Source organism: Burkholderia sp. Bp9004, from assembly GCF_003858025.1.
GTDB lineage: Bacteria > Pseudomonadota > Gammaproteobacteria > Burkholderiales > Burkholderiaceae > Burkholderia > Burkholderia diffusa.
The window spans coordinates 57,672-114,854 of record NZ_QTQD01000026.1; the positions used below are offsets into that span (position 1 = coordinate 57,672).

Sequence of the window (57,183 nt, forward strand, 5' to 3'; positions counted from 1 at the left end):
CTGCAGTTCGCCGCGCATGTGGTCGATCTGCTGCAGCACCGTGCGCGCGTGATGCTCGAGCGCGCGGCCGGCGTCGGTCACCTGCGCGCCGGACTTGCTCCGGTGCAGCAGCGGCACGCCGAGTTCGTCCTCCATCCCGCGAATGCGCTCGCTTGCTGCCTGCAGCGTGATGTGCGTGCGCTCGGCGCCGCCCGTGATCGTGCCGGCCTCGCAGATGTTCAGGAAGAGCCGCAGGTCGGTCAGGTCGAATCGCATGGCGGGGTGGGGGCGCGTAAGGATTGGTATGGCCGATAAGTTAGCAGGAACCGCCGCACCGGTCTCAGGCTGGGCCTGAGACCCCGTTCGCCGGTTCCGCATTTTCGGGGCGGGATCGATGCCGGATCATGGCCGCATATCAACCGGGGGAGACTGTCATGCGGGTCGATTCGTCGTGGGGTGTGTCGTTCAAGATCGCGTTGCACCTGCTGTTCCTGTGCATCGGGCTCGCGTGGGCCTGCGCGGAGCTGGTCGACTGGCTGCGCTGAGCGGGCGCCCATCGCAGCCGCATCGGCTGTTCGATGCGGCTATATCGAAATTGAAAGCCATTCGAAATTTCGGCCCATTGCGAAATTTCTTCCGCATCGCGCGCCAGAAACCGTCAAGTTTTCCCGAAATTGACCGTATTACCGGTAACGAGTGTCCGCCGGCGCCTGGTTCGTGATCGTTTGTCATGATTGTTTGCATCCGGTTACACGTCGGCCGTTCCGTTTTTGAGATGCTTGAAAGATTGTCAAACCGGAGTCGATCGTCCATGAAACAGCGCGAGATTTGCCGCAAGTCGGCGTGGCTGTCCGGCCTCGCCGCGGTGCTCGTCATGGCCGGTTGTGCCAGCACGCAGTCCGTCCCGCCGAGCGACACGCTGGCGGGATCGCCGTCGGGGCAGCCCGCCGCCGCACCGGCGGCCACGCCCGCGACGCTGCCGCCCGCACCCATTCTCGTCGCGCAGAAGTACGTGGTGAAACGCGGCGACACGCTGTCGGGCATCGCGTCCGCGAACGACTGCAGCGTCGCCGACCTGCGCACCTGGAACAAGCTCGATGGGCGCGGCAGGCTGCGCATGGGGCAGGTGCTCCGCATCGTTCGCCAGCAGCCGTTGCAGGCATCGGGCGCGAGTGGCAGCGCGCCGGCCGCGGCGCCGGCCGCCGCGAGCAATGCGGCGGGCGCCGCGCAGGCGAGCGCGTCGACGGCGAGCGACCGGCAGGTCGTGAAGGAAACCAGGCGGCACACGGGTGCGGTGGCGCTCACGTGGCCCGCGCGCGGCAAGATCGTCGACGCGTTCCGGCCGGGGCAGAACCGGGGCATCCAGATCGCCGGCCGGCCGGGCGACCCGGTTCGCGCGGCGGCCGACGGCCGCGTGATGTACGCGGGTAGCGGCCTGAACGATTACGGCACCCTGATCATCGTCCAGCACAACGCGGATTTCCTCACGGCCTATGCGCACAATCGCAAGCTGCTCGTGAAGACCGGCGACATCGTGCGCCGGGGCGACGAGATCGCCGAGATGGGCGACCTCGACAACTCGCGTGTCGCGCTGCTGTTCGAAGTGCGGCGCGACGGCAAGCCTGTCAATCCGATGCCGTACCTGCCTTCGTCGCAAGGGTGATGCAGGCCGCGCCGCTGGAACGCGGCGGCGCTCGCTGCTACGCTAGGGCCTGTTCATGTGCGTCCCGCCGCATGCGGGGCCGACGGACGTCTTCGGGGATGCGCGGCGTATGCCGTCGCGAGCCGGCCGTCGGCGTGAATGCGTGTGCATCGTCGATGCGCACGTATGTTGCTTCGTGCCACCGTTTCCGACAGAACACCCTTCACCCATGGAACACTCTCCGACACGCCGCTCGCTGTTGCTCGCCGCCGTCGCCGCGCCGTTCGTCGCCGCGTGCTCGTCGGCACCCGTCGCCGACCAGGGCCGCGCACATGCCGCCCAGGCCGAACTCGCCGCGCTCGAAAAAGCGTCGAACGGTCGGCTCGGCGTCGCCGCACTCGATACGTCGAGCGGCACGCGCATCGCGCATCACGCGCGCGAGCGCTTCCCGCTGTGCGGCACCTATGCGGTCGTCGCCGCCGCCGCGATACTCGCGCGCGGCTCGCTCGACGCGTCGCTGCTGCCGCGCCGCATCCTGTATCGCCGCTATGAAGTCGTGGCCGGCTCGCCGGTGACGGAAAGCCACGTCGACACGGGGATGACGATCGCGCAGCTCTGCACGGCGATGCTGCAGTCGGGCGACAAGGGCGCGGGGAACCTGCTGATGGGCGTGCTCGGCGGTCCGCAGGCCGTCACATCGTTCGCGCACGAAAGCGGCGACACCGCATTCCGGCTGGACCGCTGGGAACCCGAACTGAACCAGGCGGCGCCGCGCGACGAGCGCGATACGTCGACACCGGTCGCGATGGTCGACACGCTGCAGCGGTTGCTGCTCGGCGATACGCTGCGCGAGCCGCAGCGTGCGCAGCTCACGGAATGGATGACCGGCGGCGCGCGCGGCGCGACCGGAATCGCGGCCGGCGTGCCGCCGGGCTGGCGCATCGCGGACAAGACCGGCACCGGCGGCTACGGCACGACGACCGACGTCGCCGTGCTGTGGCCGCCGTCGCGCGCGCCGATCGTGCTGGCCGTGTCGTTCACGCAGCCGCGTGCCGACGCGGCGGCACGTGCGGACGTCGTCGCGTCGGCGGCGCGCATCGCGACGGGCGCGCTCGCCGCCACGGCCTGAGCGTCCGGTGCACCTCGCGTAAAGCCGGCGTTTGGCTTATCGTGTCGATCAGCGCGCGCCGGTGTCGGCGCGCGGTCTTGCCGCGCCTTCGTTGGGTGCGATCGATCCGTCTACCCCTTCGTCATGCGCCGACTTCCACCCCTGCACGCGCTGCAGATCTTCTCGACGGTGGCCCGCCACCGCAGCTTCACGCGCGCGGCCGAGCAGCTGTGCCTCACGCAGGGCGCGGTAAGCCGGCAGATCCAGACACTCGAGGCGCATTACGGCTTTCCGCTGTTCAAGCGGCACGCGAAGGGCCTCACGCTGACGGCGGAGGGCGAGCAACTGTTGCCGGTGGTCAACGAGAGCTTCGCGCGGATCGAGGACATCTCGATGAAGCTCACGCGGCAGCGCACCGATCTCGCGCTGAAGGTGCCGACTTGCGTGATGCGCTGGATGCTGCCGCGCATCATGCGCTTCCAGGGCGAGCATCCCGAGCTCCACGTGCAGATCACGACCGCGTGGCAGCACATCGTCGATTTCTCGACCGAGCCGTTCGATGCGGCGGTCGTCTACGGTACGTCGCCGGGCGCCGGCGTGTTCGCGCTGCCGCTGTTCGACGAGCGCTTGACGCCGGTGTGCGCGCCCGAGCTGCGGCAGGCCGTGCCGCTCGATGCGGTCGGCGATCTCGCGCACCATACGCTGCTGCATCCGACGCGCGACCACCGCGACTGGCGCGCGTGGCTCGATCACGCGGGCGAGCGCGCCGTCGACGCGGAGCGCGGGCCGACCTTCGACACGCTCGATCTCGCGACGAACGCGGCGATGCAGGGCTTCGGCGTCGCGATCGGCGACGTGACGCTCGTCGACGACGACGTCGCCGCGCGCCGGCTCGAACGGCCGTTCGACATCGTGCTCGAGACTGGCGCCCGCTATTTCTTCGTCTATCCGGAGAGCATCGGCAGCCAGCAGAAGATCCGCGCGTTCAGCGACTGGATCGCCTGCCATCGCGACTGACGCGCGGCGTCTCCGGCAGCAGGCGCTACTGGTACGTCACGACGGCGATCATCGGCGCATGCGCGTTGCCCGCACGGTCAGGTAAAACGATTGCGCGCGAGGCCTGCGTAAAGGTCGTGGTCTTGATCGTGCGCAGGCTGGCCGCGTCGACGAACGCGACTTGCCCGCTCGCCGGGCGCGGGCAGTCGGGGCGCACGTGCGCGTGTGCGGCGTCGGCCGTGTCGAGTGCGAACGAGCACGGCGGCTCGACGATCATGCCGGTGAAGTGGATGACGCCGGACGCGCCGGCGGCAAAAGACGAGGACGACGCCAGAAGCGAGGCAGCCAGGGCAAACGAGGCGGCAAACAGGCGATGCGTCATGACAGGCTCCAGAGAGGAAGCGCGTCGCAGCGGGGCCGCTCGAATGGCAGTCCGTCAACGCTGCGATGCTGTATGCGTAAACGGCAATTCCATTGGACCTCTTGAATGACAGTACGGGAAATGACGGCAACGAGCAAATGACGCCGCATTCCTCCAATCAATTTATCTCAAATTTGTGCGGCCGCAAGTCAGGGTATTGCCGATGGCGCAAGCTCGCGGCAATCCGGCCAACGGACAGGGGTTTTGCAGGTGAATCGTTGAGAACTCAACGATTCGACGAGGGTGCGAATTGCGGGGTGCAGAAAGAAAAACGGCCGCTCGTGTGACGAGCGGCCGTTTCCGCATCGACGCGGGCGATGCGGCGGTCAGCCCGCCCGCTTGCGCACCGCGCCGACGATCACGAGCAGCACGATCGCGCCGATGATCGACGCGATCCAGCCGGCGCCCTGGCCCGGCGCATACCAGCCGGCAGCGCGGCCGACGTAGCCCGCGACGAGCGAGCCGACGACGCCGAGCACGACGGTCATCAGGATGCCCATTTTGTCGTCGCCGGGCTTGAGCGCACGGGCGAGGAGGCCGACGATGAGCCCGACCACCAGGGTTTCGATGAATTGCAGCATGAACGCCTCCCTATAGCTGTTGAGCTGTTGACGAAAGGAAATGGACCCGCGCGGTGCGCAAGGGTTCCATTCGGCGTGCGCGCCGGTGCACTGGCGCACCGACGCACGGGGTGCCGAGTATCGCACGCCCGCGCGTCGCACTCATGTCAGGCGACCGGATCGAGGCGGCGGTAGCCTTCGGTCGCGCGCAGCAGCGTGCGCGTGTAGTCTCGTGCGACCTGTCCGGCGCGCACGTCCTCGATCCGCAGCTGTTCGACGATCTCGCCATGCTGCATCACCGCGACGCGCTGGCACAGGAAGCCGATCACCGCGAGGTTGTGGCTCACGAGGATCATCGTCAGTTTGCGTTCGCGATGCAGGCGGCGCAGCAGGTTCAGGATTTCGGCCTGCACCGACACGTCGAGCGCGGACGTCGGCTCGTCGAGCAGCAACACGCGCGGCTCGACAATCAGCGCGCGCGCGATCGCGACACGCTGGCGCTGGCCGCCCGACAGCTGGTGCGGATAGCGGAAGCGGAACGACGGGCCGAGCCCGACTTCGGACAGCGCGCGGGCGATGCGCGCGTCGGCGTCGTCGATCGCGTGGATCGACAGCGGCTCGCGCAGCGTCTGGTCCACCGTGAAGCGCGGATGCAGCGACGCGTACGGATCCTGGAACACCATCTGCACGTGGCGGCGAAATGCGCGATCGGGCGTGCCGCCGACGGGCCGCCCGTCGATCGACAGGCTGCCGCCCGCGAGCGGCACGAGGCCGGTCAGCGCGCGCAGCAGCGTCGACTTGCCGGAGCCCGATTCGCCGACGAGCCCGAACACCTCGCCGTCGCGTACCGCGAAGCTGGCATCGCGCACGGCGTCGACGTGACCCGTGCGGGTCGGGAAACGGATCGATGCGTGATCGACGTCGATCATCGTGCGGCCTCCTGCGGTATGTGAGCGGTCGGCGCGGGCGCAGCGGCGTCGAGCCACGCCGGATCGCGCCGCAGCACGGGCAGTTCGTCGGGCGGGTTCACGAGCGGCGGGTTCGCCGCGAGCAGCCCGCGCGTGTAGGGATGCGTCGCATCGCGCAGGTCGCGCGCGGCGCAGGTTTCGACCACGCGCCCCGCATACATCACCGCGACGCGATCGCAGAACGACATCACGAGCGGCAGGTCGTGGCTGACGAACATCAGGCCCGTGTTGTGCCGCGCGATCATCGCGTCGAGCACCGCGAGCACCTGCATCGACACCGCGACGTCGAGCGCGGAGGTCGGCTCGTCGGCGATCAGCAGGCGTGGGCCCGTCGACACCATCATCGCGATCATCACGCGCTGGCCCATGCCGCCCGACAGCTCGTGCGGATACGCATCGGCGACGCGCGCCGGGTCGCGGATCTGCACGGCCGCGAGCGCGTCGACGATCCGCTCGCGCAGCGCGCGGCCGCGCAGGCGCGGCTCGTGCCGCCGGAACGCTTCGCCCATCTGCTTCGCGACGGTCATCACCGGGTTCAGCGAATACTTCGGATCCTGCAGGATCATCCCCATCTGGCTGCCGCACAGGCGCCGGCGTTCGCTCGCGGACATCGCGAGCAGGTCCTGGCCCGCGAAGCGCATCGTGCGGGCCGACCAGCGCGCGGATTCGGGCAGCAGGCCGAGCAGCGCGCGGCCCGTCAGCGACTTGCCGGAGCCCGATTCGCCGACGATGCCGAGCCGTTCGCCGGGCGCGAGCGTCAGCGACAGGTCGCGCACCGCGTCGGTGACGACGCCGTCGTGCCCGCGAAAGCCGATTTTCAGGCCGTCGATCTCGCAGAGCGGCGCGGGCGCGGTGGTGGAATTCATCGGCATGTCATGCTCCATGGCGGGGATCGAAGACGTCGCGCAGCCCGTCGCCGAGCAGGTTGAATGCGAGGCTCACGAGCAGGATGGCGATACCGGGCAGCGTCGCGACCCACCACGCGTCGAGCAGCACGTTGCGGCCCGACGCGACCATGAAGCCCCACTCGGGGCTCGGCGGCTGCGCGCCGAGGCCGAGAAAGCCGAGGCCCGCGACGGTGAGGATGATGCCGGCCATGTCGAGCGTCGCGCGCACGATCACCGACGACATGCACAGCGGCATGATGTAGCGCAGCAGGATCCGCGGGCCCGACGCGCCTTGCAGCCGCGCGGCGTGGATGTAGTCGGCCTGCGCGATGCGGATCGTCTCCGCGCGCGCGAGCCGCGCATACGCGGGCCACGCGGTGATCGAGATCGCAACGACCGCGTTGATCACGCCGGGCCCGAGCGCGGCCGCGAATGCGAGCGCGAGCACGATCTTCGGGAACGCGAGCGCGATGTCGGTGATGCGCATCAGCACGCTGTCGACGAAGCCGCCGCAATAGCCGGCCGTCGTGCCGATCGCGAGGCCGATCGGCACGACGATCACGACGACGAGCATCGCGATGCCGAGCGTGAGGCGAGAGCCCGCGATCATCCGCGAAAGGATGTCGCGGCCGAGCTGGTCGGTGCCGAGCCAGTGCGATGCGGAGCCGGGCGGCAGCAGCCGGTCCGACAGCACCTGGCGCAGCGGATCGTGCGGCATGATCAGCGGGCCGACGATCGCGACCACGATCAGCGTCACCAGGATCGCGAGCCCGAACAGGTTGAGCGGATTGCCCGCGAAACGGCGCCAGCGGCGGTAGGCGAGGCCGAACGCGGCCTGCGAGCGCGACGCGGGCGCATCGGAAAGCAGCCACGCGCGCAGCGTGAAATGTTCGGCATTCATGGACGGGTGGCCTTCGGCATGGTCGGTGAAGGAAGCAGGATGGAAACGGTCATGTCGAAGCGGCCCTCAGCGCGCACGCGGATCGAACACACGGTACAGCGCGTCGGTCAGCAGGTTGACGGTGATGAACATCACGCCGATCACGAGCGTCGCGCCGAGCACGGCGTTCATGTCGGCGTTCAGGAGCGCGCCGGTCAGGTACGAGCCGAGCCCCGGCCACGCGAACACGATCTCGGTCAGCACCGAGCCTTCGAGCAGGTTGCTGTACGTGAGCGCGATCACGGTGAGCAGCGGCACCGCGATGTTGCCGAACGCATGCCGCCAGATGACGCGCCGCTCGGACAAGCCCTTCGCGCGCGCGGTGACGATGTATTCCTGGCTCAGCTGGTCGAGCATGAACGAGCGCGTCATCCGGCTCAGGTACGCGACCGAGTAGTAGCCGAGGATCGCGGCCGGCAGCGCGATGTGCGACACCGCGTTGCGGAACACGTCCCACTCGCCCGCGAGCGCCGCGTCGATCAGCAGGCTGCCCGTGCGCGGGTCGACCATCCCGTCGTACACGGGATCGAGCCGGCCGGGGCCGCCGACCCAGTGCAGCCGCGCATAGAACAGCAGCAGCCCCATCAGCCCGAGCCAGAATACCGGCACCGAATTGCCGATCAGGCCGACGAAGCGTGCGATGTGGTCGATCGGCCGGTTGTGCTTCACCGCGGCCGCGACGCCGAGCGGCACGCCGATCGCGATGCCGATCACCGTCGCGATCGTCGCGAGTTCGAGCGTGGCGGGGAACACGCGCCTGATGTCGTCGAGCACCGGGTTCGACGTCAGCAGCGACATGCCGAGATTGCCGTGCAGCACGTCGCGCGCGTAGATCAGGAACTGCGTGACGAGCGGCTTGTCGAGGCCGAGCGCGATGCGCTCGGCCGCGTAGGCCTCGGCCGACGCGCGATCGCCGAGGATCGCGAGCACGGGATCGATCGGCACCTTGCGGCCGATCACGAACGTCAGCGCGAGCAGCCCTGTGAACGTGACGGCGAGCGTGAGCGCCCAGCGCAGCACGCGTAGCACCCAGCGCACGGCCGGGCGCCGCGCGGGCAGCGTGCGCAGTGCTTCGAGGGAGGAGGCGGGAGTCGACATGCGGCGAACCTTATTGCTTCTTCAGGTTACGGTACGACACGAGGTCGTTGATCGGCCCGACTTCGAGCCCGCTCACGCCGGGTCGCGTCGCGACCTGCGCGACCTTCTCGAACATGATCACGAACGGCGAGCGCGCGAGCATTTCCTTCTGCATCGCCTGGTACCGCTGCGCGCGTTGCGCGGCGGTCGGCTCGGCGAGCGCGGCGTCGGTTTCCTTCGTCAGTTGCGGAATGTCCCAGCTGTTGCGCCAGGCCAGCATCTTGTAGCTCGACTTGTCGGAGTTGTCGGGGTTCCATGCGAAACCCTGCGCGTTGCTGTGCGGGTCGATGTAGTCGGCCGACCATTCGCCGATGTAGATGTCGTGCTGGCGCGCGCGGTATTTCGCGAGCGTCTGCTTGTTGTCGCCGGGGATCAGCTGCACCTTGACGCCCGCCTGCGCGAAGTTCGCCTGCACGGCCTGCGCGATCTCCGTGTACGGATAGTCGTTGCGCACGTCCATCGTCACCGAGAAGCCGTTCGGCACGCCGGCCTTCGCGAGCAGCGCCTTCGCCTTCGCGACGTCGAGCTTGTACGGGTTCGAATTCAGCGTGCCGAGGAAGCCTTCGGGCAGGAAGGTCTGGTGCACCTTGTAGGTCGTCTTCACGACGTTGGCCTGGAGGCCCGCATAGTCGACCAGCCACTTCAGCGCTTCCTGCACGTCGGGCTTCGCGAGCGTCGGGTTCTTCGTGTTCAGGCCGAGATACAGCAGCGTCGCCTGCGGCGAGGCCGTGACTTTCGCCTTGCCCGATTTCACCACCGACGCGAGATCGTCCGGGCTCAGGTCGCGCGCCGCGTCGACGTCGCCGTTTTCCAGCAGCAGTCGCTGGCTCGCCGCTTCGGGCACGTGGCGCAGCACGATGCGCTTCATCGCGAGCGGCAGACGGTAGCCGTCGAAGCGTTGCAGCACGATGCTGTCGCTGGGCGACCACTTGACGAGCTTGTACGCGCCGGAGCCGGCCTCGTTGGTCTTCAACCACGCGTTGCCGAAGTCGTTGCCCTGCTGGTGCGACAGCAGCAATTTCTTGTCGAGCACCGACGCGGGCCACGAGCCGAGCACGTTGAGCACGAAGGTCGGCGCGTATTTGTGATCGGTCGTGATCGACACCGTCTGGTCGTCCAGCTTCTTCACGTTCGCCACGACGTTGGCCTTCGTGAGCCCGATGCCGGTCAGCACCGCGGCCGGTCCTTTGTCGAGCAGCACCGCGCGCTGGATCGACCATGCGACGTCGTCGGCCGTCAGCGGGTTGCCCGAGTGGAACTTGAGGCCCGAGCGCAGCTTGAACGTATAGGTCAGGCCGTCGGCGCTCACCGTCCACGACTGCGCGACGTCGCCGTTGAATTTCGACGGATCGCGCAGGTCCACGCGCACGAGCCGGTCGTACGTGTTCGCGACGTACTCCTCCGGCACCAGCTCGTAGATTTCGCCCGGATCGAGCGTCGTGAATTCGTCGAGCAGCGTGGCCATCACGAACATGTCCTTCGGCGTTTCCGCATGGGCGGTGGAAAGCGGAACGGCGGCGAACAGGGACGCGGCGGCCAGCGCCGCGACGAGCCGGGAGGTCGGGAATTTCATGGGCGCTTCTCCATCTGTCGTTTGAGTCGTTGAACGTGAACCTGCATGAAAAAGGGGGCGTGCAGCATCGTTACATCAGGCGCCACGGGCCGCTCGCCGCGTTGTCGATCTGCGGCAGCGCATGCGAACCGGGCAGCTCGTAGTGCCACCACTCGCTGTCGATATGCGCGAAGCCGGCCGCATGCATGACGCCGAGCAGCAGCAGCCGGTTGCGTTGCACGTGCTCGGGCAACCCCGCGTGAAAGTGGCCCGACGCGGCCACCATCTCGTCGAAGCCGGTGCCCATGTCGAGCGGCTCGCCGTTCGCGCCGACGAGCGTCAGGTCCAGCGCGGTGCCGCGGCTGTGGTTCGACCCGCGGCCGAGATCGGCGACGAAGTTCGGATCCGGCAGGAAATCCCACAGCACCTGCTGCGCCTCCGGCGGCCGGTATGCGTCGTAGATGCGCAGCGTGAAGCCGGCCTGCGCGGCGACGTCGACCGCGCGGCGCAGCGCGGCTTCGGCCGGCTCGAGCAGCAGACAGTGCGCGTTGCGGTAGATCGGCTTGCCGGTCAGGTTGTGCTCGGTCGCGTAGACGAGATCGATCTCGATGCGATGCGTGGCGGGCGTGATTTCGACGAGACGGTGATGGTTCATCGGCGGTCCGGTTGACTCAGGATTCGAATTGGTCGAACGTGCGCTGCAGTTCGCGATTGCGCGCGACGCGCCGGTCGACCGCGGGACCGAGGCGGTCGACCACGGCGGTGATCAGCAGGTTGAACAGGCAGGTGAGCGGCGCGAGCGAATCCCAGAACTGGCCGACGTCGGTCTTCACCTGCAGCAGGTCGGCCGGCCATTCGCGCGCCCACGGGCAATACAGATCGGTGACCAGCGCGAACGGCTGGCCGCGTTCGGCGGCGGCCTGGCAATAGCGGCGCGCGCTGCGCGAATACGCGCGCGTGTCGGTGACGATGCAGTACGGCCGTTCGAACTCGGAATTCAGCGAATCGACGTACGAGCCCGACTGGCCGTCGGAATAGAACACGCGCGGGCGCAGGTATTCGAGATAGCTGCTGAACGCATTGCTGATGCCGCGGGTCGACTGGATGCCGAGGATGAATACGGCATCGGCATGCGCGATCCGGTCCGCGACCTGCGCGAACACCGGTTCTTCGGCGAGCCGGTACACGTGGCGGATCGCGTCGAGCTCGCGGTCGAGCGACGACGCGAGCGTGCCGCTGCTGCGATCGCTGTCGCCTTCGCCGACGGTCGTTTGCGTGGCGGCGGCGCGGCGGTACTCGTCGAGGCGGTCGGTGATCATCCATGGACGATCGCCGTCGCCACGCAGTTCGCGTTTCAGGTCGTCGAGATTCCGGTAACCGACGCTGCGCAGGAACCGCCCGACCGAAATGCCGCTGGTGCCGGTCTGCTGCGCGATCTGGTCGGCGGTTTCGAGGCCGAGCCGATCGAGGTTCGCGAGCATGTAGCTCGCGATACGCTTCGCGGTCGGCGTCAGATCGGCAAAGCGGGATTCGACGGTATGGGCGAATGCACAGGTCATCGGTCTGTTAGATCGTTGTCATTGGATGATTCTTTGACATCTATCTAACAAAGCCAAAATCATTGGCGCCAGCGAATAAAAACTATCGTTTGTCAGAGGATGATAGGGGCGGACGTGCGCGTCCAACGAGAGGATCGCGATGGGCAACGGAGAAATTGTTCCTGTCACGCATATTTCGCGTTCATGCCTGACAGGGATAATTTGCCGGGGCGCTTCGCCGCGCGGCGCCTCGACGACATGCCGCGCGCTCGAAGCCGGGCATGCGAGCGTTCGACGCGTTGCCCATCGATTACTGCTGCATGTCCGACGTCTCGCGCAGCCGCCAGATCGCATTGCACTGCTGGCCGCCGAGGCTCGTCGAGCGCAGCGTGATGACGGTGCCGGCCGCGATCTGATACCAGAAATGCGTCATCAGTTCGGTGCCCTTGCGCTGCGCCTGTCCATCGATCAGCACCTCGCATCGCAGCGGCGACGGCGTGCCGGACGGATGCGTGATGTACACGTTCAGTCGCGCGATGTCGCGGGTCGCGGTCAACACGATCTCGTGGTTCGCGCTGCCGACGAGCATCGTGCCGCCCGGTTCGTCGATCGCCTGCAGGTACGCGCCCGCGCTGCGCTCGACCGCGGCGGAAGTGACGGTCAGCCCGGCCGAACGCACGAATCCGGTCGCGGCGATGCTGGCGGCGGCCGTGTCGGATGGCGACGGCGTGCCGTCCGACAGCGCGAACGGCACGCCGTCGCGCAATGCGGCGTCGACGTGGTTCGCGTAGTAGCGCCAGCGGTCGAGGAAGCGGATGTCGCCGGTCATGTGCAGCGCGCGGATCGGTTCGCCCTGATAGCGCAGCGTCGTGGTGCCGTTGCGCGCGTCGAACGATTCGTGAATGCCGTTCTTGCTGACGAAGTTCTGGACCGGGTCGAGCAACGCGGTTTCGCCGCGTGCGCCCCACAGGTGCAGGAACGTCGTGTCGATCCCGAAGCATTCCTGGAAGTCGGTGCCGATGCGGGCGACGCAGTCGCGCAGGTGCGCCGCGAAGCGCGCCCACGCGGTGGCCGTGCCGGCGACGAGTCCGGCCTGTAGCGCACCGCCGTGACGCGTCCGCACCTCGTCGACGACGAGGCGCCAATGCTCGTCGCGCCGCTCACCGATCAGCGGCGTGACCACGAACGTGCAGAACAGCGGGTCGGGGCACGCATACAGGCGATCGTCGGCGATCCGGGAGAACAGGTCGAAGGAGGGCGCGCAGAACCAGATGTCCGCGTCGTACAGCGCGAGTTTCGTGATGTGCGGATTGCGCGCGCAATAGCCGGCGGCCTCGATGAAGCGGCCGACCGGGAGCGCATGCGCGCTCGACGCTTCGATCACGTCGACCGACTGGCTTTCCAGGATGCGCCGCTTGTGCTCGGACAGCCCGTAGCCGATGACGGCCACCTGTCCGTCGTAACCCGTGTGCCGCAGCGACAGCAGGAACGGCACGAGCATCTCGTACCACGCGCGGTTGTTGTCGTTGATCGCCACGCAGACCGCGTGCCCGTTCGAATGCATGGTGCCTCCCGTCGCGCGTGCGCGGCTCAATAGCCGACGTGACGCTCGCAGACGACCGCGCCGCAGCCGCGGCTGTCGTGATACGTGATGTGAAACTGCTTGTTGTCCCACAGCCATTGGAATACGGCCTGGTAGACACCCGACGTGTTCATGTCGTGCAGTACGATCTTCTTGCGCGCGAGCGGGCCGAACCGGTTCAGTTCGGCGAGCGTCTGCTCGTACGTGTGCGTGGTGTCGATGAACAGCAGGTCGGATGCAAGCGGCTCCATCGCGAGATCGTCGGCGATCCTGAATTCGAAGTCGATCGCCAGTTCATTCGCCGCGTGCTTCAGCTCATCCTGGATGTGGAAATACTGATCGGTGATGTCGACCGACACCAGCCGCTTCGGCTGCGCGAGCATGAAGGCCGTCGTGGTCAGGCCGGTGAATACGCCGAGCTCGACGACGCTGTCGCATCCTTCCGCAGTGCGGGTGTAGAAGTCGAAGCGCGACGGGCTGTCGCCGAGCCAGCCGATCGGTTCGATCTTGTACTGGAGAAATTCCAGGCGCAGTTCTTGTAATGAGCGCATTGCGTGGTCCCCGAGCGAAGCATATTGGATGATGGATGCACCCGCGCGCCGGCGTCGCCGGCCGCGCGGGCAGCCGGCCTTATTTTGCCAGCGTCCGGTACGACACGAGGTCGTTGATCGGCCCGATCTCCGGCCCGGTCGTGCCGGGGCGCGTCGCGACCTGCACGACCTTCTCGAACATGATGACGAACGGCGAGTTCGCGAGCACGGCCTTCTGCAGCGCCTCGTAACGCTGCGCGCGCTTCGCGGGCGACGGCTCGACGAGCGCGGCCTCGGTGTCCTTCGTCAGTTGCGGGATGTCCCAGCTGTTGCGCCATGCGAGCATCTTCGTCTTCGACTGGTCGGAATTGTCAGGATTCCAGGCGAAGCCGCGCGCGTTGCTGTTCGGGTCCATGTAGTCCGGCGACCATTCGCCGATGAAGATGTCGTGCTGGCGCGCGCGGTACTTGCCGATCGCCTGCTTCGCATCGCCCGGAATCAGCTTCACGCGGATGCCGCCCTGCGCGAAGTTCGCCTGGAGTGCCTGTGCGATCTCGAGGTACGGATAATCGTTCGGCATGTCCATCGTCACGTCGAATCCGTTCGGCAAGCCGGCCTTCGCGAGCAGCGCCTTCGCCTTCGCGACGTTGAGCTTGTACGGGTTCGAATTCAGTGTGCCGAGGAAGCCCTCGGGCAGGAAGGTCTCGTGCACTTTGTATGTCGTGCTGACGATGTTGCGCTGGATGCCGTCGTAGTCGACCAGCCACTTCATCGCCTGTTGCACGTCGGGTTTCGCGAGATTCGGGTTCTTCGTATTCAGGCTCAGGTACAGCAGCGCCGACACCGGCCACGACGCGACCTTGATCTTGCCGGCCTTGGTCAGCGAGGCGAGGCTGTCGGGGCTCAGGTTGCGCGCGGCGTCGACGTCGCCGTTTTCCAGCAGCAACCGCTGCGCGGATGCCTCGGGCACGTGGCGCAGCACGACGCGTTTCATCGGGTACGGCGCGCGGTACTTGTCGAAACGCTGCAGCACGATGCTTTCGTTCGGCGTCCACTTGACGAGCTGGTACGGGCCCGAGCCCGCGTCGTTGGTCTTCAGCCAGGCGCTGCCGAAATCGCTGCCCTGCTGGTGCGACATCAGCAGCTTCTTGTCGAGCACCGACGCCGGACACGCGCTCAGCACGTTGAGCACGAAGCTCGGCGCGTACTTGTGGTCGGTTTCGAGCACGAAGGTCTGCGGGTCGACCGCGCGCACCTTCTGCATCACGTTCGCCTTCGTGAGGCCGAGATCGGCGAGCACGCCGGCCGGGCCCTTGTCGAGCAGGATGGTGCGCTGCAGCGACCACGCGACGTCGTCGGCGGTGACCGGGTTGCCGGAGTGGAACGTGAGACCGGGGCGCAGCTTGAACGTGTAAGTGACGCCGTCGGCGCCGACCGACCAGGATTGCGCGATCTGTCCGTCGAAGCGCGTCGGGTCCTTCAGGTCGACCCGCACGAGCCGTTCGTAGGTGTTCGCGACGTACTCGGACGGCACGAGCTCGTAGATTTCGCTCGGATCGAGGGTCGTGAATTCGCCGAGCTGGGTGGCGACGACGAAGATGCCGGGCGGCGTCGCGGCCTGCGCCGGCAGCGCCGGAACAAGCGCGACGAGCGCGGCGCTGACGAACAGCCGGGACAGCAGGTGCTTCATGCGGGCTCCGTGGAAAGGGAATCGTGGTGCGATTCTCTCATCGACGGCGGCCCGGATGAAAAAATTCGACGGACGCGCATGACGGCGCCCGGGTGACGTGGCTTGCGGGCCGGGCGGAGCGCCCGGCGCCGGTGGCGGTCAGATCACGCAGCGCGCGATCGCGAAGCGCATCGCTTCCTCGGCCGGCTCGCTGCCCGAGCCGCGCACGACCTTGACGACGGACCCGTTGCCCGACGGCGTGAGCGTGACGAAATACGAGCGCGACCCGACGGTGATGTCGGTCACGCCGTTGTGCTGCGATTGCGCAGTGTCGGACAGGCGGCTGTCGAGGCAGTTGGCGATCGCGTGGGCCGGGCGCGCGGACGACACGTAGATCATCGGTGCCGAGCCGGACGCGGCCGAATCGGACGAGGGCGCCGAGCCGCAGGCGGCGAGCAGGGCGGCGGGAAGGAGCAGCAGGAATCGTTTCATGATCGGGATCGTCGTGTGTCTCGTGTCGAGGCTGGGGCGCGGGGTACGCGAAACGCGGAGCTTCGCGACGAAACCGCCGGAATCGTGCCGTTGTTGACGGTCGATGCGGGTGGCGGCTGACGTCGAAGTATACCCGCGGCACTTGACGCGAACGGCCTGCTGAAACGATTCGATACAACAACAAGCACCCGCTGCCGCACGGCGGCAGCGGGCGTTTCAAGCGATGGCGAATCGACGCTTGCCGGCGTTACTGGCCGATCTTGTGGCTGACCGCGTTTTCCTGCTGGTTCAGCACGTGCTTTTCGCTCTGCGTAATGTGACCGCGATCCTGCGCGGCCATGTCCCGCTCTTCCTGGCGGATTTTTCGGTCGTCACGGTGCAGGCGCGCGGCCTGGGCGTGCGACATCTCGCCTTCCTTCACTTCGTGACGGATCCGGCGATTCTGGTTGGCGAGGCGCTGGTTGACCTCCTCGCGGCGCGGATGCGCTTGCTGCCACGGCGTTTCGGCGAACGCGGTGCCGGTCAGTACCGACATCAGGGTGGCGGCGATCGCGAGATGGCGGGTAAGGGCTCGCATGACGTTTTCTCCTGTCGTTGCGCGTCACGAAACGTGCGCGCTTGTGGAAAAAACGCTGTGCGCCCCCCGGCTGTTGACGTTTCCGGCTGTATCGATTGCAAGTCTTCATTACAGCGGCCAGGCCGGCCGGCCGAGCGTGCGTCGCGCGTCGGCAGGTCGGCCCGTCAGGTGAGCCGATACGCGGGGCTCGGCGTCACTTCGGCCGGCAGCGGTTCGCGGTTCAGTTCGAGCAGCGTGCGCTCGATCGTTCGCGTCATTGCATCGAGCGCGAGCTGGTTCGGTCCGTCGCCGAACGGCTCGGCGATCGCATGCGCGATCGCGTCGAGCGCGATCAGCGTATAGGCGACGAACACGGTGACGAACGGTGTCGCCGCGCCGATCGAATCGACGAGACCGAACGGCAGCAGCGCGCAGTACGCGTAGATGGTCCGGTGCAGCAGCACGTCGTACGAGAACGGGATCGGCGTCGAGGCGATGCGCTCGCAGCCGCTCACCATCGACACGAGATCGTCGAGGCGCACGTCGAGCATCCACAGCCGGGTATCGGCGAGATGGCCCGCGTCGGCGCGCGCGGCGAATGCTTCGCGTAGTTCATGGACGATCGCGATCGGTGCAAACCGGGCGGCGACGATGCGCGTATAGGTCGCGCCGTCGAGCAGCGTGCGCAGGTCCGCTGCAGGATCGGTGCCGCGCAGCTGATGCTTCAACGCATGGACGAACGCGACGACCTTGCGCACGAACGCCTGCCGTGCAGCGTCGTCGCCGTCGATCGCGCCGTAGCAGAGCGCCTGCGACACCAGCGTGCGCGTGGCGGTCAGCACGCCGCCCCACAGCTGCCGTCCCTCGCGATAGCGTTCGTAGCTCGCGTTGTTGCGAAACCCCGCGAAGATCGCGAGCGTGAGGCCGATCAGCGTGAACGGCGTCGGATTCAGCGGTACCTTCTCGCCGAGCAGGCGGCCGCCGCCCCATACCGCGACCAAGCTGATCGCGAGCGTCAGCGCGAGCTGCGGCAGGATGGTCGGCAGTACCGATCCGTTCCAGACGAGCAGCATCCGAAACCAGTGCTCGCGCGGCCGAACGATCATCGCGGCGCTCCGTCAGGCAGCGGCCGACGCCGGCGCGGCCGCGCGATGCAGCAGCACGGGCACCGACTTCGACGTCGGCGTGTTGCACACGTCGCCGACGCTGTCGAGCGGCACCAGCGGGTTCGTTTCCGGGTAGTACGCACCGATGCAGCCGCGCGGGATGTCGTATTCGACGAGCAGGAAACCGTCCGCGCGCCGCTCGATGCCGTCGTGCCACACGGTTTCCATGTCGACCCATTCGCCGGCCTTCAGGCCGAGCATCGCGAGGTCGTCGCGGTTGACGAACACCACGCGGCGCTGGCCGAATACGCCGCGATAGCGGTCGTCGAGCCCGTAGACGGTCGTGTTGTACTGGTCGTGCGAACGCGTCGTCATCAGCGTCATCAGGCGCTCGCCGTGCAGTGCGCGGGCGCGCTGGATCGGCGTGTCGGTCGGCAGCGCATGCGCGATGAAGTTCGCCTTGCCCGTCGGCGTCAGCCATTCGCGGTCGCGCGACGCGACGCGCAGGTGGAAGCCGCCCGGCCGCGCGATGCGCGCGTTGTAGTCGTAGAAGCCGTCGACGGTCGCCTCGATCGCGTCACGGATCTTCGCGTAGTCGTCCTTGTACGCGAGCCAGTCGATCTTGCCGCTGCCGAACAGCGCATGGCCGATGTGCGCGACGATCGCGGGCTCCGACATCAGGTTCGGCGACGCCGGCTTGTTCATCCCGTACGACACGTGGACCATGCTCATCGAATCCTCGACCGTCACGCCCTGCGCGCCGTTGTCCTGCAGGTCGATCTCGGTACGGCCGAGCGTCGGCAGGATCAGCGCGTCGCGGCCATGAATCAGGTGGCTGCGGTTCAGCTTCGTCGTGATGTGGACGGAGAGATCGCAGCGGCGCATGCCTTCCCACGTGCGCGGCGTGTCGGGCGTCGCCATCGCGAAGTTGCCGCCGAGACCGATCAGCACCTTCACGTGGCCTTCGAGCATGCCTTCGATGGTTTCGACGACGTCGTAGCCGTGATGGCGCGGCGGCTCGAAGTCGAACACGTGGCCGAGCCGGTCTAGGAACGCCTGCGACGGTTTTTCCTCGATGCCGACCGTGCGGTTGCCCTGCACGTTCGAGTGACCGCGCACCGGGCACAGGCCCGCACCGGGGCGGCCGACGTTGCCGCGCATCAGCATCAGGTTCGTCAGCATCTGCACGGTCGCGACCGAATGCTTGTGCTGCGTGATGCCCATGCCCCATGTCGCGATCACGCGCTCGCTGCGTGCATAAAGTTGCGCGAGGCTGTCGATCTGTTCGTACGGCACGCCGCTTTCGGCCGTCAGCGCGGACCAGCTTTCGTTGCGCAGATCTTCGGCGAACGCATCGAAGCCGGCCGTGTGCTCGCCGATGAACGCGATGTCGAGCACACGCGGCGCACCGGTGGCGCGCGCGGCGTCGTCGAGTTCGAGCACGCGCTTCGCCATTCCCTTGATCAGCGCGAAATCGCCGCCGATCGTCGGCTGGATGAACGTCGACGCGATCTTCGTGCCCGACATCGTCAGCATCTCGAGCGGGCTTTGCGGATCGGCGAAGCGTTCGAGTCCGCGTTCCTTCAGCGGGTTGATCGACACGATCGTCGCGCCGCGCTTCGCGCATTCGCGCAGCTCGCCCATCATCCGCGGATGGTTGGTTGCCGGATTCTGGCCGAATATGAGCAGCATGTCCGCGTGCTCGAAATCGTCGAGCGTGACGGTGCCCTTGCCGACGCCGACCGACGCCGGCAGCCCGCGGCTCGTCGCCTCGTGGCACATGTTCGAGCAGTCGGGGAAGTTGTTGGTGCCGTACAGCCGCACCAGCAGCTGATACAGGAACGCCGCCTCGTTGCTCGCGCGGCCGGACGTGTAGAACGCCGCCTGGTTCGGGTCCGGCAGCGCGCGCAGGTGGCGTGCGATCAGCTCGAATGCGTCGTCCCACGCGATCGGCACGTAGCGGTCGGTCCGCGCGTCGTACACCATCGGGTCGGTCAGGCGGCCGTGCTGTTCGAGTTCGAAATCCGACTGTTCGAGCAGCTCGGCGACGGTGTGCGCGGCGAAGAATTCGGGCGTCACGCGCTTGCTCGTCGCTTCGGCGGCCACGGCCTTCACGCCGTTCTCGCAGAATTCGAACGTCGAGGCATGCTGGCGGTCGGGCCACGCGCAGCCCGGGCAGTCGAAGCCGTCCGGCTGGTTCTGGCGCAGCAGCGTGCGGTAGTTGCCGCCGGCGACCTTTTCCTTGATCAGGTTGATCGTGACGGCTTTCAGCGCGCCCCAGCCGGCGGCCGGGTGGGTGTACGGTTCGATGCGCGCGGCGGCGGATTTCTTTTTCATGATGCGTGTGTCGGGGTCGATGCACGGAGAGTACGCGCAGTGTTCCGGCCGCTGTGTGTACACCTTTCGTCTTCGAAAAAGAGTACAGTTGCGGCCAATCAGGCAGTGCGGACCGCAACTGTGTTGTTGAAGGGACGTTGAAAGGGAGGCGCGTGAAGCGTTACGAACAACTGGCCGATGATCTGCAGGCGCAGATCGAGCGCGGCGTGTACCGGCCCGGCGAGCGGATTCCGTCGGTGCGCCAGGCGAGCCGGCAGCAGCAGCTCAGCGTCACGACCGTGCTGCGCGCATATCTCGTGCTCGAGAGCCGCGGGCTGATCGAGAGCCGGCCGCAGTCGGGCTATTTCGTGCGGGCGCGGGCCACGGCGCCGGCGGAGGCCGAGCTGCACGTGTCGGCGCCGGCCGACGAGCCGTCGGCAGTGGACGTGAGCCGGCTCGTGCTGTCGACGCTGCGCTCGATCGCGCGCGACGACGCGGTGCCGCTCGGTTCGCCATATCCCGATGCGTCGCAGTTCCCGGTGCAGCGTCTTGCGCGCTATGCACAGGCGATCGGCCGGCGCCGCACGCGCTGGGGCGTGATCGACGACCTGCCGCCAGGCAACCAGGAGCTGATCCGCCAGATCGCGCGGCGCTACGCGGAGCGCGGGATCCCGGTCGAGCCGGGCGAGATCGTGATGACGATCGGTGCGACGGAGGCGATCAACCTCTGCCTGCAGGCCGTCGCAAAGCCTGGCGACACGATCGCGGTGGAGTCCCCGACGTTCTACGCGATGCTGCACGCGATCGAGCGCATGGGCATGCGTGCGCTCGAGGTGGCGACCCATCCGGGCGACGGCATCGATCTGGACGCGCTCGAACGGATCCTCGCGCGCGAGCGCATCGCCGCGTGCATGGTGATGCCGAATTTCCACAATCCGCTCGGCTTCCAGATGCCCGATGCGCGCAAGCGCGCGCTCGTCGAGCTGCTCGCGAAGCATGACGTGCCCGCGATCGAGAGCGACGTCTATCACGAGCTGCATTACGGCGACACGACGCCGAGCGCGCTGAAGTCGTACGACCGCGACGGGCTCGTGCTGCATTGCGCGTCGTTCACGAAGAGCCTGTCGCCGCGCTACCGGATCGGCTGGGCGATGCCCGGCCGCTACCGCGACCAGGTCGAGAAGCTGAAATTCCTGAACACGCTCGCGACGCCCGCGATCGAGCAGCTCGCGATCGCCGAATACCTGAAGCACGACGGCTACGATTTTCATCTGCGGCGGATGCGCAAGCAGTATGCGCAGCAGGCGAGCCTGATGAGCGCGATGGTGCGGCGCTTCTTCCCGGAAGGCACGCGATTGTCGCAGCCGCAGGGCGGGTATGTGCTGTGGGTCGAGCTGCCGCCGCAGGTCGACGCGATGAAGCTGTATGCGCTCGCGCTCGCGCAGGGGATCACGATCGGGCCCGGCCACATGTTCTCGGCGACCGCCGATTACCGGCACTTCATCCGGCTCAACTACAGTTATCCGTGGTCGCGGCAGATCGAGGATGCGCTGAAGGTGGTGGGGCGGCTCGCGTCCGAGTGCGCGGGGCGGTGAGCGGCGCCACGCGCGCGAGATGCCGGCGGCGACCCGTTGCAGGCCGTCGCGGCAAGCACTATCGCGCGTGCAGCGCCGGCATGTCGGCTTGCGCCGCGCCGGCCATCCGGCGCATGTCGAAGCCCGACGGATGCTGGTACACGCGCAGCCCGAATTCCGGCAGCACCGCGATCAGGTGATCGAACAGGTCGGACTGGATCGCCTCGTAGTCGACCCAGGTCGTCGTGTCGGTGAAGCAGTACAGTTCGAGCGGAATGCCCTCGGCCGTCAGCGGCAACTGGCGCGCCATGCACGTCATGTCGCGGCGGATCCGCGGATGGCCCTTCAGGTAGTTCGCGACGTACGCGCGGAACGTGCCGAGATTCGTGAGCTGACGGCGGTTCGCCTGGCATTCGCCGGCGGCACCGAGCGTGCCGTTCCATTGCGCGATCGCGTCGACTTTGTCTTCCAGGTAGTCCTTCAGGAGCGTCAGGCGTTCGAGCCGTTCGATCTCGTCGTTGCCGAGAAAGCGCACGCTCGTCGCGTCGACGAACAGCGCGCGCTTGATGCGGCGCCCGCCGGCCTCGGTCATCCCGCGCCAGTTCTGGTAGCTTTCGGTGATCAGCTTCCAGGTCGGCACCGTGATGATCGTGTGATCGAAGTTCGCAACCTTGACCGTGTTCAACGTGATGTCGATCACGGTGCCGTCCGCGCCGGCCGATGGCATCGTGATCCAGTCGCCGATCCGCAGCATGTCGTTCGACGACAGCTGCACGCCGGCGACGAGGCCGAGCAGCGTGTCCTTGAAGATCAGCATCAGCACCGCGGACATCGCGCCGATGCCCGACAGCAGCAGACCGATCTGCTTGCCGGTCGCGTCGCCGATCACGACGAGCGCGGCCGTGATGAACATCACGAGCTTGACGAGCTGCATCGCGCCTTTCAGCGACAGGCGCGGCTGGTCGCGCCGGCTCGTGCGATGCGTGTGCTCGAGCGCGGACAGCGTCGCGCTGATCGTCATCGACACCAGGAACACGATCAGCGCGAACAGCACCTTGTCGGCGGTTTGAGCGGCCACGGCGGGGATGCCGGGCACTGCGCCGAGCCCGAGCTTGATCACGACGAACGGCACGATGCGGTTCAGCCACTTGAATGCGCCGAACTCGAACAGCGCGTCGTCGATGCGGGTGGCCGACAGCCGCGCAAGACGCGCGACCACGCGGAACAGCAGGAAATGGGCGGTGGCCGTGATCGCGCCGGCGGCGGCGAGCAGGATGAGGATGCCGACGAGCGGCGCAAACCAGGATTCGTTCAGGGTCATAAGGGCAGACAGGGTCCTTCTCGTGCGTTGAATCTGCGCCGCGATGCGGCGCGCGCCCGCTGAAGGGCACATGAAAGGGACCGTGATTGTGCCATCGGGTTCCGCCCGGATGCCGCAAATGCATGACGTAGGGCTCCGGAACATTTTCACCGTTACGTCGCACTGCCTTGTTTTCATGCCGGGCAACACATTGCGCGCATTGCCACGCAATACCCGCTCGGGGAATGTGTCGCGTAGCGGCAAGCGGGGAAGAAGGCTAGGCGGCCGCGCGCATGCGCGCGAAGCCGTTGCGCAGGTGGCGGCCCAGTTCCGCCGCAGCCGGCGTGGGCTCGCCGCGCGGCAGATGGAGGTTGATCGCGAAATTCGGCAGCGCGGGCAGGCCGCTGTCGGCGGGCAGGATGTCGAGATCGACCGGTACGGTGGACGCGAGCCAGACGGTCACCGCCAGATCGGAGCGCACGGTCGCGGCTGTTGCGTCGATGCTGCCGTTCTCGAACACCGTGCGCCATGCGCGGTCGCAGGCACGCAGTGCATCGAGCACGGTCGGGCGGAACGCGCAGGTCCGGTCGACCATCGACACGGGCAGCGGCGTCTGCAGATGGGCGCTGCCACCTTTCGCGCCGACCCAGACCAGACGGTCGACGGCGACGCATTCGCCGCGCGACGGGCCGACCGGCGCCTCGATCAACGCGACATCGATCTCGCGCTGCCTGAGCGCCTTGCGCAGTTCGGGCGACGCCGCGCACACGAGCGACAGCGCGACTTGCGGATGCGCGTGCGCATAGCCTTTCAGGATCGGCGCGAGACAACTGCCGACGAGATCCTGCGGCGCGCCGATGCGCACGGCGCCTTCCATCGCGCCGGCCGTCATGTCGGTCAGCAGCGCGTCGTGCGCGGCGAGCAGCCGGCGCGCCTGCGCGAGCAGACGCTCGCCGTCCACGGTGAGCAGCAGGTTGCGATGCTCGCGCACGAACAGCGGGCCGGACAGCGTTTCGAGCCGCGCGACCTGCTGGCTGACCGCGCCTTGCGTCAGATGCAGCGCGCGGCTCGCCGCCGTCATGCTGCCGTGATCGGCGACCGTGACGAAGGCGCGAAGCAGGGCGATGTCGAGGTTGCGTACCATAGGTCGCATTATGAATGCTAATGGAAGGCATAAAAAGCCTTCGCTTTCGTAATGCGTGGATCGCGGGTAAAACGGGGCTTCGACGACCATGACCGGGGGCCCGCGTGCCGCTTCAAGACTACTTTCCGCTGATGCTGTTCGTGATCGTGTCCACGGTGACGCCGGGTGGCGCGACAACGCTGGCGACAGCATCGGGCGCGCATTTCGGCTATCGGCGTTCGTTGCCGATGATGGCGGGCATCGCGGCCGGCCTGGCATCGATGGCCGCCGCCGCCGCGGCCGGGCTCGGCAGCGTGTTGCTGGCGCTGCCTGTGCTGCAACTCGGGATGAAGGTGCTCGGCTCGCTGTACCTGCTGTGGCTGGCCACGCGGATCGCGCGCGGCGGCAAGCCCGGCGTCGACGCGGCCGTGCATCGGCCGCAAGGGTTCGTCAGCGGCGTCTGGATGCTGTGGCACAACCCGAAGGGCTGGGCGATGACGCTCGGCGCGGCCGCGTCGTTCGCCGCGCTGGCGTCCGGCCCCGTGAGGCTCGGGATATTGATCGGGCTGGCATTCGGCGTGGCGGCGATGGCGTCGCTGTCGCTCTGGTGTTGTGCCGGGCTGCTGTTCGCGCGCGTGCTGCGCACGGAGCGGCAGTGGCGTTGCGTGAATGCCGGGTTGGGCATCCTGCTCGCGGCGTCGATCGTGCCGATGTGGCTGAAGTAGCGGCGCCACGCGCGGCGCGGCGCCGGCATTCAGCGCGAACCGGCCCGTGCGGCCCCCGCCGGCCGTCCGCCCGCGCCGCTCGACCATCGCGGTAGCCGCAGCGTCGTCACGAAGCTCGCCGCATGCAGTGCGCAAAGCAGGCCGAACGCCCACGCGTAGGCGGCCCCGTGCGTGCCGCCGGTCGACACGGATTCGGCCTGCAGCCGCCATGCGAGAAGCAGCGTGCAGATCGTCGTGAACGTCGGGCCGCCGAGGCGCTGGACGATATTGAGCGACGTCGTCGCCATCGGCAGGTTGCGCCGTTCGACCGACGCATACGCGGCGGAAATCGACGGTGCGCCGATCGCGCTCTGGCCCATCCCGCGCAGAAACAGCGCAGGCACCAGCACGTAGGGATCGTAGCCGGCCAGCGCGAGATACACGAACGGCAGCGTCGCGGCGAGCGCGAGCAGCGCGCCGGCGGCGGCCAGCCGGCGCACGCCGAACCGGCCGGTCAGCGCGCCCATCGACGGATAGGTGACGAGCATGCCGAGCCCGAGCGGCGCCAGCAGCCAGCCCATTTCGCCGGGGGAGCGGCCGCACGCTTCGATCAGGAACACCGGAATCAGCATCTGGCCCGCGTAGATCGCGCCGTTGGACAGGAACTGCGTGGCAGCGGCCGCGCCGAATACGCGCGAGCGAAACAGCGCGAGGTCGATCAGCGCATGCTCGCCCTTGCGCCGCGCGACGCGCACGAACGCGGCGAGCAGCAGCACCGAACCGGCGATCGCGGCGATGCCGGGCACCGCGTCGATGCGCTCGGCGCCATACAGGAACAGCACGAGCGCCGGCGACAGCAGCGCGAGGCCGACCCAGTCGAGTTCGTGCCGCTGCGTTTGCTCGCGGTCGCCGGGCAGGAACCACACGGCCAGCGCAAGCGCCAGTGCACCGACCGGCAGATTCACGAGAAACAGCCAGCGCCATGATGCGTGCTGCAGGATTGCACCGGCGATGACGGGCCCGAGGATCGGCGCGATCAGCACCGGCACCGCCGCATAACCGATCACGCGCGCCATCTGCTGGCCGGCCACGCGCGCGATCATCATCTGCGCCATCGGCGCGAGCAGCCCGCCGCTGACGCCCTGGAGCACGCGGAATGCGATCAGCGACGGCGCGGACCACGCGAGCCCGCACAGCGCGGACGTCAGCGTGAACGCGGCGAAACACCACAGGTATAGCGCCTTCGCGCCGATGCGGTCGACCAGCCAGCCGTTCAGCGGCAACACCAGCGTGAGGGCGAGCAGGTAGGCGCTCGTCACCCACTGGATCGTCGACAGGCTCGCGTGCAGGTCGGTCGCGAGGCTTGCCAGCGATACGTTGACGATCGTCGCGTCGAGTTGCGACAGCAGCGAGCCGAGCGTTGCGACCGCGCTGACTTTCCAGATCGATGGATCGAGCCGGCCGGCCGCATGGCCCGGCACCCGCTGAGCGCGTTTGTCGCTCACGCGCCGCGCCGGTCGAGCAGCGCGAGGATTTCTTGCGTCGGGCCCGTCTCGCCTAGACGCGGGAACAGCCGTTCGACGCTGTTCGTGTGCGCGTCGGCGTTGAGGTCGGTCATCGCGTCGACCGCGAGCGTCACGTTGTAGCCGAGCTCGTGCGCCTGGCGGGCCGTCGATTCGACGCCGATGCTCGTCGCGATGCCGGCCAGCACGATCTGTGTGACGCCGGCCGCTTTCAGGTGCGCGTCGAGACCGGTGCCGGTAAACGCGCCCCAGGTCTTCTTCGTCACGATATGGTCGCTCGGCTGGCGGTTCAGTTCGGGCAGAAGATCGGTCCAGTCGGCGGGAAGGGCATCCACACGCACCTGCTGCTGCGTGCGGCCCGGCGCGCTGCCGGCGACGTTGACGAGCACGACGGGCAGGCCGCGGCTACGGAAGGCGTCGAGCAGTTCGCGCGCACGCTCGATCACCGGTGCGACCGGGTGGGCGGTGGGCAGCGCGACGATGCCCTTCTGCAGGTCGATGACGACGAGCGCCGTTTGCGTGTCTAGACGGGTTGTGCTCATGGCTTGATGCTCCGTGAATTGGGCGAAGAAAAGCGTGCGCGCGGATGCCGCGCATCACGCAGGCGGGGTCATTGCTCGCCGATGCGCCGGATCAGCGGAATCGCGGCGGCGAGCGTGCGGATGTCTTCCGGGCCGAGCTTCTCGATCGCGGCACCGAGCCACTTGTGCTTCGCGGTGTCGCGCTTGCGACGTGCCGCGAGGCCGGCTGCGGTCAGCAGGAACAGGATCTGGCGGCCGTCGGTCGGATGAGGCTCGCGTTCGACGAGCCCGTCTTCTTCGAGGCTTGCGAGAATGGCCTTCATCGACTGCGGCTTCATCGCCTCGGCGCGAGCGAGATCGGCGGTGGTCATCGGGCCCTGTCGTTCGAGCCGCGCGAGCGCGCTCGTCTGCGACATGCCGAGCCCTTCGGATTCGATCTCGGAACGCAGCCGGCGGATCAACTGGCCGACCGCGAGGGTCAGTTCGGCGGCTACGGTATCGGCGGAAACGCCGGGTGTGCGTGGCGGTGTCATGCGGCGGATCATAGAACACGACAGTTTAACTTGCAAGTTAAACTGTCGAATTTGACCTCGATGCGGCCGGAGTGGCGGGTGGTGGCGCGTTACGCGCGGCGCGGGGACGGAATCGGCACGACGTCGTTGTACTTCGGCGATGCATCCTCGTGCAGCAGGTCGCCGAGATACTGCGCAAGTTCGTCCGCGGCGAGCGCGGACGGAATCTGCAGGTTGGCCGGCCGTCGCTTGCCTTCGGCGCCGAGATCGAACACGGCCCAGCGATCGTTCGAACGCACGACGGCGAGCAGGCGTCCGAACGCGTTGAAACGGTATTCGTCCTGCATGGCATCGCTCCTTCATGGATGAGCGCGCCGGCCGCGCGCGTCGTGCTTACTGGATCGAGCAGGCCAGCCAGCGATGGATCTTCAGTGCATCGCTCGACACGCCGGCGCGCGTCGGCGCGCCAAGCAGCACGACAGTTTCGCGGCGGCCCTTCACGTGCATGCGCATGACGACGCCGTGCCCCGATTCGTTGATGAAGCCGGTTTTCTGCATCCGGATCGGCAGGCGGCCGTAGCGGACGAGCGGATCGGAGTTCACGTACAGCAGATCGCCATCGCCGGCTTGCACGGTGGTCGACGTGTCCGTCGAGAAATAGCGGATCAGTGGATCCTGCGCGGCTGCGTCGACGAGCCGCGCGAGATCCTCGGCGGTCGACACGTTGTGCGGCGACAGGCCGGTCGGTTCGCGGAAATGCGTATGGCGCATCCCGAGCCGGCGTGCCTCGCGGTTCATCGCCTTCACGAACGCGGCGCGGCCACCCGGATAGTCGCGGCTCAGCGCGGCGGCCGCGCGATTTTCCGACGACATCAGCGCGATATGGAACATCTGGCGGCGCGACAGTTCGGCGCCGATCGGCAGCCGTGAACCGGTGAACTTGATCGTGTCGCGATCGCGCGAGGTGACGCGCAGTACGCCGTTCAGCGGCCGGTCCGCGTCGCGCGCGACGACGGCGGTCATCAGCTTCGAGATCGACGCGATCGGCCGCACCGTGCGTGCGTTGCGGGCCAGCAGCGGCGTGCCGGAGTCGACGTCGAGCACGTAGGCCGCGCGCGAGTGCAGCGAGCGCACCGCGCGCGGGCTGTAGCCGCAGCTCGCGAGCAGGCGCGGCTTCGCGGCGGGGCGTGGGTGGACCGCGTTCGTGCGTTTCGCGCGTCGGTGCGGTGCGGGCGCCGCGTGACGCTTGACCGCATGATGCTTCACGCGCGGGCGGCGATGCTTGACGGCCTTGTGCTTGCGGGTCGCGGGTTTCTTCTTGACGACTTTCGCATGCGCATGCGGCGAAGCGGTGCGATGCGGCTGCGCGGACGCGTTCGTCGCGAACGCGAGTGTCAGCAATGAGAGGGCGATGATCAGGGTGGTCCGGGCGCGAGGCAGGCGCGCGATGAGGCCGGTCAAGCGAAAGTCTCCTTTTCACGCGCGTTGCGGCGGCGCGAAATGCGTGGGCGGTCGGTGGCTGCGGAAAATTATAAGGTCGATCGCGTGGAGATGGCGATGGATGTGTGCGCATTGATGCGTGATGCGCACGGATTTCCGCTGTTTTTTTGCGGAGGGTCGAACGCGTGCGTTCGTCGGCGGGCGCCTGGCGTGTCGACTCAACGCGGCCAGTTCCGCCGCGATACGACCGCGAAGCTGATCGCGATCGAACCGCTGACGGCACGCGGCTGCGCGTCGTCCAGCGCATCGCCGAAGCGGAAGCGGCGGCCGCGGCCGTCGGCGCGTACGGTGCGACGCTCGGGCGCCGGCGCGTCGGGCTCGGTATCGCTTGCACCGGTGACGACCGTGTTGTGGGACACGTCGGTCAGGCACTCGGCCGCATGATCGAGAGGCATGATGGTGAATTCCGAAAGGGGCGTGCCCGTATTGAACGTCACGCCATTCGATCAGTAAAATGAATGTTTCGATCGATACGATTCCTTTGAAGAATGGAATTGAAACTGCTGCGCACTTTCCTGACGGTCACCGAGCTCAGCCATTTCAGCCGCGCGGCCGACACGCTGCACATGAGCCAGCCGGCGCTGAGCAAGCAGATCGGCGCGCTCGAGGCGAGCCTCGGCGGCAAGCTGTTCGAGCGCGGGCGGCATGGCGCGGAGCTGACGCCGTTCGGTGAACGCTTCCTGCCCGACGCGCAGGCGCTCGTGCGCGATGCCGACGAGATGCTCGCGCGCGCACGGGAGGCGACCAGCGGGCAACGCGGGCATTTGCGGCTCGGCATCTGCCTGTCCGTGCTGACGCTCGTGCCGAAACTTGTCGCGGAATTCCGGCGCCGCAATCCGGGCATCGCGGTCACGCTGAGCGACCTGTCGTCGTCCGAGCAAACGCGTCGGCTCCGCGCGGGCAAGCTCGACGCGGGGTTCCTGCGATTGCCGCCGGATGAAGGATTGTCGTCGTTCAAGGTGATCGACGAAGGGCTTGCGCTCGCGGTGCCGCCGCACCTCGGCTTCAAGCGCGTGCCGGCCGATCTCGACGTGCTCAACGAGATCGGCTTCATCGCGCTGCAGCGCGCACGCGGCCCCGGGCTCGCCGCGCAGATCGACCGGTGGTGCGGCGAGCGGCGCTTCGTGCCGCAGGTCACGCAGCAGGCGGAGGACGTTCAATCGGTGCTCACGTCGGTCGCGGCCGGGGTCGGCGTTGCGTTCATTCCGTCGCGTGCGCAGTACCTGCTGCGCGACGCGACCGTGTTGCCGCTCGCCGGCAGGGACGCGAAATGGCGCGTCGGGTTGGCGTGGCTGTCCGGCCGCGACGATCCCGTGACGACGCGTTTCGTGTCGTTCATGCGCGCCGCGATCAAGGGCGCGTGACCGGGCGTATAGTGTCCGCGATTGCATCCGTCCTGAATGCCGGTCCCGCGCCGGCTCGCGAACCCGAACCGATGACTTCAGAATCCGACGACGCCCCGCTCGATCCCGCACTCGTTGCGACGCTCGCGACGCTGCACGAAGCCGCGACCGATCCGTCCGGCAGAACGTGGTCGCTGCCGAAGATCGCGAAGCGCGCGCAATTGCCGATGAGCACGCTGCGTCGCGTGCTGACGCAACTCGACGCCGCCGGCCTGAGCGCGACGACGCTGAACGACGACGGCACCGGCAGCGCCGCATTGACCGAAGAGGGGCGCGCCGTGTGCGCGCAACTGTTCGGCGCGAACGACGGCCAATGAGAAAACGGGCCGCCCGAAGGCGGCCCGTGGTGGTGCGGTCAGACATGCGGCGTCGGCCGCATCACCGCGGCATCACCACCGCGCCGTTACGCCACCCATGATGGAATGACGGTAGGTCTGGTCGTTCAGCCCGTGCCGGTAGCCGATGTCGAGATCGAACCAGCGCTTCGGCGAGTAGATCGCGCCGGCGATCACGAACGCAGGATTCGCGCCGGCCGTGCTTTCGGTGTTGCGCGACAGGCCGATGTCCGCCACGAACTGCAGCGTGTCGGTTGCCTTGTAGAGCGCCGCGGCCGACACGGCCCAGACCGAGCGCAGATCGCCCTGGCGATTCGGCTGGTAGGCGAGGCCCGCATTCGCGAGCAGCGAGAAGCGCGCGACGTCGGCTTGCGCGAGCAGCGTCGCGCCAGTGCCGACGCGGCCCGTGCCGAGCCCGCGACCGTCGTTGCCGGTCGGCATCGTCACCTTCGGTTTCAGCGCAAGCGATAGCGGCCCGTGTTCGACGAAGCGCCATTTCATGCCGATCTCGACATCGCCGATGCCCGCGCCGTTGTCGTCGGTCCGCGTTTGCAGATGCGTGTAAGGCGCGTTCACGTAGAGATCGACGTGCTCGCCGAACCCGCGCGTGAGCGTCGCGTTCCACAACTGATGGCGGCCGTTCTCGTCCTGTTTCGAGGTTTCCTCGCCGTTGAACTCGAACTGCCAGTTCGCATTGCCCTGCGTGCCCGTGTCGTCGCTGACGAGCGGATGCGCCGCGTAGGCATCCATCGGCGCGAGGAGGGCGCTCGCGGCCGCGAGCGGAAGCATTCTTCTTTTCATCATGTCACCTGTAGTGCGTCGTGGGCGGCCGGCCCATGTGGGCCGGCACGCCGTCGCCCGGAGGAAATCAGAACCACTGCTTGTAGCGGCGCACATAGATCGTCTTGACGATCTGCGCGAGCAGGATGTAGCCGACCATCGTTGCGGCGAGCCACAGCCAGTAGGTGCCCGGCAGGTGCATGAAGCCGAGCGAATCCGCGAACGGCGAGAACGGCAGCCAGCAGCCGATCGCGATCGCGGTGAATGTCGACAGCAGCACAGGCAGTGCGGCCGTGCTCTGCAGGAACGGAATCTTCTGCGTGCGCAGCAGGTGCACAACGAGCGTCTGCGACACGAGGCTCTCGATGAACCAGCCCGAGTTCATCACGATCTGGCCGCCCGAGGCGCCTTGCAGGTGATACATCGCGCCGGCGCCGAACACGGTCCACATCAGCACGTAGGTCGTGATGTCGAACACCGACGACGTCGGCCCGACCCACAGCATGAAGCGGCCGATGTTGCCGGCTTCCCATTTGCGCGGCTTCTTCAGGAACTCCGGATCCATCTTGTCCCACGGCAGCAGCATCTGCGACGTGTCGTAGATCAGGTTCAGCACGAGCAACTGCGTCGCGAGCATCGGCTCCCACGGCAGGAACGCGCTGGCGACGAGCACCGAGAATACGTTGCCGAAGTTCGAGCTGGCCGTCATGTTCAGGTACTTCAGGATGTTGCCGAACGTCTCGCGGCCCTTGATCACGCCTTCCTCGAGCACCATCAGGCTCTTTTCGAGCAAGATGATGTCGGCGGTTTCCTTCGCGATGTCGGCGCCGCTGTCGACCGAAATGCCGACGTCGGCGTCGCGCAGCGCGGGCGCGTCGTTGATGCCGTCGCCGAGGAAGCCGACCGTGTGGCCGTTCGCCTGCAGCGCCTTCACGATGCGCGCCTTCTGCAGCGGCGTGAGTTTCGCGAACACCGTCGTGCGTTCGACGACTTGCGCGAGCGTCGCGTCGTCGAGCGCCTCGATTTCGGCGCCGAGCACCGGCTTGCCCGGTTCGAGGCCGACCTGGCGGCACACTTTCATCGTGACGGTCGGGTTGTCGCCCGTCAGCACCTTCACCGACACGCCGTTATCGCGCAGCGCGGCGAGCGCCGGTGCGGCCGATTCCTTTGGCGGATCGAGGAAGGTCAGGAAACCGCGCACGACGAGGTCGCGCTCGTCGGCGGTGCGGTATTGTTCGCGTTCGTCGCCGCGCGGGATCGCGCGCGTGGCGAGCACCAGCACGCGGAAGCCGTCCTCGTTGTATGCGTTTGCCTGTTCGAGCAGTCGCTTGCGCGCGACGAAGTCGAGCGGACGCACGCCGTGCTCGTCCTGCACGTGGGTCGATACCGCGAGCATTTCCTCGACCGCGCCCTTGCAGATCAGCAGGTGCGCGCCGTGCGTGTCCTCGACGACGACCGACAGGCGGCGGCGCACGAAGTCGAACGGCAGCTCGTCGATCTTCCCGTAGCCCTGCGGCTTCACGCGCTCGCCGATCTCGTCGGCGCGCGCGACCACCGCGATGTCGATCAGGTTCTTCTGGCCGCTCTGATGGAAACTGTTCAGCCAGCCGAGCCGAAGGATGTCCTCGTTCCGGTGGCCGGACAGGTCGAGATGGTGTTCGAGGATGATCTTGTCCTGCGTGAGCGTGCCGGTCTTGTCGGTGCACAGCACGTCCATCGCGCCGAAGTTCTGCACGGAGTTCAGCCGCTTCACGACGACCTTGCGGCGCGCCATCGCGATCGCGCCGCGCGCGAGGTTCGCGCTGACGATCATCGGCAGCATCTCGGGCGTGAGGCCGACGGCCACCGCAAGCGCGAACGTGAGCGCGCTCAGCCAGTCGCCCTTGGTCAGGCCGTTGATCATGAACACGATCGGCACCATCACGAACATGAACCGGATCAGCAGCCAGCTCACGCTCGCGACGCCGCGGTCAAAGCTCGTCTCGATGCGCTTGTGGCTCACCACGTTGCGCGCGAGCGATCCGAAATACGTGTCCTCGCCGGTCGCGACGACCACGGCCGTCGCGGTGCCGCTGACCACGTTGGTGCCCATGAAGCACACGTTCTCGAGATCGAGCAGCGACGTCGACGCGTCGTTCGCCGCGCCCGGCGTGCCCGCCATGCCCGCGTGGGCCGACTTGCCGGCAACCGCGCCGAGCGTGTCGTACTTCTCGACCGGCAGCGCTTCGCCGGTCAGCACCGCCTGGCTGATGAACAGGTCGCGGGACGCGAGCAGACGCACGTCGGCGGGAATCATGTCGCCGGCCGACAGGTGCACGATGTCGCCGACCACCACTTCGCGCATCGGCACCTCGCGTCGCGCCGGCTCGGACGTGTCGGTCACCGCGCGCTGCACGGTCGCCGTCGTGCGAACCATCGCCTTGAGCTTTTCGGCCGCGCGAAGCGACCGGAATTCCTGCACGAAGCGCAGCAGCGCGCTGATCGTGACCATCGCCAGCAGGATCGTCATGCCGACGTAGTCGCGATCGTCAGGTGCCGCGAAATAGACGTCGGTGAAGAAGCTGATCGCGGCCAGCACCAGCAGCACGTAGACGAACGGATTGTGGAACGCATGCAGCAGCTGGCGCGTCCAGTGCGGCGGCTTGTCGTGCGCGATTTCGTTCGGGCCGTCGTGCTGCAGGCGGTCGGCGGCCTGCGCGCAGGTGAGGCCGCGCATGCTGGTATGCAGCGACTTGAAGGTTTCTTCGAGCGGGCGAGCCGCTTCCTGCGCGGCGCGCATGACGCGCGGTTCGTTCTGCTGACCGGGGCCAGCGTTGATGAAGCCGCGCTGTTTCTTTTGCGAGGTGTTTCGTTGTGTCATGAGTCGCTCCTTGCGCACGCGGCGGCGGACGGGAAGCGACCGTGACGTTATCGACGCACGAACGCTTCCCGCCGCGTCGCGCCGGGCGCGATCGGCTGTGGATCGGTGAAGGGAGGAAGGCTCGCCGGCGCGCGGAGTGCGGTCCGCAGGACGAAGCGCGGCGTCGCACCGGCGAGCGGTAATCGACTACTGTCGTCTGAGTTCATCTGCACTCCTGTCGGTTGCGGGTGGGCGGCACGGGCGATCGGCAGCCGCGCACGCTCGAGGGCGCGCGGCCGGACGGCACGCGAACGGAACACGCACGCGGCGTGCGCTGCGTGCGGCGCGAACGTATGCGCGCGGCAACGCACGGTTGCGCAGCGCGGACATTCGGCGATATCGAAAAAATCGGCGGGGGATTCTGGCCGGTCAGGCCGGAAGGGCGCCGCATCCTGCTTCCCGGGATGCGGCAGAAGACGAGGCTCTGCGCGGTTTCCTCAGGCAGCAGTCAAGTCGGTCGAGGACCAACTACAACTCGCATCGGTGTTCACAGAACACTCCATGTAATCAGACGGGGGCGATGGTAATGGGTCGTCGTGCGAAGCGTCAACCCTTTTTCCGCCCTTTATTCAGGCAATTCCTGGAATACGTCGGCGCAATGGCGCCGGCTCCGCGGACGAAAAAATGCGCGCACGCCAGGCAGGCATGCGCGCGGTTGCGTCGAGGCGACGTACCGGTTACTGCGTGGCCGCGGTGACGGCAGCGCCTGCATCGGCGATACCGGAACCGGCCGGCAGCGCGGTGCACGACGTGCTGGCCGGCAGCATCGCCGCACGCGCGCCGCCTTGCAGCTTCTGCTGGATCTGAGCGGGCGTGAGGTTGCCGTTCACCGACAGCATCAGCCCGACGATGCCCGTCACCTGCGGCGTCGCGAGGCTCGTGCCGCTCGCGGTGCCATACGTGTCCGTGCCCGGTGTCGTCGTACCGCTGTTGGCCGTCGACAGGATGTTGACACCCGGCGCGCTCAGCGCGACGTCGGAGCCGAAGTTGCTGAACGATGCGCGGCGCCCGGTCGCGTCGGTCGCGCCGACGCTGATCACGCCGCGGCAGTTCGCCGGCTGGTCGAGCGCGGTCGACAGGCCATCGTTGCCGGCGGCGACGACGACGGTCACGCCCTTCGCGTTCACATCGTCGATCGCCTGCTGGAACGTCGCGCTGCACGCGCCGACGCCGCCCAGGCTCAGGTTGATGATCTTCGCGGGATTCGGGTTCGTCGGCACGCCGGCGACCGGGATGCCCGCTGCCCAGCGCATCGCGTCCGCGATGTCGCTCGTCGTGCCGCCGCACTTGCCGAGCACGCGCACCGGCAGGATCCGGCCGAGCCACGACACGCCGGCGACGCCGATGCCGTTGTTGGCGGCGGCGCCGATCACGCCCATCACGCGCGTGCCGTGCCAGCTGCTGGTGCTCGGTTCGCTCGCGCAGTGATAGTACGGGCCGCTGGTATCGTCCAGTTCCTGCTGCGTGACCCAGTCGCCCGGATCGGATGCATCGGTGCCGCGCGTCTGACCGTTGTTGCTGGTGTTGGCGTTCGAGATGAAGCTGTAGCCGGGCAGCAGGTTGCCGACGAGGTCGGGGTGCGGCCGGTAGCCGGTGTCGAGCACCGCCGTGACGACGGTCGGCGCACCCTTGGTTCGCGTCCATGCGGGCGGCGCGTTGATGCCGACGCTGGCGTCGGACAGATACCACTGCTGGCCATATGCGGGGTCGCTCGGCGTGTCGCGGATTCGCATCGGGTGATCGGGTTCCGCGTAGTCGACGTCGCCGTCAGCCGCGAATGCCTGCGCGAGCGCCGCCGCGTCGCCGGACGCGATGCGCTGGCCGATCGACAGCACGGCCGCGCCGTCCGACAAGGTTCGCTCCACCTGCACGTTCAGCGGTGCCTGCGACGTCGTCACGGCGGCATACGTCCGTGCGGCGCCGGTCGTCGTCGGCGCTGTCCAGCGCGTCATCGAGCGCTGAATCACCGCGTCGAGCCGCGTGCCGGTGTCGATGGCCGCCATCGCACGCGCGGCTGTCGGCGTCTTCAGCCTGACGATCAGGTGATCGACCGGCGGCTCGGCCGGCGCGGTCGGCTGGGCGGCCATCTGCACGGCGGCCTGCTGCGTCGCGCATGCATTGTTGCCGTTGGTCGCTGGCGGGGTCGTCGGGGAAGGCGACGGCGAGGGGGCCGGCGCTGCATTGGAAGGGGACGGACTGCTGCCGTCGCCGCCACCGCCCCCGCAGCCGGCGATCGGAAGCAGGGTTGCGGCAGACAGCACGCCGGCGAGCATGCGCGCATGAGCGGAGCGGGCCAGCGCGAGATTGAATCGTTTGGCTCTCATGGTGAAACTCGATCCTCGTAGATAACCGTCGTGCTGGCGGTTGTGCCTGGCCGGCGTAAACCGGACCTGTTTTTTATCGGGCGTGCACGGGACTGCTGCGACGCGCCATGCATTGGGTAACGGCTGATGAGGCGGTTTCTTGAATATGCTTTCGGGTGAAAAAGTGCGAAACGCAAACGATTGCCTTGCTGTATCGCAGCATGAACGCGCGTTTGGAACGGATGATCTGTTCACGTGGCGCAAGATCGCAGGCGGTTGATCGGGCGAAACGTGCGGCGCGGGCGCTTTTGCGCGCCACGGAAACGATTGTTCGCGGCGCGGCCTCGACGATGGTGTTTGGCGCTTTCCCCGATGAGGTGCGAATTTTGTCAGGCGTACGATCGCGATTCGATCAACGTTTCGTCAGGAGAAAAGCATGGATCGCCGCTTCCGTTGGCTGGCCGTCGCGCTGACCTGCGCGCTGGCGGGCACCGCGCCTGCGCATGCGCAGGCGCTCACCGGCACGCTGAAGAAGATCAAGGACACGGGCATCGTGTCGCTGGGTATCCGCGAATCGTCGGTGCCGTTCTCGTATTCCGACAACCAACAGAAGAACATCGGTTACTCGCGCGACATCGCGGCGCGCATCATCGATGCGCTCAAGGCCGAGCTGAAGACGCCGAACCTGACGGTGAAGGAAATCCCGATTACGTCGCAGAACCGGATTCCGCTGCTGCAGAACGGCACGATCGACTTCGAGTGCGGGTCGACGACCAACACGCTGGAGCGGCAGAAGCAGGCCGCGTTCTCGAACAGTATTTTCCTGTACGGGATCCGCTTCAGCACGCGCAAGGATTCGGGTGTGAAGGACTTCACGGACCTGGCCGGCAAGACGGTCGCGACGACGGCCGGCACGTCCGACGAGCGCCTGCTGCGCAAGCTCAACGAGGAGAAGGGGATGAACATGACGATCATCAGCGCGAAGGACCACGCTGAAGCGTTCATGAACGTCACGACGGGGCGCGCGGTCGCGTTCGTGATGGACGAGCCCCTGCTGTACGGCGAGATCGCGAAGGACCGCAATCCGGGTGCGTACACGGTGACGGGCACGCCGCTCGTTCACGAAAACTACGCGTGCATGATGCGCAAGGACGATCCGGCGTTCAAGCGCGTGGTCGATGGCGTGATCGCGAAGATGCAGACCTCCGGCGCGGCCGAGAAGCTCTATGACCAGTGGTTCATGCAGCCGATTCCGCCGAAGGGCGTGAGCCTCAATTATCCGCTGTCGCCGGAGATGAAGCAGCTGTTCAGGAATCCGACGGATCAGGCGCAATACTGATCGAAGCGTCGTCGTGGTATTGCATCGCACATGAAAAGCCGCCGGCAGATGCCGGCGGTTTCCGTTTCTGGTGCGCTCGCTGGCGCGGCGAAAGTGTGCGTCAGACCTGATTTCCGGCCCGGGCGCTGCCGGCCTGTCAGGCGGAGACTGTGCCGAAATCGGCATTCAACCGTGCCCGCGCCATGGGATTCCTGTCGCGCTGCGCAACAACAGGCACAATACGCACTTCGCCGCGCACCGTTGTTCGTTGTTCGAACAGCACGGCGCGTGTCGCCGCCGTCCGAACCTTTCCCGGTTGTCATGAACGCCTCGCTCACACCCGCGCGCGAATCGAACTCGCCGCGCTTCCTGTTGTTCCTGATCTGCCTGTTCGCCTCCGCCGGCCAGCTCGCGATCGACATCTACGTGCCCGCGCTGCCCGATATGGCGCGCTCGTTCGCGACCACGCCGCAGGCGATCCAGTCGAGCGTCTCCGGCTACATGGCCGCCTACGCGCTCGGCCAGCTGATCTTCGGCCCGGTTGCCGATGCGTACGGGCGCAAGCGCGTGCTTGCGTTCGGGCTCGTCATCTACACGATCGGCTGCCTGCTGTCGCTCGGCGCGCCGAACCTGGAGACATTCGTGCTGGCGCGCTGCCTGCAGGGCTTCGGGATCGCGACCACGAACCTGCTCGCGAAGGCGATCATCACCGACTCATTCTCGGGCCAGGCGCTGATGCATGCGTTTACGTACATGTCGATCGCATGGGGGCTCGCGCCGATCATCGCGCCGGTGATCGGCGCGCACCTTCAGGAATGGTTCGGCTGGCGCGCGTGCCTCGTGTTCCTGCTGGTGTACTCGCTGGTGATGTGGGCGCTGCTGTGGCGCTATCGCGAAACCTTGCCGAAACCGGTCCATCTCGAGCCACGCACGCTGATGGCGAACGCGGGCAAGGTGCTCGCGAGCCCGGTGTTCCAGAGCTGCTTCCTCGCGCAAGGGCTGTGCTACAGCATCCTGCTGGTGTTCAACATCGTCGGGCCGTTCATGGTGCAGACCACGCTGCACAAGCCGCCGACCTTCTTCGGCTATCTCGCGCTCGGGATCGGACTGATGTATTTCCTCGGCGGGCTGTCGAACCGGATTCACGGGCGCGGGCTGCCGAGTGCCGAGCAGCGGCTGCGCATCGGCGCACGCGTGATGGCGGTCGCGGCGGTCGCGATGCTCGTGCTGGCGCTGACCGTCGGCCTGCGCGTGTGGACGCTCGCGACGCCGGTGCTCGTGATGGGCTTCTGCGCGGGCGCGATGTATCCGACGCTGATGGCCAAGGGCAATTCGCTGTTTCCGCATATCGCGGGGCTGACGAGTGCGATCCTCGGGTGTGCGCTGCTGCTCGTGTCGTCCGCGATGATGGGCCTCGCCGGTTTCGTGTCGGTGCAGGTGCTGACGCCGCTCGCGGTGTTCTTCGTCGCGCTGTCGTTTATCGTCGTGTGGATGGTGACGAAGCTGCTGCGCTACCTGACGCAGCAGCAGGCCGCGAGCGTGGCGTGCGGGCGCGGGGAAGCCGCGTAAGCCATATAGGCCGCGTGAACGCGTGCCGCAACGGCACGCCGGCCGCTCACAGCGGCTGCGCCGCGCCCGCCTGCGCCAGCAGCGAAATCGCGGCCGGATCCGGCATTCCGTTCGAATCGATCGCGCCGGCCTTGGCCAGCGCGTCTAGATCGCTGTCGACGCCCGGCTGGCCGACCACGAACGGCGTCGTCAGGAAGGCCGGTGTCGACAGTGTGACCGAATAGCGCTGCTGCAGATTCGTCACGACCGCCGATTGCGCGGACTGCACCGCACCCGGGCTGCCCATTACGCTCTGGAAGTGCGCATTCCCCTGGAAATTGCCGATCAACCCGGCCGTGTTGGTGCCGAGTTGCGCGGCCAGATAGACGAGCATCAGCTCGGTCTCGGGCGTCGTGTTGAAGGTGCCGCCCGCGTAGGCGAGCGAATGCAGGCTCGTGCCGCTAGATGCGACGGTGATCACGCACGGCAGCACGGCGTTGACCGTCACGCGGTAGTTGCCGCCGCCGTCGGTCAGCGTCGTCGCCGAGCCTTGCGCGCAACTGACCGTCACCGACGCGCTCGCGAGCGCGGCGCCCGTGGCGGCCGTGCCGGACAGCGCGATGGTCTGCGTGTTGGTGTTGTTGAAGCAGACATCGACGCCGAAGCAGGCGTCGCCGTTGCAGCCTGCAAGTGCCGCGACGGCGGCGACGCAGGCGGTGCCCAGCGCGGGGCGGATGAAGCGCGGGTGGCGAAGGTTCATGGTCGCGGGCCTTTGGGCGAGTGAAGCAACCGGTGGGCGCCGGCGGGGCGGTGCCGCTCCTATTTTATGTCTCGAATCCCGTCGGTGCTTGCCCGTTTTCCCGACGGGACGCGGCCGAACGTGCCGGGTCCTGAACCTTTCGATTCCCTTCGCAATTGGTTATGCTGCGGGACGATTAAAAAACGACGAGAGAACGCGCCGTTCCCGACGGAACTGGTGCGCCGTTTCCGACATGAACCTGAAACGACTGATGGGGCGGTCAAGCCTCCCGGATTGCGAGGGCGATCCGGCATCGATGGCATGCACGCCCCGCGACGCGGTGCGACCCGCGCGTATCCGCGGCAAGGCCCGCATCGGCAACGCGGCGGTGGCCGCCGCGCTGCTGGCCGGCGCGGCGTTCCTTTGCGTCCCGGCCTTCGCCGCCCCGGCCGACGCCGGCGATGGCGCGATTCCGTCGGTAGCCAATGCGCCGTCGGCCTGCACGAACGTGGCTGCCGCAGCCTCCTATCCCGTGGCCCACGACCCCGAAGCGGCGCCGCCGCTGACAGGCCGCGTGACCGACATGACGGGCGTGCTCAGTGTCGCCTGTGCGTCCGAATTGACCGACCGTCTCACCGATCTCGAGCGCCGGCTCGGCGTGCAGATGGCGATCCTGCTGGTCGGGTCGACCGGCCACGCAACCATCGAGCAGTTCGCGACCACGGTGTTCGAGAAATGGCGTCTCGGCGAGAGCAAGATCGACAACGGTTTGCTGCTGGTCGCCGCACTGAACGATCGCACCGTCCGGATCGAGGTCGGATACGGCCTCGAAGGCGCGATTCCGGACATCGTCGCAGGGCGAATCATCCGCGAGCGCATCGTGCCGGCGTTTCGCGAGAAGCGTATCGAAGCCGGCGTGAGCGATACGGTCGATGCACTGGTGCGGGAGATGACGCCGCCGCAAATGGCGGCGTCGGATAGCGCACTGCCCGACGAGGACGCTCGGCGTGCGACGTCCGGCGATGCGAGGCGGCTGTCGAACGGCTTGCCGGAGACTCCCCCCGACGACGTCGGGAGCTTCCTGTTCTGGTTGCTGCTCGGGCTGACCGGCGTCACGCTGGGTGTCGTCACCGAATGGCGCAAGCTGCGTTGGCAGGTGATGTTGCCGGCCAGCTTCCTCGTCGCGACGATCGTGCCGGCTGCGATGTTGCCGGTCGGCGCGATTTTCAGAGGCGATCTGGAAGCGATCCTCGGTGCGCTGGCGATCGTCCCGACGAGCATCGGTGTCGGTGCGTGGCTGCTCGGTATCGGCGTCGTTCGCTCGGCACGCGTGCGCAAGAATACGGCGATCATCGGCGGGACGTTGCTGGCGTTGATCGGGATCGGGCATCTGATGGGATATTCGCCCGGCGAGGTTCTGGTGGCGGTCTTCTGCGTGGTGGTGGCGATCCTGTGGATCGTCGAAAAACTGACGGGCAGCGATGGGTCGTCATCCAGCTCCACGTCCTCGTCTTCGTCTTCGTCCTTCAAATGGCCATCGTCCGGCTCGGGCTCGTCCAGCTCCAGTTCCAGTTCGTCCGACTCATTCACCGGCGGTGGCGGCTCGAGCGGCGGCGGCGGGGCATCGGGCCGCTGGTAACCGCCATGCGCGGCGCGTGCGCGAACGTTTCTTTTCAACTTACCGCTCCAGCCGGAGCGTTCAACCGGAAGTTACAAACAATGAAATGGTTTCGAATCCTGCTCGTGTGCTGCGTGCTCGCGCCGCTCGCCGGTTGCGGCTACAACGCGATCCAGTCGTCGGATGAGGACGTCAACGCGGCGTGGTCGGAGGTGCTGAACCAGTATCAGCGTCGTGCCGACCTCGTGCCGAACCTTGCCGCGTCGGTGAAGGGCTACGCGTCGCACGAGGAACGCGTGCTGACCGAGGTGGCGTCGGCCCGCGCGCGCGTGGGCAGCGTGCAGATGACGCCGGAGATGGCAAAGGATCCCGCCGCGTTGGCGGCGTTCGATCAGCGGCAGGGTGAACTATCGGGCGCGCTGAGCCGGCTGATGGTGGTGTCGGAGCGATATCCGGAGCTGAAGGCGAACGAGGCGTTTCGCGATCTGCAGACGCAGCTCGAAGGCACCGAAAACCGCATCGCGGTCGCGCGCGGCCGCTACATCAAGACGGTGCAGCAGTACAACGTGCAGATCCGCCAGTTCCCGGGTGTCGTGATCGCGCGGATCTTCGGTTATCAGCCGCGCCCGAACTTCAGCGTCGCGAACGAATCCGCGATTTCGACGGCGCCCGTCGTCGACTTCTCCAATCAGCCGCCGAAGACGAACGCAGCCGGCCAGTAAGCGGCCTGCCCGGGCACTCAGGGCTTACGCGCGGCCGGCTTCGCGAACGCGCCGCGCACCTCGAAGCCGATCGCATCCGCCACGTTGCCGCGCGCGTCGACGAGTTCCAGCCGGTGCCTTCCCGGCCACGGCATCCACGCGAGGCGGTCGGCGTGCCCGATCACCTTGTCGTCGAGCCGCCACGCGAACCGTGCCGCATGCCCGGAAGACCGCTCGAACCAGATCCGCTGGCTCTTCGGCGGAATGTCCGGATCGATCGCGAAGATCGTGCCGTCGGTCGGCGCGCCGATCGTCAGCGGTGCGCGCGCGCCGTTCTTGCCCGGCGTGACGGGCGCCGCGAGCCGGATCGTGTCGAGCGCCGTGCCCGCGATGAACCACTCGTCGCGCGACGGCTCGACGTCGCGCTCGAACGTGATGCGGCGTGTTTCGACACCGGCCGGCGGACGTGGCGCGCGGCTCGGCAGGTCGCGGTGCAGGTAGCCGACGACGGCCGACCACACGGGCGACGCGCCCGTCACCCCTGACACGTCCCACATTGGCGAGCCGTCCGCATTGCCGACCCACACGCCGACCGTATAGCGCGACGTGAAGCCGACCGTCCAGTTGTCGCGCATGTCCTTGCTCGTGCCGGTCTTCACCGCCGAGAAGAAGCGCGTCGCGAGCGGATTGTCGAAGCCGAACGTGCGCACGCGCGCGTTGTTGTCGGAGAGGATGTCGGTGACGACGAAGCTGGCTGCTTCGCTGAATACGCGCGTGCCGTTGTCCGTGCGCCCCGATGCCGATATGCCGGAAGCGGGCGACGGCGCGGGCAGGTCGACGATCTTGCGCGCGACACCGCCGTTCGCGAGCGCGCGATACGCATTGGTCAGCGACAGCAGCGTGACGTCCGCGCTGCCGAGCGCAAGGCTGAAGCCGTAGTAATCGCCTTCCTGCGCCAGCGGCAGGCCGAGCGCGGTCAGCGTGCGCGCGAAGCGGTGCGGCGTGACGAGCACGAGCGTGCGCACGGCCGGCACGTTCAGCGAGCCGCCGAGCGCGCTGCGCACGCTCACCCAGCCCTTGAAATCCTTGTCGTAATTCTGCGGAATGTAGAGTCCGCCACCGGCCGCGAGGTTGATCGGTGCGTCGTCGAGCAGCGATGCGGCGGTCAGCCGTTTCTCGTCGATCGCCTGCGCATAGAGGAACGGCTTGAGCGTCGAGCCGGCCTGGCGCGGCGCGAGCACGGCGTCGACGTCGCGCGCGCTCGACAGCGCCCCCGACGAACCGACCCATGCGCGAATCTCGCCGGTCGCGTTGTCGATCACGACGACCGCGCCGTCCTGCACGTTGCGCCGGTGCGCGGGCGCGTTGAGCTCGGTCAGCGCGCGCGTCAGCGTGTCGCGCGCGAAGCGCTGCAGCGGCGCATCGAGCGTCGTGCGCACCTGCGCGCCGGCCGCCGGTCTGACTTCGGCCGCGATGCGGCGCGCGAAGTGCGGGGCGAGGGCGGCGCCGTCGTCGCGCACGGCGTTGGCCGGGCGTGCGATCACGAGCTGCACGTAGCCGTCGAGCGATGCGCACGCTTGTTCCGCGTGCATGTCGCGCAGGATCCGGCACGCACGCTCGGCGACCTTCGCGCTTGCCGCGTTGGGAGCACGCACCAGCGCGGCCGCGATCGCGGCTTCACGCGCGTCGAGGCCGGACGGCGCCTTGCCGAACAGCACCTGCGACAGCGCGGCGAGCCCGACCGTCTCGCCGCGGAACGGCACGAGATTCAGGTAGGCCTCGAGGATCTGGTCCTTGCGCCAGCCGCGCTCGAGCAGCAGCGCGTTCATCGCCTGCGTGGCCTTCTGCGGCAGCGAGCGCTGGCCCGAGCGGCGCGGCGAATCGCTGAGCAGCCCGGCGAGCTGCATCGTCACGGTCGACGCGCCGCGCGTGCGCTCGTTCCACAGATTGCCCCACGCCGCGCCGGCGATCCCGCGCCAGTCGACGCCGCTGTGTTCGTAGAAACGCTTGTCCTCGGACACGACGATCGCCTCGCGGAACGCGGGCGACACGTCGGCGAGCGATACCCAGTCGCCGCGCCGTTCGGTGAGGTCGACGCGCGTGCGCTGCAGCGGCGTGCCGTCGCGCGCGAGCAGCACCCAGTCGGAACTGCGCCAGTTGCGGCGCACGTCGTCGTAGCCGGGCAGCGCGTGCGCGACCAGCGGCGCGGCGAGCACGACGGCGACGAATACGCGGCCGGCGAAACGCACCGGCCGCGGCAATACACGATCGATCATCACGTACTCGTTACTTGCCCGCGTCGGCCGGCTTCACGGTCATCGGCGGGTTCGGCCACAGGCCGTATACGGACGGCGCGTACAGCGCCTCGACGCGCGTCGGCGGCAGCCCGAAGGTGCCGACGTTGTTCAGCCGCACCGTGTATTCGACCGAGAGTTTGCCCTTCGGCAGATAGTCGTAATACGCGCGGTAGCCGTCGAAGTCGCGTTCGATGAACGCCGGCCACGCGCCGTCCGGGGATTTCTCGCCCTGCGTCGCGGCTTCGGAGTCGCGGCCGAGGCCGGAGCCGAGGATCGTCGCGCCGGACGGGATCGGATCGTTGACGACGACCCACGTCATGTCGCTCTGCGCATCGATGTCGAGATGCACGCGCACGACGTCGCCGCGCGTCAGCACACCCTTGACGGCGGGCGACACGGGCGTGACCGTCTTCGTGATCCGGTAGCCGGCCGCGAACGGCGCGCGCAGCGCAACGGCCGCGAGGCTTTCGACGGTCGCCCACGGGCGGCCCGTTCCGTCCTGGATGACGGACAGCGTGGCCGGCGCCTGCGCCGCACGCGGCCACGGCATCAGCACGCTGCGCGCGGCGGCGGCGCGGGTCGCGGCGGTGGCCGACGCGGGGGCGTCGGCGGGCGCCGGCGGCTGCGACCAGGAAATCGCGCGCTCGTTGCCACCGAGCGCGACCTTCGTCGTGCCCGCCACCGGCGTGCTCTCGTAGGTGCGCGAGAAGCGTTCGATCGCGAGCTGGCCGAGCGCGTTCGACGTCGTCGTCTGCCATGCGCCCTGGCGTTGCAGCGCAAGGAGGCCGGTCGCGATGCGCGGCATCTCGTCCTTCCACGCCGGGTCGCCCGCGAATTCCAGCGCGAGACGCGCGGCGTTGGTCTCGTTGCTCGTCATCAGCCACCACAGATCGTCGTCGCGCGCGGTCGAGAACACGAGCTGCGTGCCCTGGTACGTGAGGCGCGCACGCAGGATCTGCTCGACCTGCGCGCGTTTCTCGTCACGCTGCGGGATGTCCTTCACACGCGTGAGGATCGCGTGATAGTCGATCACCGCCGAGGTCGGCCACTGGTTCGGTGCGATCTCGATCGAACCGAGCATGCGGCCCTGCGCTGCACCGTAACGCGACAGCGCCTCGATCGCGGCGAGCTTGCGCAGATCGCGATCCTGGCGCGGCGCCCACGCGTTGCGCTCGATGCGGCCGTCGACGAAGCGTGCGAGCCCGGCCTCGAGCTGCGTGCGCAGGTCTTCCGGCAGCGCGAAGCGCGCGTCGAGGCGTGCGGCCTCGTCGGCGACCACGAGCAGGTAAGACGACAGCGTCGGGCTGCCGGTGTGTGCATCGTCGGACGACGGTGGGAAGTAGCTCGCGAGGCCATCGCTGTCGAGGTACACCGGCATGCGCGCAACCAGCGCCTGCCATTGCGCGGCGTCATGAAGGCCGATCGCGCGCGACGTCTGCTGTTCGAGGCAGCGGTACGGATAGCGCTCGAACCAGCGCCGCACGCCGGGCAGGCCGTCGGCGAGCTTCGACTGCAGCGACACGGCGATGCCGCCGCGCGGCGCGCCCTGTGCGTTGTTGACGGCGCCGGCCGGAGCCGACACGGGCACCGTCAGCGTGCCGTCGACCTGCGTGAGCGTGGCCTGCTGCACGGTGACCGGCAGCGCGGGCACGACCTTCTGCGCGACGGCCAGCGCATCGGACGCGCGCTTGCCTCCTTGCTCGGCCGCCTCGATGCGCCAGTTCAGCGCGCCGGCCGCGTCGAGCGCCTGCTCGGGCACGGTGATCGTCCATGCAACCTCCGTCGCCGCATTGGCCGCGAGCGACACGGTTTGCGGCGCGACGTCGAGGCCCGTCACGCGCGGCGTCACGACGACCTGCATCGCGCGGTCGGTCGTGTTGCGCAGCGTGACCTGCGCGCGGAACGCATCGCCTTCACGCACGAGCGGCGGCAGCCCGGAGATCAGCTGCAGATCCTGGGTGCTGCGAATCGACGTGCTGCCGGTGCCGAAGCGATCGGGGCCGACCGCCGCGATCGCGACGATCCGGAAGCGCGTGAGCGCGTCGTTCAGCGGCACTTCGACGGTCGCGCTGCCGTTCGCGTCGAGCGTCACGCGCGGGTTCCACAGCAGCAGCGTGTCGAACAGCTCGCGTGTCGGCGAGCTGCCGCCGCCGCCGCCCGCCGGCACGGCCTTGCGGCCGAAGTGGCGGCGGCCGACGATTTCCATCTGCGCGGTGGCCGTCTCGACACCGTACGCGCGTCGCTGCAGCATCGCGTCGAGCAGGTCCCAGCTGTTGTTCGGCATCAGCTCGAGCAGCGCCTCGTCGACGGCCGCGACCGCGATCTGCGTGCCGGCTGGCGCCGGCTGGCCGTTCGGCAGCGTGACCTTCACGTGCGCCTGCGCCTTGCTGCGCACCGTGTACCGCGTCGCGTCGGTCGTCACGGACACGCCGAGACGATGCACGCCCGTGCCGACCTTGATCTCGCCGAGGCCATAGCGGAACGCGGGCTTCGACAAATCGACGAACGCGGTCGGCGCTTCATAGTGACGGCCTTCGCGCCAGAACGCGCGGGCCCATTCGACCGGCGCCTTCCAGCCCCAGGTGAAGAACGAGTACCACGGCACTTCGCGAATTCGGCCGCGCAACGCGAGCACCGACACGTACACGTTCGGGCCCCACGATTCGCCGACCTTCAGGTCGACGGTCGGGTTCTTGCCGTTGAGTTCGACGATGTGCGTTTCCATCACGCCGCCGCGTTCGACCGCGACGAGCGCGGTTGCGTAGCGGAACGGCATGCGAACCTGGAAGCGGGCCGTTTCGCCCGCCTCGTAGGACGTCTTTTCCGGGATCACGTCGATCCGGTCGGTGTTGTCGCCGCCGAACCAGAGTTCGTCCTCGCGCGTGACCCAGACGGACGTCGACGCATTCGACGTGCGGCCGTCGCCGTCCTTCGCGACCGCGATCAACTGGATGTTGCCGGCCTGTTCGAGCGTCGCGTCGCAGGCCATGCGGCCCTTGTCGTCGGTCTTGCCCGAGCACAGCACGCCGAGGTCGCGCGTGTCGCTCTTGTTGTCGTATGCGTAGAAGCCGCCGACCATCCGCTTGCGCGACGACGTCGTGATGTGCGCGACGCCCTTGATCTCGACCGCCACCGATGCGCGCGGCTTGCCCTGCAGGTCGACCGCGAGCGCCTGCACCGGCACGCGCTGGCCGACCGACACCCAGCGGCCGGCCTTGATGCCGGCTACGACCGCGGCCGGCCACAGGACCGTGTCGCCGCGGATCGTCTGCACTTCGCCGTTCGGGTCCGCGAACGTCGCCTCGAGCGCGATGCGCTTCGGCGCGTCGACGTCGGGCAGGCCCTTGAGCGTGACGGTGCCGGCGCCGTTGCGGTCGAGCGTCAGCGGCAGCTTGTCCGCGATCAACCGGGTCGCGTCGGGATCGTTGTTCGCGGCCGATGCGCTGTCGCCGTCCTGCGCATCGTCGTCGGCATTGCCGTCGCTGCGCTCCGGACGATACGGCGTGAAGCTGAAGTCCTCGAAGCGATCCGCGAACGGCGGCGACGCCCACTTCATCAGCGCCGACACCTGCACGGGCAGGTTCGATGCGCCGCCGCCCGACACGTAGTCGATCTGCACCGCGAGCGGCGCTTCCTTGACCGCGACGAGCGGGCTCTTCTGCGCGTCGCGCGCGCCGATCGACCCCTTGAGCACCGGCAGGCGGAATGCCTCGACACGGAAGCTGCCGCTGTAGTAGCTGGCGGTCGGTGCATCGTCGGGGCCGCCTTCGAGCGAGACGCTGTATTCGCCGAGCTTCGCCGCGGGCGGCAGCGTGAATCGCGTGTCGGCGCTGTGGTCGGCGGACCACGTGAGCGGCAGCTTGTAGGTCTGGTCGGAGCCGAGATGGCGGATCGTCACGCGCGTCGGGTATTGCGCCGGGAACGCGAGGCTCTGCAGCGTCTCGGTGCGCAGGAAGTGTTTCATCGACACGGTTTCGCCGGCACGCAGCAGCGTGCGGTCGAATACGGTATGCGCGCGCACGGTCGGCGCGCTGTCGGTGTCGGTCGGCACGTTGAAGCGCCACGATTCGATACCGCGGTTCCAGTTCGAGCTGACGAATGCCATGTCCGGGCCCGTCTTTGGATCGTCGACGCGCGCCGACACGAAGTAGTCGTCGAAGCGTTCCGACTGGCTGCATTCGTGCTTCGGCTCGAATGCACCGTCGATCTTCAGCAGGCCGTGCACATCGGTCTTGCCGGACGCGATTTCGTCTCCGTTGCAATCCGACACGCGGATTCGCGCGTTCGGCACCGGCTTGCCCTTGTCGAGCGTCGTGACCCACACGAGGTTGTTCTCGCGGCCCTGTTTCAGATGCACGCCGAGGTTCGTGACGAGCACGGTGGTACGTACGTACATGCTCGACGGCTTCGCGAGCAGTGAGCGGCCGAGCGCGGGCGACGCGAGTTCGAGCACGTAGAAGCCGGGTTTTTCGATCGGCACGCCGACGACCTCGAACGGACGCAGCGCCTTCGGATCAGCCTTCGGCAACGTCAGTGCCTGCGCACCCGGCTCTCCGGCGAGCAGCGACAGCGAGCGCACGTCGATGCGACGGTTCTGCGGCGCGGGCATCTTTTCGCCGGCCTGGAGCGGCACGTAGACGGGGTGCTGGCCCTTGCGACGGAGCAGGCCCGGGATGCGCTCGTCGATCGTGCCGGCCGTCATCGACCAGTTGTCGAAGCGCTCGACGGTGCGCATCCATTGACGAATCGCGGTGTCGTCGTCGACTTTCAGGTTCGAGAATTGCGCGCCGCTCGTGTTGAGGCCCGCGACATGCAGGTCGGCCTCGACGTTGCGCAGTGTGACGGGCACGAGCGCAGGCGTATCCGGTTCGGCGAAACGCTCGACGATCCCGAAGGTGCCCGACGAGAATTTCGCGAGCGGCGGCATCGGCGCGGTGCGCGTCGCGAGCGGGAACAGGTCTGCGTTCGCGAGCGAGCGCTCGGTCACGTCGTGCAGGCCGGACGGCAGCTCGATCGTCAGGTTCTCCTGCGCGGGCAGCGGCGGGTTGAAGGTGACGGTCGTCACTTCGTCGCTGTGATCGTCGGCCGCGAAGGTCGGTGAAAGCGAACCGTCAGGGCCGCGCAGCTTGATCGACTCGGCGTTCTTGCGCGAGATCGGCGCATTGAACGACAGCGTGAGCGGACGCAGCGGCGTGCAGGGCGCCTTCGCATTTTCGCGCTCGCACGAGAAGCTCGCGGCGAACGGCGCGCGCACGGTGAAGTCGAAGCGGCGCTCGGTGTCGTTCGCGATGCCGCTCGGGCTCGCGACGCCCTTGCCGTAGACGAGTTGCATCTTCGCGCTCGCGGGCAGCGCCTGCGCGCACGACAGCGTCAGCACGCGCGCGGCGTCCTTCTTCAGTCCGAAGTGGTCGAGCAGCGCGTTGCGGGTATCGTCGTCGGCGGCCGTGACGGGGATGCGGTTGCCGATGCCGGCCGCTTCGCACCAGATGTTCGCGAGCGCGGAGCGCGGCTCGGCCGGGCCGTTCAGCTTCAGCACGAAAACCTGGCGCTCCTCGATCTCGCGCGAGCCGGGACGCACTGTCACAGGGAACGGGCCGCCGGTCTGAAACGTGAAGCGGCGCGGGCCGCTGACCGCGTTGCCGGCGACCGAGCGCAGCGTGTCGTTGAGCGCGACGGAGCAGCGCACGCCGGGCGGCAGGTCGTTCTCGAAATCGTAGACCCACGTCTTGTCGTCGAGCCAGTGTCCCTGGCCGCGTGCGGCGGTGGAGTCGTTGCAGGTCATGCGCGCGGGACTCGGCGCGGAGGCGGAACCGAACGCGACCATCGGTTCGTCGAACTTGACGACGCTTTGCCGCACTTCGGTGACGGTGCCTTGCGGCGATACGCTCACCGTGCGTGCGGCGCCCGCATGCAGCGACAGTGCCGCGGCGGCGCCGAGCGCCGTGACCGCGCCGATGCGCCAGAGCAGCCGTGTGGTGTGACGGGTTGAATTCGTATTGTTGTGCTTGTCGTGCTGCTTCATCGCTCGATGCCCTCGGAGGGAAGCTTTCTGTTTGATTGCACGCGATTCTAACCGACGCGCATGTGAGCGGATGAATGGAGACGGCGTGTCGCCGGCTTGCGACACGCCGGCATTCCGAAGCAGAATTGTCGCGTCGACGACACAAAAATGCAGCGAAATGTCGATTGTCTCGGATTGCGGAACATTTATTGGACTATAAAAGCATTGTCCAATTCGAATTGTGCGCGTACATTTCAGGGCCGCGCGAAAGTTTGAGAAATATCAAGCGTGGTTTTCCCGAATCCGGTGTTCGAGAGAAGGAAACATGCACAACGACAACACCCCCCACTCGCGTCGCGATCGCGACGCAGCCGCATCCGGCATCACGCGGCGTCAATGGCTGCAGGGCGCACTGGCGCTGACGGCGGCAGGCCTCACCGGCTCGCTGGCGTTGCGAGCCTTGGCCGATAATCCCGGCGCCGCGCCGCTCGATACGTTCATGACGCTCTCCGAAGCACTGACAGGCAAGAAAGGGCTGAGCCGCGTGCTCGGCGACCGCTTCCTGCAGGCCTTGCAGAAGGGCTCGTTCAAGACCGCCGACGGTCTGTCGCAACTCGCCGGCGCGCTCGCGTCCGGTTCATTGAGTCCCGATCAGGAGGCCTCCGCGCTGTCGATTCTCGAAGCGTGGTATCTCGGCATCGTCGACAACGTCGTGATTACGTACGAGGAAGCATTAATGTTCAGCGTCGTATCCGATACGCTCGTGATTCCTTCGTATTGCCCCAACAAACCCGGCTTCTGGGCCGAAAAACCGATCGAGAGGCAAGCCTGATGGCCGATACCGATACGCAAAAAGCCGACGTCGTGGTCGTCGGATCCGGTGTCGCAGGCGCGATCGTCGCGCACCAGCTCGCCATGGCCGGCAAGTCGGTGATCCTGCTCGAGGCAGGCCCGCGCATGCCGCGCTGGGAAATCGTCGAACGCTTCCGCAACCAGCCCGACAAGACGGACTTCATGGCGCCGTACCCGTCGAGCCCGTGGGCGCCGCATCCGGAATACGGCCCGCCGAACGACTACCTGGTCCTGAAGGGCGAGCACAAGTTCAACTCGCAGTACATCCGCGCGGTGGGCGGCACGACGTGGCACTGGGCCGCGTCGGCGTGGCGCTTCATCCCGAACGACTTCAAGATGAAGACCGTGTACGGCGTCGGTCGCGACTGGCCGATCCAGTACGACGACCTCGAGCATTACTACCAGCGCGCGGAGGAAGAGCTCGGCGTGTGGGGCCCCGGCCCCGAGGAGGACCTGTACTCGCCGCGCAAGCAGCCGTATCCGATGCCGCCGCTGCCGTTATCGTTCAACGAGCAGACGATCAAGAGCGCGCTCAACGGCCATGACCCGAAGTTCCACGTGGTGACCGAACCGGTCGCGCGCAACAGCCGTCCGTACGACGGCCGGCCAACCTGTTGCGGGAACAACAACTGCATGCCGATCTGCCCGATCGGTGCGATGTACAACGGCATCGTGCACGTCGAGAAGGCCGAGCAGGCCGGCGCGAAGCTGATCGACAGCGCGGTCGTCTACAAGCTCGAGACGGGTCCGGACAAGCGCATCGTCGCCGCGATCTACAAGGACAAGACGGGCGCCGACCATCGCGTCGAGGGCAAGTATTTCGTGGTCGCCGCGAACGGCATCGAGACGCCGAAGATCCTGCTGATGTCGGCGAACCGCGACTTCCCGAACGGCGTCGCGAACAGCTCCGACATGGTCGGGCGCAACCTGATGGACCACCCTGGCACGGGCGTGTCGTTCTATGCGAGCGAGAAGCTGTGGCCGGGTCGCGGCCCGCAGGAAATGACGTCGCTGATCGGTTTCCGCGACGGTCCGTTCCGCGCGACCGAAGCCGCGAAGAAGATCCATCTGTCGAACATGTCGCGCATCAACCAGGAGACGCAGAAGATCTTCAAGGCCGGCAAGCTGATGAAGTCCGACGAGCTCGACGCGCAGATCCGCGATCGTTCGGCCCGCTACGTGCAGTTCGACTGCTTCCACGAAATCCTGCCGCAGCCCGAGAACCGCATCGTGCCGAGCAAGACCGCAACCGACGCGATCGGCATTCCGCGCCCGGAAATCACCTATGCGATCGACGACTACGTGAAGCGCGGCGCCGTGCACACGCGCGAAGTCTATGCGACCGCGGCGCAGGTGCTGGGCGGCACGGACGTCGTGTTCAACGACGAGTTCGCGCCGAACAACCACATCACGGGCGCGACGATCATGGGCGCGGATGCACGCGACTCGGTCGTCGACAAGGACTGCCGCACGTTCGACCATCCGAACCTGTTCATCTCGAGCAGTTCGACGATGCCGACCGTCGGTACGGTGAACGTGACGCTGACGATCGCGGCGCTGGCGCTGCGGATGTCGGACACGCTGAAGAAGGAAGTCTGACCGTGCGGAAATCTACTCTCACCTTCCTCCTCGCTGGCTGCCTCGCGCTGCCGGGCCTCGTGCGCGCGGCCGACTCGGCCGATCCCGTGCAGATCAAGCGCGGCGAATATCTCGCGGTCGCGGGCGACTGCATGGCCTGCCACACCGCGAAGGGCGGCAAGCCGTTCGCCGGCGGCCTCGGCATGCCGGTGCCGATGCTCGGCAAGATCTATACGAGCAACATCACGCCCGACCCGGACACCGGCATCGGCAACTGGACGTTCGACGACTTCGAGCGCGCGGTGCGTCACGGCGTGTCGAAGAACGGCAACAACCTGTACCCGGCGATGCCTTACGTGTCGTACGCGAAGATCAACGACGACGACGTGCAGGCGCTGTATGCGTACTTCATGCACGGTGTCGAACCGGTCAAGCAGACGCCGCCAAAGAACGAGATTCCCGCGCTGCTGAGCATGCGCTGGCCGCTGAAGATCTGGAACTGGCTGTTCCTGAAGGACGGCGCGTATCAGCCGAAGCCGGCACAGAGCGCCGAGTGGAACCGCGGCGCGTACCTGGTGCAGGGCCTCGCGCACTGCAGCACGTGCCATACGCCGCGCGGCATCGCGCTGCAGGAGAAGTCGCTCGACGAGACCGGCGGCAGCTTCCTGTCGGGTTCGGTGCTCGCGGGCTGGGACGGCTACAACATCACGTCCGACCCGAACGCGGGGATCGGCGGCTGGACGCAGCAGCAACTCGTCCAGTACCTGCGTACCGGCAGCGTGCCGGGCCTCGCGCAGGCGGCCGGTCCGATGGCCGAGGCGGTCGAGCACAGCTTCTCGAAGATGACCGACGCCGACATCGGCGCGATCGCGACGTATATCCGCACGGTGCCGGCGGTGGCCAGCGGCGACGCGAAGCAGTCGCGCTCGTCGTGGGGCAAGCCGGCGGAAGACGGCCTGAAGCTGCGCGGCGTGGCGCTCGCATCGTCGGGCATCGATCCGGCGCGGCTGTATCTCGGCAACTGCGCGACGTGCCACCAGATGCAGGGCAAGGGCACGCCTGACGGCTATTACCCGTCGCTGTTCCACAACTCGACGGTCGGCGCGTCGAATCCGGCGAACCTGGTGCAGGTGATCCTGAACGGCGTGCAGCGCAAGGCCGGCAGCGAGGACGTCGGGATGCCCGCGTTCCGCAACGAGCTGTCGGATGCGCAGATCGCCGCGCTGGCGAACTACCTGACCGGCCAGTTCGGCAATCCGGCCGCGAAGGTGACCGAGCAGGACGTCGCGAAGGCGCGTTGACGCCGGACGCGACGCGGCACGAAGCAGGGCAACACTGACAAGAGGAGGCGCACAGCACATCGGGCGGGCCCCGATGCCGGTTGTTGCAGAGCGGGGCGGGCGGCCGGCAGCCGCCCGTTCCGGTTCACAGGCAATCCGGTGCGCGCGGTTCGCGCACTGCTTTCGTTGATCACACCATGACACCGAATCAACCGTTTCTCGCTTCCCAGCGCGATGTGCTGCTGCTGCTGTCCCGAATCCTGCTCGTGATCCTGTTCGTGATGTTCGGCTGGAAGAAGATCGTCGACTTCTCCGGTACGATCGCGTTCATGGGAAGCGAGGGTGCGCCTGCACCGATCGTTTCGGCGGCAATCTCCGTCGTGATGGAGCTGTTCGCCGGCATCGCGATCCTCGTCGGTTTCCAGACGCGGCCGCTCGCGCTGCTGCTTGCGCTGTATACGATCGGCACCGGCTTGATCGGCCACCACTACTGGACGATGACGGGCGGCGAGCAGATGAACAACATGATTCATTTCTACAAGAACATCGCGATCTCGGGCGGCCTGCTCGCGCTCTGCGCGGCGGGCCCCGGACGTTTTTCGATCGATCGCGGGTAAACGGATCGCCGGCGCGCGCATGGGGCGCGTGTCGGACGGTCGGGACTCCGAGGGGGCAACATTTTGCGACTCAAACATTTCGCATGGCTGATCGTGGCCGCCACGCCGGCGGCCGCGTTCGCACAGACAAGCGTGACGCTGTACGGCCGGATCGACGGCGGCGTCGAATACCTGAACCACATCGCGACGCCCAACGGCAGCTCGACGCGCTGGAGCGCGGAAGGCGGCGACTGGGGCACCAGCATGTTCGGCCTGAAAGGCGTCGAGGATCTCGGCGGCGGGATGTCGACGGTCTTCAACCTGGAAACCGCGTTTCAGGTGATGAACGGCACGACGGGCGGCGGACGCATGTGGTCGCGCCGCGCGTATGTCGGGCTGAAGAGCGACACGTGGGGACAGCTGCAGGCCGGCCGCAACCTGTTCATCGACAGTGATGGCGTGTGGGAATTCGATCCGTTCGTGCAGCAGGCGTTTTCGTCCGCATCGCTCGTGCGCGGCCGCAACTGGCAGCAGAGCAGCAACAACATCGAATATCACAGCCCGGTGATCGGCGGCTTCGACGTGCAGGCGCAATATGCGTTCGGCAACCAGTCGCGCGGCTTCAACTACGGCGCGGCCGACGACTTCGGCCGCTCGGACGGGATCATGATCTCGTACCACTCGCCGGTGCTCGACGTGCGCGGCATCTACGACGAGCTGCGCGACAACAACGGCAAGTTCAGCAATATCTTCACCGCGTCACGCGAGTATTTCGTCGGCGCGAACGTGAAGGTGTCGAAGTTCAAGATCCAGGGCGCGTATACGCACTACCAGGCGCCGGATAGCCCGGCGGGCGTCGCCGATCGCGCCGATCACTACTGGCTCGGCGCAACCTACACGGCAACGCCGCAATGGGCCGTGACGGGCGGCGGGTATTACGTGAAGGTGGGCGACGGCGGTGGCGATGCGTCGCACGATCCGTCGGGGCACGCAATCATGTACGTGCTCGGTACGACGTACAACCTGTCGAAGCGCACGTTCCTGTACGGGACGGTCGCGTATGTGCGCAACGGCGGCAACTCGAACTTCTCGCTGCTCGCGTCGCCGCGCGACGCGACGTCGGGCACGAGCCCGATGACGGGAGAGTCGCAGACGGGCGCGTATGTCGGGATGATGCATACGTTCTGATCGAGGCGTAGCGCACGCAAGGCACGGGTGACGGTGGCCCGTGCCTTGTTGCGTTTACGGCGACGGACGGTCCTCTGACGCTGCCGGTTCATGTGAGCAGTGTCGATCACACAAAAGGAAAGACCCCGTCGAAACCGGCGGGGTCGGTGGATCGACGACGTTGCGGCCGCGCACGTGCCGCGCATCGCCTGTCAGTTAATCGAGCGCCTTCCCGGCCTTCTCGTCCATGCAGCGAATGGCGAGCAGCGTCATCGCACCACAGCCGATCGCATACCACGCGGGTGCGTTCGGGTTGCCGGTCGCCGCGATCAGCCAGGTCACGAAAAACTGCGCGAAGCCGCCGAAGATCGCGACGCCGACGCTGTAGACGAGCGCACCGCCGGTCGCCCGAACCGCACGCGGGAACAGCTCGCCGAGCACCGCACCGGTCGCGCCGATGTTGAGCGCGTGCACGACAGAGAGCGCGGCGATGATCGACAGCAGCGACGCGGCGCCTGGCCACCGGTTCAGCGCGATGAACGCGGGGTAGATCGCGACCATCAGCACGATGCGCGTCCACCAGACGATTCGGTTGCGCCCGTAGACGTCGGACAGGTGGCCGCCGATCGGCGTCACGAGCATCAGGATCGCGCCCGCGACGCAGCCTGCCGTCATCGACAGCCAGGTCGGAAGATGCAGCACCTGCACGCCGTAGATCGCCATGTAGAACACGATGATGTAGTGGATCGACGTGCCGCCGATCGTCACGCCGAGGCCCGCGAACACAGCCTTCCCGTGATGGCGCAGCACGTCGGCGAGCGGCAGTGACGCGACCGGTTCGTCATGCGCGGCGGCGGGTGCGGCAGCCGGCACTTCCTCGACGGTCTTGCGCAGCCAGTAGCCGAGCGGCACGAACAACGTGCCGATGATGAACGGCACGCGCCAGCCCCAGCTTTCGAGCTGCGCGGCATTGAGCGTCGACGTGAGCGCGACGCCGGTGAGCGCCCCGGCGAGCGCGGCGAGCCCCTGGCT

Annotated in this window: 50 protein-coding genes (2 of these 50 running past the window's edge); 17 read left to right on the top strand and 33 right to left on the bottom strand. The window is 67.4% G+C overall.

What is annotated here, in order from left to right:
• On the bottom strand, positions 1-255 hold the 5' end (the start) of the coding sequence (locus DIE08_RS25105) for a LysR substrate-binding domain-containing protein (protein ID WP_124904113.1). The gene continues 642 nt to the left of window position 1, outside the view; the window shows 255 of its 897 coding nt (coding positions 1-255); the start codon lies at positions 253-255; its stop codon lies beyond the left edge, outside the window.
• Between the two features lie 535 nt (positions 256-790).
• Here DIE08_RS25105 and DIE08_RS25110 point away from each other — a divergent pair.
• From DIE08_RS25110 to DIE08_RS25120, 3 genes are all read left to right on the top strand, one after another.
• A complete protein-coding gene (locus DIE08_RS25110) occupies positions 791-1,642 on the top strand; it encodes a peptidoglycan DD-metalloendopeptidase family protein (RefSeq protein WP_124904115.1) in 852 nt (283 codons plus the stop codon).
• Positions 1,643-1,850: 208 nt separating this feature from the next.
• On the top strand, positions 1,851-2,750 hold the full coding sequence (bla, locus tag DIE08_RS25115) for a class A beta-lactamase (RefSeq protein WP_059684794.1): 900 nt from the start codon (positions 1,851-1,853) through the stop codon (positions 2,748-2,750).
• 123 nt (positions 2,751-2,873) lie between these two features.
• Positions 2,874-3,746, top strand: coding sequence for a LysR substrate-binding domain-containing protein (locus DIE08_RS25120; protein WP_059607168.1), 873 nt, complete (start codon positions 2,874-2,876; stop codon positions 3,744-3,746).
• Between the two features lie 25 nt (positions 3,747-3,771).
• Here DIE08_RS25120 and DIE08_RS25125 read toward each other — a convergent pair whose 3' ends face one another.
• The 16 genes from DIE08_RS25125 to DIE08_RS25205 form a co-directional block, all read right to left on the bottom strand.
• Positions 3,772-4,107, bottom strand: a complete 336-nt coding sequence (locus tag DIE08_RS25125; RefSeq protein WP_124904117.1) for a type 1 fimbrial protein — start codon at positions 4,105-4,107, stop codon at positions 3,772-3,774.
• A gap of 365 nt (positions 4,108-4,472) precedes the next feature.
• Positions 4,473-4,727: a GlsB/YeaQ/YmgE family stress response membrane protein gene (locus DIE08_RS25130; RefSeq protein WP_057924918.1), complete on the bottom strand. Its 255-nt coding sequence runs from the start codon at positions 4,725-4,727 to the stop codon at positions 4,473-4,475.
• 146 nt (positions 4,728-4,873) lie between these two features.
• Complete coding sequence (locus DIE08_RS25135; protein ID WP_059607172.1) at positions 4,874-5,635, bottom strand: ABC transporter ATP-binding protein; 762 nt, start codon at positions 5,633-5,635, stop codon at positions 4,874-4,876.
• Positions 5,632-6,546 (bottom strand): ABC transporter ATP-binding protein, encoded by a 915-nt coding sequence (locus tag DIE08_RS25140; RefSeq protein ID WP_124904119.1) that lies wholly within the window; start codon positions 6,544-6,546, stop codon positions 5,632-5,634. The genes DIE08_RS25135 and DIE08_RS25140 overlap by 4 nt, the downstream gene beginning before the upstream one ends.
• 1 nt (position 6,547) lies before the next feature.
• Positions 6,548-7,462 (bottom strand): nickel transporter permease, encoded by a 915-nt coding sequence (nikC, locus tag DIE08_RS25145; RefSeq protein WP_124904121.1) that lies wholly within the window; start codon positions 7,460-7,462, stop codon positions 6,548-6,550.
• Positions 7,463-7,528: 66 nt separating this feature from the next.
• On the bottom strand, positions 7,529-8,599 hold the full coding sequence (locus tag DIE08_RS25150) for an ABC transporter permease (RefSeq protein WP_124904123.1): 1,071 nt from the start codon (positions 8,597-8,599) through the stop codon (positions 7,529-7,531).
• A 10-nt stretch (positions 8,600-8,609) separates the two neighbouring features.
• Complete coding sequence (locus tag DIE08_RS25155) at positions 8,610-10,211, bottom strand: ABC transporter substrate-binding protein (protein WP_124904125.1); 1,602 nt, start codon at positions 10,209-10,211, stop codon at positions 8,610-8,612.
• Between the two features lie 70 nt (positions 10,212-10,281).
• The gene (gene ddpX, locus DIE08_RS25160; RefSeq protein ID WP_059607182.1) at positions 10,282-10,845 is read right to left on the bottom strand and encodes a D-alanyl-D-alanine dipeptidase; all 564 of its coding nucleotides are present in this window, start codon (positions 10,843-10,845) and stop codon (positions 10,282-10,284) included.
• A 16-nt stretch (positions 10,846-10,861) separates the two neighbouring features.
• A complete protein-coding gene (sapR, locus tag DIE08_RS25165) occupies positions 10,862-11,749 on the bottom strand; it encodes a sap1 transcriptional regulator SapR (protein WP_124904127.1) in 888 nt (295 codons plus the stop codon).
• A gap of 289 nt (positions 11,750-12,038) precedes the next feature.
• Positions 12,039-13,292, bottom strand: a complete 1,254-nt coding sequence (locus DIE08_RS25170; RefSeq protein ID WP_124904129.1) for a hypothetical protein — start codon at positions 13,290-13,292, stop codon at positions 12,039-12,041.
• 26 nt (positions 13,293-13,318) lie between these two features.
• Positions 13,319-13,861 (bottom strand): class I SAM-dependent methyltransferase, encoded by a 543-nt coding sequence (locus DIE08_RS25175; protein WP_124623074.1) that lies wholly within the window; start codon positions 13,859-13,861, stop codon positions 13,319-13,321.
• A 79-nt stretch (positions 13,862-13,940) separates the two neighbouring features.
• Positions 13,941-15,530 (bottom strand): ABC transporter substrate-binding protein, encoded by a 1,590-nt coding sequence (locus tag DIE08_RS25180; RefSeq protein WP_124904131.1) that lies wholly within the window; start codon positions 15,528-15,530, stop codon positions 13,941-13,943.
• Between the two features lie 138 nt (positions 15,531-15,668).
• The gene (locus DIE08_RS25185; protein ID WP_124623176.1) at positions 15,669-16,001 is read right to left on the bottom strand and encodes a sugar ABC transporter ATPase; all 333 of its coding nucleotides are present in this window, start codon (positions 15,999-16,001) and stop codon (positions 15,669-15,671) included.
• 247 nt (positions 16,002-16,248) lie between these two features.
• A complete protein-coding gene (locus DIE08_RS25195; RefSeq protein ID WP_069227181.1) occupies positions 16,249-16,578 on the bottom strand; it encodes a hypothetical protein in 330 nt (109 codons plus the stop codon).
• Positions 16,579-16,742: 164 nt separating this feature from the next.
• Complete coding sequence (locus DIE08_RS25200) at positions 16,743-17,663, bottom strand: bestrophin family protein (protein ID WP_124904133.1); 921 nt, start codon at positions 17,661-17,663, stop codon at positions 16,743-16,745.
• Positions 17,664-17,675: 12 nt separating this feature from the next.
• Positions 17,676-20,000, bottom strand: coding sequence for an FdhF/YdeP family oxidoreductase (locus DIE08_RS25205; RefSeq protein WP_124904135.1), 2,325 nt, complete (start codon positions 19,998-20,000; stop codon positions 17,676-17,678).
• Between the two features lie 152 nt (positions 20,001-20,152).
• On the opposite strand from DIE08_RS25205, the gene DIE08_RS25215 reads away from it, so the two are divergent.
• Positions 20,153-21,574, top strand: a complete 1,422-nt coding sequence (locus DIE08_RS25215) for a PLP-dependent aminotransferase family protein (RefSeq protein WP_124623064.1) — start codon at positions 20,153-20,155, stop codon at positions 21,572-21,574.
• Positions 21,575-21,632: 58 nt separating this feature from the next.
• Here DIE08_RS25215 and DIE08_RS25220 read toward each other — a convergent pair whose 3' ends face one another.
• Positions 21,633-22,874: a mechanosensitive ion channel family protein gene (locus DIE08_RS25220; RefSeq protein WP_124904137.1), complete on the bottom strand. Its 1,242-nt coding sequence runs from the start codon at positions 22,872-22,874 to the stop codon at positions 21,633-21,635.
• Between the two features lie 256 nt (positions 22,875-23,130).
• A complete protein-coding gene (locus DIE08_RS25225) occupies positions 23,131-24,006 on the bottom strand; it encodes a LysR substrate-binding domain-containing protein (protein WP_124904139.1) in 876 nt (291 codons plus the stop codon).
• 95 nt (positions 24,007-24,101) lie between these two features.
• Here DIE08_RS25225 and DIE08_RS25230 point away from each other — a divergent pair, with 95 nt between their 5' ends.
• Positions 24,102-24,701 (top strand): LysE family translocator, encoded by a 600-nt coding sequence (locus DIE08_RS25230; protein ID WP_124904141.1) that lies wholly within the window; start codon positions 24,102-24,104, stop codon positions 24,699-24,701.
• Between the two features lie 29 nt (positions 24,702-24,730).
• On the opposite strand, the gene DIE08_RS25235 is transcribed toward DIE08_RS25230, so the two are convergent.
• The 6 genes from DIE08_RS25235 to DIE08_RS25260 all read right to left on the bottom strand — a co-directional run bounded on the left by DIE08_RS25235 (position 24,731) and on the right by DIE08_RS25260 (position 29,131).
• Positions 24,731-26,185: a DHA2 family efflux MFS transporter permease subunit gene (locus tag DIE08_RS25235; RefSeq protein ID WP_124904143.1), complete on the bottom strand. Its 1,455-nt coding sequence runs from the start codon at positions 26,183-26,185 to the stop codon at positions 24,731-24,733.
• On the bottom strand, positions 26,182-26,745 hold the full coding sequence (locus DIE08_RS25240; protein WP_124904145.1) for an isochorismatase family protein: 564 nt from the start codon (positions 26,743-26,745) through the stop codon (positions 26,182-26,184). The genes DIE08_RS25235 and DIE08_RS25240 overlap by 4 nt, the downstream gene beginning before the upstream one ends.
• Positions 26,746-26,813: 68 nt before the next feature.
• Entirely contained in the window at positions 26,814-27,269 is a 456-nt protein-coding gene (locus tag DIE08_RS25245) for a MarR family winged helix-turn-helix transcriptional regulator (RefSeq protein ID WP_059607205.1), read from the bottom strand.
• 77 nt (positions 27,270-27,346) lie between these two features.
• The gene (locus DIE08_RS25250; protein WP_124904147.1) at positions 27,347-27,583 is read right to left on the bottom strand and encodes a hypothetical protein; all 237 of its coding nucleotides are present in this window, start codon (positions 27,581-27,583) and stop codon (positions 27,347-27,349) included.
• A 46-nt stretch (positions 27,584-27,629) separates the two neighbouring features.
• Positions 27,630-28,697 (bottom strand): serine hydrolase, encoded by a 1,068-nt coding sequence (locus DIE08_RS25255; RefSeq protein WP_124904149.1) that lies wholly within the window; start codon positions 28,695-28,697, stop codon positions 27,630-27,632.
• A 197-nt stretch (positions 28,698-28,894) separates the two neighbouring features.
• Positions 28,895-29,131 carry a hypothetical protein gene (locus DIE08_RS25260; RefSeq protein WP_174919648.1) on the bottom strand — a complete coding sequence of 79 codons (237 nt, stop codon included), beginning with the start codon at positions 29,129-29,131 and terminating at the stop codon, positions 28,895-28,897.
• 93 nt (positions 29,132-29,224) lie between these two features.
• On the opposite strand from DIE08_RS25260, the gene DIE08_RS25265 reads away from it, so the two are divergent.
• Both DIE08_RS25265 and DIE08_RS25270 read left to right on the top strand, forming a co-directional pair.
• Positions 29,225-30,100 carry a LysR family transcriptional regulator gene (locus DIE08_RS25265; protein WP_124904153.1) on the top strand — a complete coding sequence of 292 codons (876 nt, stop codon included), beginning with the start codon at positions 29,225-29,227 and terminating at the stop codon, positions 30,098-30,100.
• A gap of 71 nt (positions 30,101-30,171) precedes the next feature.
• Entirely contained in the window at positions 30,172-30,456 is a 285-nt protein-coding gene (locus DIE08_RS25270) for a transcriptional regulator (protein ID WP_124623046.1), read from the top strand.
• Between the two features lie 72 nt (positions 30,457-30,528).
• On the opposite strand, the gene DIE08_RS25275 is transcribed toward DIE08_RS25270, so the two are convergent.
• The 3 genes from DIE08_RS25275 to DIE08_RS25290 all read right to left on the bottom strand — a co-directional run bounded on the left by DIE08_RS25275 (position 30,529) and on the right by DIE08_RS25290 (position 36,477).
• The gene (locus tag DIE08_RS25275; RefSeq protein WP_124904155.1) at positions 30,529-31,275 is read right to left on the bottom strand and encodes a transporter; all 747 of its coding nucleotides are present in this window, start codon (positions 31,273-31,275) and stop codon (positions 30,529-30,531) included.
• 67 nt (positions 31,276-31,342) lie between these two features.
• Positions 31,343-34,114, bottom strand: coding sequence for a magnesium-translocating P-type ATPase (gene mgtA, locus DIE08_RS25280; protein WP_124904157.1), 2,772 nt, complete (start codon positions 34,112-34,114; stop codon positions 31,343-31,345).
• Positions 34,115-34,830: 716 nt separating this feature from the next.
• On the bottom strand, positions 34,831-36,477 hold the full coding sequence (locus tag DIE08_RS25290; RefSeq protein ID WP_124904161.1) for a S8 family peptidase: 1,647 nt from the start codon (positions 36,475-36,477) through the stop codon (positions 34,831-34,833).
• Positions 36,478-36,632: 155 nt separating this feature from the next.
• Between DIE08_RS25290 and DIE08_RS25295 the strand changes: the two genes are divergently transcribed.
• Positions 36,633-36,929 (top strand): hypothetical protein, encoded by a 297-nt coding sequence (locus tag DIE08_RS25295; protein ID WP_124904163.1) that lies wholly within the window; start codon positions 36,633-36,635, stop codon positions 36,927-36,929.
• Positions 36,893-37,795 (top strand): glutamate/aspartate ABC transporter substrate-binding protein, encoded by a 903-nt coding sequence (locus DIE08_RS25300; protein WP_124904165.1) that lies wholly within the window; start codon positions 36,893-36,895, stop codon positions 37,793-37,795. Before DIE08_RS25295 ends, DIE08_RS25300 begins: the two co-directional genes overlap by 37 nt.
• A gap of 136 nt (positions 37,796-37,931) precedes the next feature.
• On the opposite strand, the gene DIE08_RS36295 is transcribed toward DIE08_RS25300, so the two are convergent.
• Positions 37,932-38,057 carry a hypothetical protein gene (locus DIE08_RS36295; RefSeq protein ID WP_260436561.1) on the bottom strand — a complete coding sequence of 42 codons (126 nt, stop codon included), beginning with the start codon at positions 38,055-38,057 and terminating at the stop codon, positions 37,932-37,934.
• A gap of 38 nt (positions 38,058-38,095) precedes the next feature.
• On the opposite strand from DIE08_RS36295, the gene DIE08_RS25305 reads away from it, so the two are divergent.
• Positions 38,096-39,343 (top strand): multidrug effflux MFS transporter, encoded by a 1,248-nt coding sequence (locus tag DIE08_RS25305; protein ID WP_124904167.1) that lies wholly within the window; start codon positions 38,096-38,098, stop codon positions 39,341-39,343.
• A gap of 46 nt (positions 39,344-39,389) precedes the next feature.
• Here DIE08_RS25305 and DIE08_RS25310 read toward each other — a convergent pair whose 3' ends face one another.
• Complete coding sequence (locus DIE08_RS25310; protein WP_124904169.1) at positions 39,390-40,082, bottom strand: hypothetical protein; 693 nt, start codon at positions 40,080-40,082, stop codon at positions 39,390-39,392.
• Positions 40,083-40,170: 88 nt separating this feature from the next.
• Between DIE08_RS25310 and DIE08_RS25315 the strand changes: the two genes are divergently transcribed.
• Both DIE08_RS25315 and DIE08_RS25320 read left to right on the top strand, forming a co-directional pair.
• Positions 40,171-41,700 carry a YgcG family protein gene (locus DIE08_RS25315; protein WP_185715893.1) on the top strand — a complete coding sequence of 510 codons (1,530 nt, stop codon included), beginning with the start codon at positions 40,171-40,173 and terminating at the stop codon, positions 41,698-41,700.
• 80 nt (positions 41,701-41,780) lie between these two features.
• Positions 41,781-42,401, top strand: a complete 621-nt coding sequence (locus DIE08_RS25320; protein ID WP_059684713.1) for a LemA family protein — start codon at positions 41,781-41,783, stop codon at positions 42,399-42,401.
• Between the two features lie 17 nt (positions 42,402-42,418).
• Here DIE08_RS25320 and pbpC read toward each other — a convergent pair whose 3' ends face one another.
• On the bottom strand, positions 42,419-44,656 hold the full coding sequence (gene pbpC / locus DIE08_RS25325; RefSeq protein ID WP_124904173.1) for a penicillin-binding protein 1C: 2,238 nt from the start codon (positions 44,654-44,656) through the stop codon (positions 42,419-42,421).
• A 10-nt stretch (positions 44,657-44,666) separates the two neighbouring features.
• Positions 44,667-50,699, bottom strand: coding sequence for an alpha-2-macroglobulin (locus DIE08_RS25330; RefSeq protein WP_124904175.1), 6,033 nt, complete (start codon positions 50,697-50,699; stop codon positions 44,667-44,669).
• 304 nt (positions 50,700-51,003) lie between these two features.
• Here DIE08_RS25330 and DIE08_RS25340 point away from each other — a divergent pair, with 304 nt between their 5' ends.
• The 5 genes from DIE08_RS25340 (at position 51,004) to DIE08_RS25360 (ending at position 56,172) form a co-directional block, all read left to right on the top strand.
• Positions 51,004-51,510 carry a sugar dehydrogenase complex small subunit gene (locus tag DIE08_RS25340; protein ID WP_124904177.1) on the top strand — a complete coding sequence of 169 codons (507 nt, stop codon included), beginning with the start codon at positions 51,004-51,006 and terminating at the stop codon, positions 51,508-51,510.
• Positions 51,510-53,129, top strand: coding sequence for a GMC family oxidoreductase (locus DIE08_RS25345; RefSeq protein WP_059607234.1), 1,620 nt, complete (start codon positions 51,510-51,512; stop codon positions 53,127-53,129). Before DIE08_RS25340 ends, DIE08_RS25345 begins: the two co-directional genes overlap by 1 nt.
• 2 nt (positions 53,130-53,131) lie before the next feature.
• Positions 53,132-54,409, top strand: coding sequence for a cytochrome c (locus DIE08_RS25350; protein ID WP_124904179.1), 1,278 nt, complete (start codon positions 53,132-53,134; stop codon positions 54,407-54,409).
• Positions 54,410-54,585: 176 nt separating this feature from the next.
• The gene (locus DIE08_RS25355; protein ID WP_059607238.1) at positions 54,586-55,005 is read left to right on the top strand and encodes a DoxX family protein; all 420 of its coding nucleotides are present in this window, start codon (positions 54,586-54,588) and stop codon (positions 55,003-55,005) included.
• 63 nt (positions 55,006-55,068) lie between these two features.
• Positions 55,069-56,172 carry a porin gene (locus DIE08_RS25360; RefSeq protein ID WP_059533872.1) on the top strand — a complete coding sequence of 368 codons (1,104 nt, stop codon included), beginning with the start codon at positions 55,069-55,071 and terminating at the stop codon, positions 56,170-56,172.
• A gap of 195 nt (positions 56,173-56,367) precedes the next feature.
• Here DIE08_RS25360 and DIE08_RS25365 read toward each other — a convergent pair whose 3' ends face one another.
• Positions 56,368-57,183, bottom strand: partial view of an MFS transporter gene (locus DIE08_RS25365; protein ID WP_124904181.1) — the 3' portion only. 504 nt of this gene lie beyond the right edge of the window; only the last 816 of its 1,320 coding nucleotides appear in the window; the start codon falls outside the window, past its right edge; the stop codon is at positions 56,368-56,370.

Excerpts from the sequence above, each read along its gene's own strand:
- bla (WP_059684794.1), top strand. The coding sequence starts at position 1,851 with ATGGAACACTCTCCGACACGCCGCTCGCTGTTGCTCGCCGCCGTCGCC.
- DIE08_RS25300 (WP_124904165.1), top strand. The coding sequence starts at position 36,893 with ATGGATCGCCGCTTCCGTTGGCTGGCCGTCGCGCTGACCTGCGCGCTG.
- DIE08_RS25125 (WP_124904117.1), bottom strand. The coding sequence starts at position 4,107 with ATGACGCATCGCCTGTTTGCCGCCTCGTTTGCCCTGGCTGCCTCGCTT.
- ddpX (WP_059607182.1), bottom strand. The coding sequence starts at position 10,845 with ATGAACCATCACCGTCTCGTCGAAATCACGCCCGCCACGCATCGCATC.
- DIE08_RS25200 (WP_124904133.1), bottom strand. The coding sequence starts at position 17,663 with ATGATCGTTCGGCCGCGCGAGCACTGGTTTCGGATGCTGCTCGTCTGG.
- DIE08_RS25205 (WP_124904135.1), bottom strand. The coding sequence starts at position 20,000 with ATGAAAAAGAAATCCGCCGCCGCGCGCATCGAACCGTACACCCACCCG.
- DIE08_RS25265 (WP_124904153.1), top strand. The coding sequence starts at position 29,225 with ATGGAATTGAAACTGCTGCGCACTTTCCTGACGGTCACCGAGCTCAGC.
- DIE08_RS25150 (WP_124904123.1), bottom strand. The coding sequence starts at position 8,599 with ATGTCGACTCCCGCCTCCTCCCTCGAAGCACTGCGCACGCTGCCCGCG.
- DIE08_RS25250 (WP_124904147.1), bottom strand. The coding sequence starts at position 27,583 with ATGCAGGACGAATACCGTTTCAACGCGTTCGGACGCCTGCTCGCCGTC.
- DIE08_RS25290 (WP_124904161.1), bottom strand. The coding sequence starts at position 36,477 with ATGAGAGCCAAACGATTCAATCTCGCGCTGGCCCGCTCCGCTCATGCG.
- DIE08_RS25310 (WP_124904169.1), bottom strand. The coding sequence starts at position 40,082 with ATGAACCTTCGCCACCCGCGCTTCATCCGCCCCGCGCTGGGCACCGCC.
- DIE08_RS25320 (WP_059684713.1), top strand. The coding sequence starts at position 41,781 with ATGAAATGGTTTCGAATCCTGCTCGTGTGCTGCGTGCTCGCGCCGCTC.
- DIE08_RS25270 (WP_124623046.1), top strand. The coding sequence starts at position 30,172 with ATGACTTCAGAATCCGACGACGCCCCGCTCGATCCCGCACTCGTTGCG.
- DIE08_RS25135 (WP_059607172.1), bottom strand. The coding sequence starts at position 5,635 with ATGATCGACGTCGATCACGCATCGATCCGTTTCCCGACCCGCACGGGT.
- pbpC (WP_124904173.1), bottom strand. The coding sequence starts at position 44,656 with ATGATCGATCGTGTATTGCCGCGGCCGGTGCGTTTCGCCGGCCGCGTA.
- DIE08_RS25260 (WP_174919648.1), bottom strand. The coding sequence starts at position 29,131 with ATGCCTCTCGATCATGCGGCCGAGTGCCTGACCGACGTGTCCCACAAC.
- DIE08_RS25345 (WP_059607234.1), top strand. The coding sequence starts at position 51,510 with ATGGCCGATACCGATACGCAAAAAGCCGACGTCGTGGTCGTCGGATCC.
- DIE08_RS25110 (WP_124904115.1), top strand. The coding sequence starts at position 791 with ATGAAACAGCGCGAGATTTGCCGCAAGTCGGCGTGGCTGTCCGGCCTC.
- nikC (WP_124904121.1), bottom strand. The coding sequence starts at position 7,462 with ATGAATGCCGAACATTTCACGCTGCGCGCGTGGCTGCTTTCCGATGCG.
- DIE08_RS25175 (WP_124623074.1), bottom strand. The coding sequence starts at position 13,861 with ATGCGCTCATTACAAGAACTGCGCCTGGAATTTCTCCAGTACAAGATC.
- DIE08_RS25180 (WP_124904131.1), bottom strand. The coding sequence starts at position 15,530 with ATGAAGCACCTGCTGTCCCGGCTGTTCGTCAGCGCCGCGCTCGTCGCG.
- DIE08_RS25120 (WP_059607168.1), top strand. The coding sequence starts at position 2,874 with ATGCGCCGACTTCCACCCCTGCACGCGCTGCAGATCTTCTCGACGGTG.
- DIE08_RS25305 (WP_124904167.1), top strand. The coding sequence starts at position 38,096 with ATGAACGCCTCGCTCACACCCGCGCGCGAATCGAACTCGCCGCGCTTC.
- DIE08_RS25275 (WP_124904155.1), bottom strand. The coding sequence starts at position 31,275 with ATGAAAAGAAGAATGCTTCCGCTCGCGGCCGCGAGCGCCCTCCTCGCG.
- sapR (WP_124904127.1), bottom strand. The coding sequence starts at position 11,749 with ATGACCTGTGCATTCGCCCATACCGTCGAATCCCGCTTTGCCGATCTG.
- DIE08_RS25130 (WP_057924918.1), bottom strand. The coding sequence starts at position 4,727 with ATGCTGCAATTCATCGAAACCCTGGTGGTCGGGCTCATCGTCGGCCTC.
- mgtA (WP_124904157.1), bottom strand. The coding sequence starts at position 34,114 with ATGACACAACGAAACACCTCGCAAAAGAAACAGCGCGGCTTCATCAAC.
- DIE08_RS25170 (WP_124904129.1), bottom strand. The coding sequence starts at position 13,292 with ATGCATTCGAACGGGCACGCGGTCTGCGTGGCGATCAACGACAACAAC.
- DIE08_RS25195 (WP_069227181.1), bottom strand. The coding sequence starts at position 16,578 with ATGCGAGCCCTTACCCGCCATCTCGCGATCGCCGCCACCCTGATGTCG.
- DIE08_RS25185 (WP_124623176.1), bottom strand. The coding sequence starts at position 16,001 with ATGAAACGATTCCTGCTGCTCCTTCCCGCCGCCCTGCTCGCCGCCTGC.
- DIE08_RS25245 (WP_059607205.1), bottom strand. The coding sequence starts at position 27,269 with ATGATCCGCCGCATGACACCGCCACGCACACCCGGCGTTTCCGCCGAT.
- DIE08_RS25220 (WP_124904137.1), bottom strand. The coding sequence starts at position 22,874 with ATGACCCTGAACGAATCCTGGTTTGCGCCGCTCGTCGGCATCCTCATC.
- DIE08_RS25240 (WP_124904145.1), bottom strand. The coding sequence starts at position 26,745 with ATGAGCACAACCCGTCTAGACACGCAAACGGCGCTCGTCGTCATCGAC.
- DIE08_RS25355 (WP_059607238.1), top strand. The coding sequence starts at position 54,586 with ATGACACCGAATCAACCGTTTCTCGCTTCCCAGCGCGATGTGCTGCTG.
- DIE08_RS25330 (WP_124904175.1), bottom strand. The coding sequence starts at position 50,699 with ATGAAGCAGCACGACAAGCACAACAATACGAATTCAACCCGTCACACC.
- DIE08_RS25225 (WP_124904139.1), bottom strand. The coding sequence starts at position 24,006 with ATGCGACCTATGGTACGCAACCTCGACATCGCCCTGCTTCGCGCCTTC.
- DIE08_RS25140 (WP_124904119.1), bottom strand. The coding sequence starts at position 6,546 with ATGCCGATGAATTCCACCACCGCGCCCGCGCCGCTCTGCGAGATCGAC.
- DIE08_RS25340 (WP_124904177.1), top strand. The coding sequence starts at position 51,004 with ATGCACAACGACAACACCCCCCACTCGCGTCGCGATCGCGACGCAGCC.
- DIE08_RS25155 (WP_124904125.1), bottom strand. The coding sequence starts at position 10,211 with ATGAAATTCCCGACCTCCCGGCTCGTCGCGGCGCTGGCCGCCGCGTCC.